Here is a 57,671-nt window from a genome sequence, read left to right as displayed (position 1 = left end):
CAGCGTTGATCGTGAGCGTTGATTGTCGATCGGCGGCCTGCGGGCCGCCGATGCATTTGCGCGCCCGCCCGGTCTCGGCCATCAGCGCAGATACCCCGCCCCACGGAACCACTCCACCGCATCGCGCAGCCCTTCCCGATACGGCCGCGGCCGGTAGTCCAGTTCCGTGCGCGCCTTGTCCGAGCTGAAGTACATGCGGTAGCGCGACATCGCCAGCCCGTCCACCGTCAGCAGCGGCTCGGTGCCGCGCCGCCGCGCGATCGCCTCGGACAGATACGCGAGCGGGATCAGCGGCCAGCGCGGCAGCGGCACCAGCGGGCCGCGGCGGCCGGTCAGCTCGGCGATATCGCGCAGCATCTGCCGCAGCGGCACGTCCTCGCCGCCGAGGATATAGCGCTCGCCGATGCGGCCGCGTTCAAGCGCGAGCCAATGCCCTTCCGCCACATCGTCGACATGCGCGAGATTGAGCCCGGTATCGACGAAGGCGGGAATGCGCCCGCTGGCCGCTTCGACAATCACCCGGCCGGTCGGCGTCGGCCGGATGTCGCGCGGCCCGATCGGGGTCGAAGGCTTGACGATCACGGCCGGCAGGCCCGCGGCGATCTCGCGCTCGACGGCGCGTTCGGCCAGCACCTTGCTGCGCTTGTAGGCCCCGATCGCCTGCTGCGGCGACAGCGTGGCAGTCTCGGTGACCGGCGCGTTCGCGCCCTGCACGCGCAGCGTGGCAACGCTGCTGGTATAGACGACCTTCTCGACGCCGCAGCGCCGGGCCGCGCCCATCATGGTCTCGGCACCGACCACATTGGTGCGGACGATGGCCTCGGGCTCGGGCGCCCACAGCCGGTAGTCGGCCGCCACATGGAACAGATAGCGGACCCCGCGCATCGCGCGCTCGACCGCCTTCGGATCGCACATATCGCCTTCGACGATACGCACCGGCAGGCCCTCCAGATTGCCCCGCGGGCTGCCGGCGCGGACCAGCACGCGCACGCGCCAGCCGCGCGCGAGTCCTTGCCGTGCCACCGCGGAGCCGAGAAAGCCCGCTGCCCCGGTGACCAGAATGTCGTCGTCGATGCTTTCCATCGGCTCTCCATGGTGCTGTCCTGCGCGCTGTCATTTCGCACGGTCTGTCGCGCGGTGCTTCCTCCGGCGGGACTGCCTGGGTGTGCCAGACCTGCGCCGAACCTGCTTCCAACTGTGCCGGACGTGTGTCGGACGCGTGCCGGACCTCCGCCGGACCTGCCCCGGGCCGGCCGGGCAAAGCCGCCGACGCGGGTATATAGTAACCACCGTGCGACGGGAAGCGCTTCCCGCACACCGGACAAGGCGCCGGCTCCACGGCGGCTTGCCGGCAACGCTGCGTCAAGGCCCGGCGTCAAGGCCCGGCGTCAAGGGCCCGGTGTCAAGGCGCGGTGTCCAGGTTGTATTGCCAGGGGGAACGTCTCCATGCGGGTGATTCTGGCTCAGCCGCGCGGCTTCTGCGCGGGCGTGGTAAGAGCGATCGAGATCGTCGATCGCGCGCTGGTCAAGCACGGCGCGCCGGTCTACGTACGCCACGAAATCGTCCACAACCGCCATGTGGTCGACACCCTGCGCGACAAGGGCGCGCGTTTCGTCGAGGAACTCGACGAGGTGCCGGCCGACGCGGTCACGATCTTCAGCGCGCACGGCGTCGCGCGCAGCGTCGAGCGGGAAGCCCAAGCGCGCCAGCTGCATGCGATCGACGCGACCTGCCCGCTGGTCATCAAGGTCCATAACCAAGGCAGGCAATACGCGGCCAGCGGCCGCATCGTCATCCTGATCGGCCATGCCGGCCATCCCGAGGTAGTCGGCACGATGGGCCAGATCCCCGGCCGCGTGATCCTCGTGCAGAACGAGGCCGAGGTCGCGCAGCTCGATCTGGCCGCCGACACGCCGCTTGCCTATGTCACGCAGACCACGCTGAGCGTCGACGATACACGCGGCATCATCGCCGCGCTGGAACGGCGCTTCCACGATCTGGTCGGACCCGATACGCGCGACATCTGCTATGCCACGCAGAATCGCCAGAGCGCGGTGCGCGAGCTGGCCACGCAGGTCGACGTGCTGCTGGTGATCGGCGCGCCCAACAGTTCGAATTCCAACCGCCTGCGCGAGATCGGTACCGAGAGCGGCGTGCCGTCGTTTCTGATCGCCGATGGCAGCGAGCTCGACCCGGCCTGGGTGCGCGATGCCGCCGTGGTCGGCATCACGGCCGGGGCGTCCGCGCCCGAAGCGATGGTCGAGGACGTGCTGGCCGCGCTGCGCCGGCTGGGGCAGGTCGAAGTCAGCACGATGACAGGCCGCGAGGAAACCGCGCAATTCCGTCTGCCCGCCGAGCTGGCCGGCGTCACCGTGGCCTGAAGCCGCCGGGCGAAGCGCGATCCCGCCCAGGCATCCATCCACCCACATCGAAGGAGGAAGCGCGCCTTGGCCATCCCCCTGCTCCAGGTTGCCCGCGTGGGCGCCTATGTGGTCCGCCAGCGGCTGGCCGGCCGCCAGCGCTATCCGCTCGCGCTGATGCTCGAGCCGCTGTTCCGCTGCAATCTGGCCTGCGCCGGCTGCGGCAAGATCGACTATCCCGAACCCATCCTGAACCAGCGCCTGTCGCTCGACGAGTGCCTGGCGGCGGTCGACGAATGCGGGGCGCCGGTGGTCTCGATCGCCGGCGGCGAGCCGCTGCTGCACAAGGAGATGCCGGCCATCGTCGAAGGCATCGTCGCGCGCCGCAAGTTCGTCTACCTGTGCACCAACGCGCTGCTGATGGAGAAGAAGCTCGACGCCTACCGGCCGAGCCCCTACTTCGTCTGGTCCGTGCATCTGGACGGCGATCCCGAGATGCACGACCGCGCGGTCTGCCAGCCTGGCGTCTACGAGCGCGCGGTGGCCGCGATCCGCGCCGCCAAGCAGCGCGGCTTTCGCGTCAACATCAACTGCACGCTGTTCAACGATGCCGACCCGGAGCGCGTGGCCCGTTTCTTCGACTCGGTCAAGGCGATGGGCGTGGACGGCATCACCGTCTCGCCCGGCTATGCCTACGAGCGCGCGCCCGACCAGCAGCACTTCCTGCATCGTGGCAAGACGCGCCAGCTGTTCCGCGACATCCTCGCGCGCGGCCGGCGCGGGCGGCAATGGGCCTTCAGCCAGTCGACGCTGTTCCTGGACTTTCTTGCAGGCAACCAGACCTACCGCTGCACGCCGTGGGGCAATCCGGCGCGCACCGTGTTCGGTTGGCAGCGTCCGTGCTATCTGCTCGGCGAAGGCTATGCCGCGACGTTTCGCGAGCTGATGGAGGACACCGACTGGGACGCTTATGGCACCGGCAACTACGAGAAATGCGCCAACTGCATGGTGCACAGCGGCTATGAGGCCACCGCGGTGGCCGATACCGTCGCGCATCCGCTGAAGGCGATGCGCGTCGCGCTGCGCGGCGTGCGCACCGACGGCCCGATGGCGCCCGATATTGCGCTGGACGGCCAGCGGCCGGCCGAGTACGTGTTCTCGCGCCATGTCGAGATCAAGCTCGAGCAGATCCGGCGCCGCGCCGCCGGCCCGGCCGATTCCACCGCCGATTCCACCGCCGATTCTGCGGATTCTGCTGCGAATTCTGCGGATTCCGCCGGTTCGGCCGACGCCCCCGACACCGCCGGTTCCATCCACGCCCCGAAGCCGGACCGGCGGGCCACGGCGCTGCATTGAACGCGCATGGACTGGGTCAGACTGGCCGGCGGCGTCCTGACCGTGCTGGCATCGGGCTATGCGGCGGCGGCCTGGTGGGCCAGCCGCCGTCCCCTGCCCGCGCCCGCCGTACAAGGCGATGACGGCCTCGCACCGGTGACGGTGCTCAAGCCGCTGTGCGGCGACGAGCCGCGCCTGTACCGCAATCTCGCCACCTTCTGCCGGCAGCGCCATCCCTGCTTCCAGCTGGTGTTCGGCGTGTGGGAGCCCGACGATGCGGCGCTGGCCGTGGTCGAGCGTTTGCGTCGGGCGTTCCCCGGCTGCGATATCGCCGTGGCGATCGGCGCGCATCGGACCGCGCCGGCGCTGCCGACCGTCAACCCGAAGGTCGCCAACCTGCTGGCGATGCTGCCGCTGGCGCGCCACGAGCGGCTGGTGATCGCGGACAGCGATATCGCGGTGCGTGCCGACTATCTGCGGCGCGTCACGGCGCCGCTGGCCGACCCGCGCGTCGGCATCGTGACCTGCCTGTATCGCGGCCGGCCGCTGCGGGGCATCTGGGCGCGGCTGGGGGCGCAATTCATCGACGAGTGGTTCGTTCCCGCGGTGCGCGTCGCGCATGCGGGAGGCAGCCAGCGCTTCGGCTTCGGCGCGACCATCGCGTTGCGGCGCGAGGCGCTGCTGCGGATCGGCGGCTTCGCGGCCCTGGCCGACCGGCTCGCCGACGACTACTGGCTCGGCGAGCTGACCCGCCGGCAAGGGCTGCGCACCGTGCTGTCCGAGGTCGTGGTCGGCACCGATATCGCGGAAACCACGCCGCGCGCGCTGTGGTCTCACGAACTGCGCTGGCTGCGTACGCTGCGCGCGCTCGATCCCGCCGGCTTCGCCCTGGTCTTCCTGACCTTTACCTGGCCGATGCTGGTGATCGGGCTGCTGCTGGCGTCCTCGCGCGCGCTCGCGCTCGTGGCGGTGCTCGGGGCGATGGCCCGGACGCTGCGTTGCCGCGATGCGGGCGCGGCGCTGCGCGCGCCCTTGCGGGACACGCTGCTGCTGCTCGAATGGACGGTGGCGATGGCCGGCCGGCAGGTGCGCTGGCGCGGTACGCGCCTTGCCATCCAATGGACGCGCGATGGGGTCGCGAGCGCGGCAGTCGGCGCAAGCCCGCCCCGCCCCCACGATCGCGCCGACATGCAGCCCCCTTCCGTCTCCCGGAGGACCCGATGAAGACCCTGTTCCTGCAAGCGCCCTCCTTCGACGGCTTCGACGGTGGCGCCGGCTCGCGCTATCAGGCCAGGCGCGAGATCCGCTCGTTCTGGTATCCGACCTGGCTGGCGCAACCGGCGGCGCTGGTACCCGGCAGCCGCCTGCTCGATGCGCCGGCCGACGGCTTGAGCCTCGAACAGACGCTGGCCATCGCCAGCGAATACGAACTGGTGATCGTGCATACCAGCACGCCGTCGTTCCCGGCCGACGTGCGTTTCGCGCAGGCGCTTAAGGCCAGCTATCCGACCATCCGGCTCGGCATGGTCGGCGCCAAGGCCGCGGTCGATCCCGGCGGCACGCTGGCCGCCAGCGAGGCGATCGACTTCGTCTGCCGCGAGGAATTCGACTACACGTGCCGCGACGTCGCCGCCGGCATCCCGCTGCCGCGGATCGCCGGGCTCAGCTACCGGGCGGCCGACGGCACCATCGAACACAACCCGCCGCGGCCGATGATCGAGGACATGGACGCGCTGCCCTTCGTCGCCCCGGTCTACCGGCGCGACCTGAACATTCGCAACTACTTCATCGGCTATCTGCTGCACCCCTATGTATCGATCTACACCGGCCGCGGCTGCCGCTCGCGCTGCACGTTCTGCCTGTGGCCGCAGACGGTCGGCGGCCATCGCTACCGCGTGCGCTCGCCGGAGAACGTGCTGGCCGAGGTCGAATGGATCCGCCGCAATATGCCGGAGGTGCGCGAGATCATGTTCGACGACGACACCTTCACCGACTTCAAGCCGCGCGTGGAGGAGATCGCGCGCGGGCTCGGCAAGCTGGGCGTGACATGGTCGTGCAATGCCAAGGCCAACGTCCCCTACAGCACGCTGAAGATCATGAAGGACAACGGCCTGCGCCTGCTGCTGGTCGGCTATGAATCGGGCGACGACCAGATCCTGCTGAACATCAGGAAGGGCCTGCGCACCGATATCGCGCGGCGCTTCACCGAGGACTGCCGCAAGCTCGGCATCACGATCCACGGCACCTTCATCCTCGGCCTGCCGGGCGAGACGCGCGAGACCATCGAGAAGACCATCGCCTTCGCGCAGGAGATCAATCCGCATACGATCCAGGTCTCGCTGGCCGCGCCCTACCCCGGCACCGCGCTGTACCGGCAGGCGCTCGACAACGGCTGGCTGGCCGACGACAAGGTGATCCCGCTGGTCAACGACCGCGGCGTGCAGCTGGCGGCGATCAGTTACCCGCATCTGTCGCGCGACGAGATCTATCACGGCGTCGAGACCTTCTACCGCCGCTTCTACTTCCGGCCGTCCAAGATCTGGGAGATCACCCGCGAAATGATGGGCAGCTGGGAAATGACGCGGCGCCGGCTGCGCGAAGGCGTCGAATTCTTCCGCTTCCTGCATACCCACGAGGCGTGATCCTGCCGATCCCGACCACCACCGCGACCGTCAACGCGACCACCAAGGCGACCGCTGACGCGACCACGGCCGCAGGGCCGGCGACGGGCCGTACGCGGCCACGCGCGCTGATCGTGACCGCCGACGACTTCGGCCTGCATCCGGCCGTCAACGAGGGAGTCGAGCTGGCTCACCGGCATGGCGTGCTCGACGCCGCCAGCCTGATGGTCGGCGCACCGGCCGCCGCCGATGCGGTATCGCGCGCGCACCGGCTGCCGCGGCTGCGCGTGGGCCTGCATCTGGTGCTGGCCGACGGTCCGTCGGTGCTGCCGCCGGCCGCCATTCCCGACCTCGTCGACGCCGAGGGCCGCTTCGGCTCGGCGATGGCGCGCGACGGCCTGCGCTTCTTCCTGTCCGATGCGGTGCGCCGCCAGCTGGCCGCGGAGATCCGCGCGCAGTTCGCCGCCTTCGCCGCGACCGGCCTGGCACTCGATCACGTCAATACGCACAAGCATTTCCATCTGCATCCGACCGTGCTGTCGCTGATCCTCGCGATCGGCCGCGATTACGGCCTGCGCGCGATGCGGCTGCCGCGGGAGACGGGCGCGCCATGGTGGCTGCGCCCGTGGCTCGCGCTGCTGCGCCGGCGCCTCGATGCCGCCGGCATCGCCCACAACGACCATGTGATCGGCATCGCCCGCAGCGGCGCGATGGACGAGGACGCCGTGCTGGCCGCCTTGCGCACGCTGCCGCCCGGCGTGGTCGAGCTCTATCTGCATCCGGCGACGGAATCCGGCGAACGGATCGCGCCGTCGATGCGCGGCTACCGCCATGCCGACGAACTGGCCGCGCTGCTGTCGCCGCGCGTACGCACCGCGCTGGAGCAGGTGGCGCCGCGGCGCGGCGGCTTCGCCGATCAGTTGCCCGCGCGCATCGGCGACGACGGCTCCTGTGCCTCGCCGGGGTGGCGGCGATGAAGCGGCTCGGACTGCTGGCCGGCCTGATCGGGCTGATCGCGCTGGGCGCGCTGATCGTGCATCAGGGCGTGGGACAGATCGCCAACACCGTCGCCCGCGCCGGCTGGCCGCTGCTGTGGCTGCTGCCGGTGCATGGCGTGGCGATCGCGCTCGACGCGCGCGCCTGGCAGGGCCTGCTGCGCGCCGCGGCGCCCGCCGCGCATCCGGGCATGCTGTTCCTGTGGTGGGTGGCAAGCGTGCGGGAGGCCGTCAACCGGCTGCTGCCGACGGCCAATGTGGGCGGCGAGCTGGCCGGCATTCGGCTGGGAAGGCTGCAGGTCGGCGACACCAGCGCGGTCACCGCCAGCGTGGTGGTCGAGGTCATGGTCACGCTGTTCTCGCAGTATCTGTTCTGCGTGATCGGCGTGCTGCTGTTGATCGCCGCGATTCCCGGCGGCCATCAGGAACAGCGCGCCCTGACGATCGGCGGCGGGCTGCTGCTGTCGCTGCCGCTGCCGGTCGCGTTTGCGCTGGCGCTGCGGCATGGCGCGCTGTTCGCGCGGCTCGAACGGCTGGCCCGGCGCCTGCTGGGCGAGGAACACCGGATGGTCGATGCAATCGCCGGCGCCGACCTCGGCGCGGGCCTGGACGAGCGCATCCGCTCGCTGCTGGGACGGCTGCGCACGCCGGTCACCGCGGCGGTCTGGCAACTGCTGGGGCTGACGGCCGGCACCGTCGAGACCTGGTTCGCGTTGCGGCTGCTGGGCCATCCGGTGTCGTTCGGCGAGGCGCTGGCGATCGAGTCGCTGACGATGGCGGCGCGCAATATGGCCTTCTTCGTGCCGGGCGGGCTCGGCGTGCAGGAGGCGGTGGTGATGCTGCTCGGCCAGCTGCTCGGCATCGACGCGCAGACCGCGCTGTCTCTGGCGCTGGTGCGCCGCGCGCGCGAGGTGCTGTACGGCGTGCCGGCGCTGCTGTCGTGGCAGTGGTTCGAGGTGCGCCGCTGGCGCGACCGGCACGGCGAACCGGCCGCGGCCGTACGGAGCGGCCGGCGATGAGGCGCGGCGCTTCAGCGGCCGCCGGCCTGGCGCGCGTTGTGCTCGGACAGATAGCGGATCAGCCCGTCGATGCCGTCGCGCTCGACGATGTCGCCGAACTGGCGGCGATAGACCTCGATCAGCCACGCGCCCATCATGTTGATGTCGTAGATCTTCCAGCCGTCGGCGCCGCGCCGCAGCCGGTAGTCGATCTGGTTCTCGTCGCCCGCGGTGATCACGCGCGTGCGCACCACCACGTCGTCGGCATTGGCGCCGCCCTGCACCGGCGCATAGCGGAATTCGACATTCTGGCCGCGCAGCTGGGACAGCGACAGCGCATAGGTGTGGACCAGCAGCGTGCGGAACTGCTCGACCAGTTGCTGCTGCTGCGCGGGATTGGCGGTGCGCCAGGCGGGACCGAGCGCGAGCCGCGTGGTGCGCGCGAAATCGGTATAGGGAAGGAACTGGCGCCGTACCACGGCCACGACGCTGGCCTGATCGCCGGCGCTGGCCGCGGAATCGGCGCGCACCGCGGAAATCACCCCTTCCACCGCGGTGCGCACCAGCCGGTCGGGCGCGGCGCGCTCGGCGGCGTTGGCAGGCAGCGGCCAGATCAGCATGGCGGCCGCGATGGGGAGTGCGATGGGGAGTGCGATGGGGAGTGCGATGGGGAGTGCGATGGGGAGTGCGGGCAGTGCCAGCGGAGCGGGCAGTGCCAGCGGAAGCGCGATGGCCAGCGCGGGAAGCGGCGAGCGGGAGCGGGAACGGGAACGGACAGGGAACATGGAGAGCGATCCGACGGCATGACGACGAACATGGCGATCCGAGCGATCGAGTATAGACCCGCCGCCAGCGCCGCTGTAGTGGCCTGCGCCCACGCTGGCCTCGCATGCTGACCGCGGCCATTACCCGCCTGGTGATGCTGGCGACCGCGCGCGCCTGGCTGACCATCGCGCTGGCGGCCGTGGTCTGCGCCGGCAGCGGCTGGTATGCGGCCCGGCACTTCGCGATCAATACCGATATCGGCCGCCTGCTCGATGTCGACGCACCCTGGGCTCGCTACGACGCCGCGCTGAACGAAGCCTTCCCCGACCGCGACCGCCTGATGCTCGCGGTGGTGCGGGCGCCGGTCCCCGAACTGGCCGAAGCCGCCGCCGATGCGCTGGCGCAGTCGCTGCGCAATCAGCCGTCCCGCTTCGAGGCGGTGCGCCAGCCCGGCGGCGGCGCCTTCTTCGCGCGCAACGGCCTGCTGTTTCTCGATACGCCGACGCTGGCGCGGGTCACGCGCGACCTGACCGATGCGCGGCCGCTGCTCGATGCGCTGGCGCGCGATCCGTCCTTGCGCGGGCTGGCCGACACGCTGTCGGTCACGCTGGGCCTGCCGCTGCAGATGGGCCAGGTCACGCTGGCGCAGATGGCGCCGCTGCTGTCGCGCGGCGCGATGGCGCTCGAGCAGGTGCTGGCAGGCAGGCCGGCGGCGCTGTCCTGGCGCACGCTGGCCGACCCCACGCCGGCGTCCGGTCCCGCGCTGGCCTTCGTCGCGGTCAGCCCGGTGCTCGATTACGGCGACCTGCAGGCCGGCGCCGATGCCTCGGCCGCGATCCGCGCCCGCGCGGCGCAGCTGCAGCTGGCACAGCACTACGCGGCCGAGGTACGGCTGACCGGGCCGCAGGCGCTGGCCGACGACGAGTTCGCCTCGGTGGCCGACGGCGCCGCGCTGAACGGCGCGGTGACGGTGCTGGTCGTGATCCTGATCCTGTGGCTGGCGCTGCGTTCGGCGCGGCTGATCGTTGCCGTGCTGCTGAGCCTGTTCGCTGGCCTGGCCGTCACCGCGGCGCTGGGGCTGGCAATGGTCGGCGCGCTGAACATGATCTCGGTCGCCTTCGCGGTGCTGTTCGTCGGCCTCGGCGTGGACTTCGGCATCCAGTTCGGCGTGCGCTACCGCGCCGAGCGCCACGACCGCGACCATATCGTGACGGCGCTGGCCCATACCGCGCAGGCGCTGGCGGTGCCGCTGTCGCTGGCGGCGGCGGCCACCGCCGCCGCGTTCTTCGCCTTCCTGCCGACCGACTATCGCGGCGTGGCCGAACTGGGCCTGATCGCCGGCGTCGGCATGTTCGTCGCGTTCCTGACCACGGTCACGCTGCTGCCGGCGCTGATCCGCGTGCTGCAGCCCGACGGCGAGACCGTGGCGCCCGGCATCCGCTGGCTCGCGCCCGCCGACGAGTTCTTCGAGCGCCATCGCAAGCCGGTGCTGTGGGTCACCTGCGTCGTGATCCTGGCCGCCTCGCCGCTGCTGACGCAGCTGCGCTTCGATTTCGATCCGCTGAATTTGAAGGACCCCGCCTCCGAATCGATGGCAACGCTTCGATCGCTGAAGGACGCGCCGCAGGCCGGCACCGAGGATGTCAGCGTGCTGGCGCCCTCGCTCGATGCCGCACGTGCGCTGGCGACGCGGCTGTCGGCACGGCCCGAGGTCGAGCGCGTCACCACGCTCGACAGCTTCGTGCCGCACGATCAGGACGCCAAACTACCCTTGATCGCATCGGCGGCGCAGGCGCTGCTGCCGGCGCTGACCCAGCCAGCCGCGCCGCCGGCCTCCGATCCGCTGCGCGTGGCCGCGTTGCGCCGCACGGCCGGCCAGCTCGAACTGGCGGCCAACACCCGCTCGGCCCCCGGTACCACGCCTGCCGCGGGCGTGAGCGAAGCGCGGCGGCTCGCGCAGGCGCTGCGCAAGCTGGCCGATGCCGACGCCGCGACCCGCGACCGCGCCGAACGCGCAATCGCCCTGCCCCTGCGGCTGGGACTGGCGGGCCTGGCGCAGGCGCTGCGGGCCGAGCGCGTCGCCATCGATTCGCTGCCGCGCGAACTGGTGCGCGACTGGCTGACGCCCGACGGGCGCGCGCTGGTCACCGTCAGCCCGCGCCTGCCGCCCGGCGAACGCGCGCGCGAGGCGGCGCTCGACGCCTTCGTGCCAGCGGTGCTGGCGATCGCGCCGGAGGCCACCGGCGGGCCGATCGCGGTGCGCGGCTCGGCCCGCACCATCCTGAGCGCGTTCGCGCAGGCCGGCGCGTGGGCGGTGCTGTCGATCGCGATCCTGCTGTGGCTGACGCTGCGCCGCTTCGCCGACGTGCTGCGCACGCTGGTGCCGCTGCTGGTGTCGGCGGTGCTGACGCTGGAGCTGTGCGTGGTGTTCGGCATCGCGCTGAACTTCGCCAACGTCATCGCGCTGCCGCTGCTGCTCGGCATCGGCGTCGCCTTCAAGATCTACTACGTGATCGCATGGCGCGAGGGCAAGACCGGCCTGCTGCAGTCCAGCCTGACCCATGCGGTGCTGTTCAGCGCGGCGACCACCGCCACCGCGTTCGGCAGCCTGTGGCTGTCCAACCATGCCGGCACCGCGAGCATGGGCAAGCTGCTGGCGCTGTCGCTGGTGTGCACGCTGGCCGGCGCGGTGTTTTTCCAGCCTATTCTGATGGGACGGCCGCGCCAGTCGCGCTGAATTGTCCGAGGCCGCGGACGGACCGACCACGACGCCACCATGATCGCCATGCCAGAGCCCTCGTCTCCTTCGCCCCTTTCACGCCATTGGCTCCTTTCACGCCATTGGCCCCGCTCACGCCTTTCGCCCCTTTTACGCCTTTCGGACTCTTCGTCTCCGTTGCCCGCGCCGGCAGCGCTGCACCGGCTGATCCCGCTTGCCGCGCTGTGCTGCGCGGCCTGCGCGACCGGGCCGAACGCCAATCCTGCCGACCCGCTGGAACCGCTGAACCGCGCCGTCCATACCGTCAACGACAAGATCGATACCTATGTCGCGGTGCCGGTCGCCAAGGGCTATCGCCGCGTCACGCCGCAGCCGGTGCGCACCGCGGTGACTAATGTCTTCAACAATTTCGGCGACGTCGGCAACGCGATCAACAACCTGCTGCAGGGCAAGGGCGTGGCGGCGGCCGAGAGCGTGATGCGGGTCGCGATCAATACCGTGCTGGGCCTGGGCGGACTGATCGATATCGCGACGCCGGCCGGGCTGCCGAGGCATCCGCAGGACCTTGGCCTGACGCTGGGCACGTGGGGCGTGCCCTCGGGGCCGTATCTGGTGCTGCCGCTGTTCGGGCCCAGCACCGTGCGCGATGGCATCGGCATGGCCGGCGACGTCTTCACCGATCCGGTGACCTATATGGATCCGGCCTGGCGCAACAGCCTGTTCGCGCTGCAGTTCGTCAATACGCGCAGCAATCTGCTCGATGCCACCACCCTGCTGGAGCAGGCCGCGCTGGACAAATACAGCTTCGTGCGCGACGCCTATCTGCAGCAGCGCCGCCAGCGGCTGCGCGGCGGCGAGTCCGGCGATCTGCCGGACTATGGCGACGAGGGGGACGAGGCAGACGGCGCGCCCGGCGCAGCGTCGCCAGCGACGGGGACGCCCGGACCCGCGGTCGGCTCAACGCCGGCGCCAGTTCCAACCCAAGCTCCAGCGCCCGCCCCGGCTCCCGCTGCAGCGCCGGCCCCAGCTCCAGTTCCAGTTCCAGTTCCAGTTCCAGTTCCAGTTCCAGTTCCAGTTCCGGTTCCGGCCCCGGCCCCGGCCCCGGCCCCAGTCCCAGCCCCAGCCCCAGCCCCAGCCCCCCAATGATCGCGCGATTCGCCCGCCGAGCTTGGCAGCACGGCCGCCAGCCGGCGCAGGCCCCGCCGCGCCGCGGCGGCATCGCCGGCAAGCCGCAGCAGCTCGCCCATTTGCGCGGGCTGTTTCAGCAGGCTGGCGCATAGCGCGCGCATCGCGATGCCGCCGTCGGCCCCGAACGCGGCCAGCGCCGCCGGCGGAACGCGGCGCCCCGCCGGATCTGCAATCGCCCGGCACACGACGAACGGCAGCCCCGCCGCGCGCGCCGCCGCGGCAATGCGGTGCGACTCCATGTCGACGGCCACCGCGCCGGTCGCCGCATGCAGCGACCGCTTGTCGGCAATCGTTGCGGCTGGCGAGTCCACTCCCACGATCGTGCCGTCGACCGCCTCGGGTAAGGCCAGGCGAATCGCGCTGGCCCAGCGGGCGTCGGTGTCGAAGCGCGAGCCGTCAGCCGCCACGGCATCGGCCACGATCACGCTGCCTGGCGGCAGCGCGGGATCGAGCCCGCCAGCGACGCCGAAGCTGATCACCCCGGCGTAGCGGTGCGCCGGTTCCTTGCCGTCGCGCAAAGGGGCCGTTAGCGCGGCCGTAACCGTGGGGGTCGGCGCGGCGGTCAGCGCGGCCGTAACCGTGGGGCTCAGCGCGGCGGTGAGCGCATGGTCGAGGGCATCGCCGCGCAGGCCGCTCAACGTGGTGGCGTCTGGCCAGTTCAGCAGCCGCGCCTCGAAGGCCATGCCGGTGACGACGAGCCAGCGCGGCGCATCGGCATCGGCGCAGTTCGCGGCATCTGTCACATGCCCCATGGCATGCGGCCCGCGGCATCGTTGGGAACGGCGGCATCGGCCGAACTGCCGAGGCCTCCACGATTGCCGGGATCACCCGGGTCGCCGGGATTGGCAAGGTTGCCGGGATTGCCGAGATTGCGGTAGCGCGCCAGCGCCCACAGCGGGAAATACCGCGCATAGCCGTGATAGCGCAGATAGAACACGCGCGGAAAGCCGACCGCGGTGAAATGCTGCTCGTCCCACAGCCCGTCGGCGCGCTGCTCGCGCAGCAGATAGTCGATGCCGCGCGCGACCGCCGGCTGCTCGCGGCAGCCGGCCGCCATCAGGCCCAGCAGCGCCCAGGCGGTCTGCGACGGCGTGCTCGGCGCGCTCTCGTGGCCGCGGTAATCGAGCCGGTAGCTGCTGCCGTCCTCGCCCCAGCCGCCGTCCTCGTTCTGTACCGACAGCAGCCACTGCGCGGCGCGGCGCACCGGCGCGGCATCGGGCCCGAGCCCGGCCGCCTGCAGCGCGCACAGCGCGCTCCACGTGCCATACAGGTAGTTGGTGCCCCAGCGCCCATACCAGCTGCCGTTTGCCTCCTGCTCATCGAGCAGATAGCGCAGCGCCTGCGCGGCGGCGCGGCTGTTCGCCGGCAATTCGCCCAGCTGCGCCAGCATCGACAGGCAGCGCGCCGACACGTCGGCGGTGGGCGGATCGAGCAGCGCGCCATGATCGGCGAACGGGATGCTGTTCAGATGGCTGTGCGTGTTTTCCGGTTCGAACGCGCCCCAACCGCCGTCGCTGCTCTGCATGCCTTCGATCCATTCGCGGGCGCGAGCCAGCGCGGGCGCGACGCGGCCGCCCCAGCGCGCATCGCCACGCGCGGCGCGATCGAGCGCCATCGCGACCACGGCCGTGTCGTCGACATCGGGATAGTGGGGATTGGCATACTGGAAGGCCCAGCCGCCAGGGCGCAGATGCGGCCGGCGCACCGTCCAGTCGCCGCGCACGTCGAGCACCTGCAAGGGCAGCAGCCAGTCGAGCGCGCGCCGCGCCGCCGCCAGCGCGCGTTCACCGCCGGCTTCGAGCATCGCATGGCAGGTCAGCGAGGTGTCCCACACCGGCGAGAAGCAGGGCTGGCAGTACGTCTCATCGCCCTCGCCGCCATGCTCGACCAGCAGACGGTCCAGCGCCGCGCGGGCCTGCGCGACCGCGGGCTCGTCGCGCGGCACGCCGAGCGCATCGAACATCATCACCGCGTTGACCATCGCGGGAAAGATGGCGCCGAGGCCGTCGTCGCCGTTCAGGCGCTCGCGCACGAAGCGCTCGGCCTGCTGCATCGCGCGCTGGCGCAGCGCGCGCGGCGACAGGGGTTCGAGCACGCGCAGCGCGACATCGACGCCGCGGAACACCGCATACCAGAAGCGGCTCTGGTGCGGCGCCCTGCCCGGCATCCGCGCGGCCTGGCTGGGCCGGCGAAACAGTTCGTCGATGCCGACGCGGCGCGGATTGCGCGCGCACGGACGCAGCGTGTTCAGCACCAGCAGCGGCACGATCACCGTGCGTGCCCAGTACGAGATCTTCGACAGATGAAAGGGAAACCACAGCGGCAGCAGCATGATCTCGACCGGCATCAGCGGCACCGCGCGCCATGGCATCACGCCGTACAGCGCCAGCAGCGTGCGCGTGAACACATTGCTCGCTTCGGCACCGCCCAGCGCCAGGATCCGCTCGCGCGCGCGCCGCATCGCCGGCGCATCGACCGGCTCGCCGATCATCTTCAGCGCGAAATACGCCTTGACGCTGGCGCTGATATCGGACGCGCCGCCATGAAACAGTGGCCAGCCGCCGTCATCGTTCTGCCGGCGCAGCAGATAGCGCGCGATGCGCCCCTCCCGCGCGGGATCGGCCGCCTCGCCCAGATAGTGGACCAGCAGCACGTATTCGGACGGGATCGTGGTATCGGCCTCGAGCTCGAACACCCAATGGCCGTCGGGCCGCTGCCGCGCGATCAGCGCGTCGACGGCGTGCGCGATCGCGGCATCGAGCCGTGAGCCGGCGAGGTCAGTGGGGGCGGTGAACGAAGGGAGGGATGGCGCGAGGGAGACGACGGTGTCCGGCCGATCCTGGGTGTCCACGGGGTCCACTGCGGGCGGCGAACCGGTCAAGGCGATCTGGATTTCAGCCACATCACTCCTCGTCACGCAATGACATCGCGAGGCAGCCGGCGGGGCGGGACCACGACCGGCGCGTGCGAACCCGCGATCGGTGTTGGGGGGTCGGGCGATTATAGCAACAAGGCCGAACGCGGGCCGGACATGCCAACTTGCCTTGACAGCCCCCGTTCCCGGCTTCTATGCTGGCGCGCATTGTTCCTTTCAAAAGACCGATGTTCTGTTGTACGGAATGTAAAAGAACTTCGGCGAGATCGCCATGAATCCCGACTCCCCCAACGGCAGCCCACCCGGGGCCGCGCCGAAAGACCGCCGCAAGCCGCTGCGCGGCATCCGCGTGCTCGACCTGACCAATGTGCTGGCCGGCCCCTTCTGCTGCCATCAACTCGCGCACTTGGGCGCGGACGTGATCAAGGTGGAGACGCCCGGCACCGGCGACCTGGCGCGCCAGCTGGGCGCCGACGCCGAGCTGAACCGCAGGCTGATGGGCGTGTCCTTCCTCGCGCAGAACCCCGGCAAGCGCTCGATCACGCTGAACCTGAAGCATCCGCTCGGCAAGCAGGCGCTGCGCCGGCTGGTCAGCGAGTCCGACGTGCTGGTCGAGAACTTCCGCCCGGGCGTGATGGCGAGGCTCGGGCTCGGCTACGACACGCTGAAGCAGGACAATCCTCGGCTGATCTATTGCGCGATTTCCGGCTTCGGCCAGGACGGCCCGCTGGCCGACCTGCCGGCCTACGACCAGATCATCCAGGGCATGGCCGGCGTGATGAGCATCACCGGCGATGCCGAGACCGCGCCGTATCGCGTCGGCTATCCGGTCTCGGACACCGTCGGAGGGCTGACCGCGGCGCTGGCGGTGGCCGCGGCGCTGGCGGATCGCGACCGCACCGAGGGCTACCTGATCGACGTGTCGATGCTCGAATCGACGCTGGCGACGATGGGCTGGGTCGTGTCGAACTACCTGGTGGCCGGGCGCGAACCGGCGCCGATGGGCAACGACAACATGACCGCGAGCCCCTCGGGCACCTTCCGCACCGGCGACGGGCTGATCAATATCGCCGCCAACAAGCAGGAACAGTTCGAGGCGGTCTGCCGCGTGATCGGCCGGCCCGAGCTGGCCACCGACCCGCGCTTTGCCGAGCGGCAGGCCCGGCTGCAGCACCGCGCCGCGCTGCAGGGCGAGCTCGAGGCGCAGCTGACGCGCCAGCCCACCGCGCATTGGTGGCCGCTGCTGAACCAGGCGGGCGTGCCGGCCGGTCCGGTCTATACGGTTCCGCAGACGCTGGCCCACCCGCAGGTCGCCACGCGCGGCATCGTCGCCGAGTTTGCCGACGCGCCGGGCGTGGGACGCGACCTGCGTCTGCTGCGCACCGGCTTCAAGCTCGACGGCGCCGCGCCGGCGGTCGATGCGCCGCCGCCCGAACTGGGCCAGCACACGCGCGACATCCTCCTCGAACTCGGCTATACCGCCGAGCAGATCGACACCATGCAGGCGGAGAAGGCCCTATGACCGCATTCGATCCCTCCAACCCGGACGCCGGCCAGCGCCGCGCCGAAGACTGGTGGCGCAGCGCCATCATCGACATGCAGCCCGGCGTGATCCGCTATCGCGGCTATCCGATCGAGCAGCTGATCGGGCGTGTCTCGTTCGCCCAGATGATCTGGCTGATGCTGCGCGGCGAACTGCCGCCGCCGGGCCAGGCCGCCCTGCTCGACGCCGCGCTGATGTCCGCGGTCGACCATGGGCCGCAGGCGCCCAGCATCGCGGTGGCGCGCATGGCGGCGACCTGCGGCGTGGGCCTGAACAATGCGATGGCGTCGGCCGTCAATCTGCTCGGCGACGTGCACGGCGGCGCCGGCGAGCAGGCGGTCGCGCTCTACCTGGATATCGCGGCGCGCGCCGACGCGGGACTCGCGCTGCCGGAAGCGGTGCGCGCGGGCCTACAGGCCTGGCGCGAGCTGCACGGCAAGTACGTCTCGGGGTTCGGCCATCGCTTCCATCCGGTCGATCCGCGCGCGCCGCGGCTGCTCGAACTGGTCGACCAGGCCGCCGCCGACGGCGTGGTCGGCGGGCGGTTCGCCGCGATCGCGCGCGCGGTGGAGGTGGAGCTCGGTGCGGGCCGATCGCGGCCGGTGCCGATGAATATCGACGGCGCCACCGCGGTGATCTACGCCGAGCTCGGTTTCCCGCCGCCGCTGGCGCGCGGGCTGTTCTGCCTGTCGCGCTCGGTCGGCATCCTGGCGCACGCGTGGGAGCAGACGGAGCAAGGCGGCCGCAACAAGGGACCGATGCCGCGAGAGTTCATCTGGACCTATGACGGGCACCCGCCGCGGGATGTGCCGGAGGCGGTGTCGCCCCGGCAGTCGCAGGGCTGACGGTCGGGTGAGCTGTCAGGCGAGAGGTCGGGTGAGCGGTCGGGTGGGCGGCCGGACAGAAAGGACTAGTGCGTTGGGAGGGGTCGCCGCTGGCGGGTCAGCGCGTGTCGCCAGGAAGATCGGCCGCCAGCGCGGGATCGGACTGCGCATCGGCGTCCATGACCGACGCCATCGCGGAGTCCGATGCGGACGCCCGCTCCATTTCCGCCGCCGCGGCGATCGCCTCCTCCCGCTCCAGCGTGGACGCTAGCACGTAGCGATCCCGCCCGCGCCGCTTCGCTTCGTACAGCGCCCGGTCGGCGTTGCCGAACAATTGCTGCCACAGCCCCACCGAATCGGAACCGTCGTCGCGCAGCTGCGCCACGCCGATGCTGACGCTGGCGAACTTGCCCGCGGGCCCGGGCAGCGGGATCGCGCGTACCTTGCGCAGGATCCGCCGGGCCAGCGCGGTGGCCTGATGCTCGTCGGTATGGGGACACAGCACGCAGAATTCCTCGCCGCCGTAGCGGCCGGCCACATCGGAGGCGCGGCGCGAGTTGTCCAGCGCCTCGGCGATCGCCTGCAGCACGGCATCGCCGGCGCGATGGCCGCTGCGGTCGTTGACCTGCTTGAAATGATCGACGTCGATGACCAGGCAGGCGACCGCCTGCCGGTTGCGCAGCGCGGACACGATCAGCCGGCTGGCGGCATTGTCGAGCGCGGCGCGGTTCAGCAGGCCGGTCAGCCCGTCGATGCGGGCGCCGCGTTCCTTGTTGGCGATCACCTGCTCCAGCGCCATCACGGTGAAGCCGAACAGCCCGAGCAGCGTCGCCACCAGCGGGGCGAGCACCACCACGGCGTTGTAGGTGGCGTCGTGGGTCAGATTGGCCGCATTGAACGGCGACGCGGAAATCGCATTGTCGGCCTGCCAGGCCGCGGACGCGCCATAGAGCTGCGCGCACAGCTGCACCGCGCTCGCCAGCAGCACCAGCGGCAGCCCGATCTCGCTATGGCGCACGCGCGAGCGCAGCAGCACGAGGATCGTCGTCAGCGACAGCAGCGCCAGCGCGACATAGGCGACGCGATGCAGCTGCAGTACCGGATGGGGTCCGGTCAGCGCATCGAGGGCGGCGGCGACGGTGACCACCACGGCGGCGCCCTGCATGCGGGTGAATCCGGGCAAACCCTGATGCACGCGCACGCCGCAATAGATCGTCAGCTTGCCGGCCAGATAGACCATCACCGCCACCGCGCCCACTTCGACCAGATGCACCGTGGCGGCGTTGATCGTCAGCGCCAGGCCGCCGGCGGACAGCACCAGATGGCCGCCGGCCCATAGGCGGCCGGCATCGGTGCGGATCAGCGCGAACACAAGGCCCGTCGAGATCAGCAGCGTGCTGGAAAACACCACCATCATGACGATCACAATGCTGTGCTGGTCTAGCTGCACGGTATCCCTCGGAAAATGCCGCGTTGCATATGCCCCGGCGGCACGGCCGCTCGTCCCAAAAACCTTTGATGATAGCCGTCGCACCGGCACCGGGCATCCCCCTTGAGTCGGGCATGGGCTGGCGGCAGCCTCGGCGTGCCGCCAGCCGGCCGACGCACGCTCAGTCGTCGAAGGGGAAGCTGCCGCCCAGCGTTTCGGTCAGCGCGCGCGCGGCGCGCAGCACGTCGGTGCGGAAATCGGGCCGATAGCGCGAGGCCGGGCAGGTCAGCGTCAGCGCGCCGCGCAGTTCGCCGCCGGGGCCGAACACCGGGGCCGACACGCCGGCGATATCGGGCACGCGGTCGCCGACCAGCGTCGCCACGCCCTCGCGGCGAATGGTGTCGTACAGCTGGCCGCGCGCGCCGGCGAAGGCGCGCAGCACGCGCCCGCCAGCGCCGCGGTTGCGCGGCAGCAGATCGCCGGCGCGGGCATGGTCACGCACCGGCTGCGGGGAATCGACGCGATAGAGGCATAGCCGGTGCTCGCCCTGCTCGACATGGAAGGCGGCGCTCTCGCGGGTGTCCTGCACCAGCTGGCGCAGCACCGGCATCACGGCCGTCTCCAGCGAGAACGACGCGGCATAGACCGCGTGCAGGCGCGCGACCTCGGGGCCGAGGCCGTAGCGGCCGTCGGCATGCCGCACGACCAGCCGCGCATGCTCGAGCGAGGCGAGCAGCCGCAGCAGCGTACTTTTGTAGAGGCCGGAACGCTGCGCCAGCTCGGCCAGCGTCAGCGCGGTATCGCCGAGCCGGAACGCGCGCAGCAGGAACAGCGCGCGATCCACCGCTACCGCGCCGCCCTCGGCGGCATGCTTGTCGGCTTCGGAAACCTGGGCGGCTTTACGGGGCATCGGTGATGGGTCAGCGGATCGGCGGGTCGCGGGCGCGGCGGGCGGATGCAGCCGGGCGCGCGGCGACCGTGCACCGTATAGAACGGCGCTTTCTTTGTCAATGCAGACCGCTTCGCGTCACCGGCCTCCCCCCGGACCCGGGCCGCCTCATCCCGGCTCCAACGCGGCTGGCCACCTCAGCGGCCGCACCCGAGCCGTCTCACCCGAGCCGCCTCACCCGAGCCGCCTCACCCGAGCCGCCTCACCCGAGCCGCCTCACCCGAGCCGTCTCACCCGAGCCGCCTCACCCGAGCCGCCTCACCCGAGCCGTCTCGCCCCCGGCCACCTCACGCCAACCGCCGCACCACCGCGTCCGCAAACTCGCGCGTGCTGGCCTTGCCCTTCAGGTCGCCGGTGCGGATGTTGTCCTCGTTCAGCGTCCGGTCGATCGCGGTGCGCATCCGCTGCGCCAGGTCCTGGCGGCCGACATGCTCGAGCATCAGTCCGGCCGCCAGCATCAGCGCGACCGGATTGGCCACGCCCTTGCCCGCGATGTCCGGCGCGGAGCCGTGCACGGCCTCGAAGACCGCCGCGTGCTCGCCGATATTGGCGCCCGGCGCCAGCCCCAGCCCACCGACCAGTCCCGCGATCTGGTCCGACAGGATGTCGCCGAACAGGTTGGTGCACAGCAGCACGTCGAACTTCCACGGGTCCAGCACCAGCTGCATCGCGCAGGCATCGACGATGCGGTCCTCCATCTCGACCCGCCCCGCATAATCGGCCGCCACCTCGCGCGCGGCCTCCAGGAAGATGCCGGTCAGCGCCTTCAGGATGTTGGCCTTATGGACCACGGTGACCTTCCTGCGGCCATTGCGCAGCGCGTATTCGAAGGCGAAGCGGGCGATGCGCAGGCAATCGGCGCGCGTATTGGTGCCGGTGGACACCGCCACCGCGCGCGGATCGTCGCCGACGGCAATGTAGTAGTCGTGCGCGACATAGAAGCCGCCGACGTTCTCGCGCACCAGCACCAGGTCGATGTCCTGATAGCGGCCGGGCACCAGCGTGCGCGCCGGCCGCACGTTGGCGTACAGCTGGAACAGCTCCCGCAGCCGGACGTTGACCGAGCGGAAGCCCCCGCCCACCGGCGTGGTCAGCGGCCCCTTCAGCGCCAGCCCGGTGCGGCGGATGCTGTCCAGCGTGGCCTCGGGCAGCGGGTCGCCGCTGGTCTCCAGCGCCGCCATGCCGGCCTGCTGCGTTTCCCAGGCGAACGGCGCGCCCAGCGCGTCCAGCACCTGCAAGGTGGCGGCCATGATTTCCGGGCCGATGCCGTCGCCGGGAATCAGCGTGGCCGGGATGGCGGCACCGCCGCCGGGGGTCGCGCTGGTGGTCGCGCCGGGGGTCGCGCCGGGCGTCGTCCTGTCGGCCTTGTTGGTCGGATTTGCATCGGTTTGCACAGGCGATCTCCACAAATTGACAATGACTTCGGGTGGCAGCGGCACGCCGAGGCGACGAACAGCCCGGGCCGGCACTGGCCGGCAGCCAAGGCCCGATCAGCCGCCAGGCGCCTTGCCCGCCGGGCTCGCGCCCGCCCCGCCCGGGCCCATGGCCGGTTCGCCCGTCCCTTGCTCCGGCGCGGCGCGCGTGCGCACCACCACCTCCGAATGCAAGGTTCGGTGCACCGGGCACTTGTCGGCGATGGCCAGCAGGGCCTCGCGCTGCTGCGCGTCGAGCGGTCCGCGCAGCGTGACCTCGCGTTCGATCCAGTCGACCTTGCCGTCGCGCGTGTCGCATTCCGCGCAGTCCGCGGCATGGATCTTCTCGTGCCTCAGTGACACGCTGATGTGTTCCAGCGGCCAGCCCTTGCGCTCGGCCACCATCCGGATCGTCATCGAGGTGCAGGCGCCCAGCGCCGCCAGCAGCAGGTCGTAGGGGGCCGGCCCGCCGTTCAGGCCGCCGAACGAGACCGGCTCGTCGGCCAGCAGCCGGTGCTTGCCGACCGTGACCTGCTGCTGGAACTTGCCGGCATGGTTCTCCTCGACCCGCACCAGCCCTTCCTCGACCGCGGCGGCCGGCAGCGTGGCCGCGTCGATGCCGAGGTAGCGCTGGCTCCAGGCGGCGATGGTGTTGGCGACATAGGTCGCGTCCTCGCGCCGGGTCAGCAGGTGATCGGCATGGTCCAGCGAGACGAAGCTCTTCGGATGGCGGGCGGCGATGAACAGCTGGCTCGCATTGTCGATGCCGACGGTCTCGTCGACCGGGGAATGCATCACCAGCAGCGCGCGCCGCAGCTGCGACACCTTGGCGAGCAGCGTCTGCTCGGCGACGTCGTCGAGAAACTGCTTGCGGATGCGGAACGGCCGTCCCGCCAGTTGTACCTCGGCTTCGCCGTTGGCGGCGATGGTCTCGGCGTGCTCGCGCAGCAGGCCGACCACGTGCGAGGGATCGCTCGGCGCGGCGATGGTCGCCACCGCCTTCGCCTCGGGAATGCCGTCGGCCGCCGCCAGCACGGCGGCGCCGCCCAGGCTATGGCCGATCAGCAGCGCCGGCGCCTGCAGATGCTGGCGCATGTAGTCGGCGGCCGCATGCAGGTCGGCCACGTTCGACGAGAAATTGGTGTTGGCGAAATCGCCGCCGCTGCCGCCCAGGCCGGTGAAGTCGAAGCGCAGCACCGCGATGCCGTGCTGCGTCAGCGCCTGCGCGATGCGGCTGGCCGCCACCACATCCTTGCCGCAGGTGAAGCAATGCGCGAACAGCGCGTAGGCCTTGACCGGGCCAGCCGGCATGTCGAGGCGGCCCGCCAGCGGCTGACCGTCATGGCCCGGGAACTGGATCTTCTGGTTGGCCTGGCTGGTTGGAGTCGCCGGGTTCGCCGGGCTGGGCTGATTCGATGGGTCGGGCATGCGATGGCTCCTGGCGAAAAAATGGCGCGATGGCCGGTCCTCGTTACTGTAGCCGCTTCGACCATCGAAGTGGCCGAAAGGTCATGCTAATCGGGCCGCTTCGCCTTCATCGGGAGGTCCGCAACACGGCCTTCGCCAGACATGCGGTAGACATGGCGCAGACAAGCAGCAGACATGTCGCTGGCCTGCGATCCGCAGGCGATGACAGGGCCGATCCGTCACGGGTAATCCCTACATTGTTGCGCTTGGTTGCAATTCCTAACATGAAGTCAATTACAAACCACTTGCACGCCGCCCCCTTCCAATTCGGCAGAGTCGCCACCGGGCCGGCCACCGCATCGCAATTCCAGACGTCGCATCAACGGTTCGAGGCTGGCGCACTCGCGGCGCTGCCTCCGGTGTCGTCAACAGCAGCAAGGGGGAAGACAGCATGGCAGCGAAAAACAAGCGCGGTGCGGTATCGCGACGGGGATTTCTGGGCGGGGCGGGGGCTGCGGTCGGTGCAACGGCGCTGGGATTTCCGGCGATCGTCAAGGCCCAGGGTCCGATCACGATGCGCTGGCAAAGCACCTGGCCCAGCAAGGACATCTTTCACGAGTTCGCCGGCGACTTCGTCGCCAAGGTCAACGACATGTCGGGCGGCGAGCTGAAGATCGAACTGCTGCCGGCCGGCGCGGTGGTCAAGGCGTTCGATCTGATCGACGCGGTCAGCAAGGGCACGCTCGACGGCGGCCACGGCGTGATCGCCTACTGGTATGGCAAGAACTCCGCGCTGGCGCTGTGGGGTTCGGGACCGGCCTGGGGCATGGATCCGAACATGCTGCTCGCCTGGCACAAATACGGCGGCGGCAAGGAGCTGCAGCAGGAGATCTACCGCAGCCTGAACCTGGACGTGGTGTCCTTCCTGTACGGACCGATGCCGACGCAGCCGCTCGGCTGGTTCAAGAAGCCGATCACCAAGCCGGAGGACTTCAAGGGCCTGAAGTTCCGCACGGTCGGCCTGTCGATCGACATCTTCACGGGGCTGGGCGCCGCGGTCAACGCGCTGCCCGGGGCCGAGATCGTGCCGGCGCTGGACCGCGGCCTGCTGGACGCGGCCGAGTTCAACAACGCCAGCTCCGATCGCGCGCTGGGGTTCCAGGACGTGTCCAAGGTCTGCATGCTGCGCAGTTTCCACCAGTGCTCGGAACAGTTCGAGATCCTGTTCAACAAGAAGCGCTACGACGCGCTGCCGCCCAAGCTGCGCGCGCTGATCGCCAACGCGGTGGATGCGGCATCGGCCGACATGTCGATGAAGGCGATCGACCGCTACTCGAAGGACTATCAGGCGCTGCAGCAGCAGGGCGTGAAGTTCTACGCGACGCCCAATTCGGTGCTGCAGGCGCAGCTGAAGATCTGGGACGAAGTGGTGGCGCGCAAGGAAAAGGAAAACCCGATGTTCAAGAAGGTCAACGACTCGATGAAGGCGTTCGCGCAGCGCAGCACCCGCTGGCAGAACGACACCAACGTCGATTACCGGATGGCCGCCACGCACTACTTCAGCAAGCGCAGCTGACCAGCGGGGCGCGATCGTGCAATCCCTGCTGCTTGCGATCGACAGGATCAGCACCCTGATCGGTCAGGCCGCCTCGTGGCTGATCGTCGCGTTGACGTTGATGATCAGCTACGAGGTGTTCTCGCGCTATGCCCTGTCGGCACCGCACGCCTGGGTGTTCGACGCCAGCAACATGCTGTACGGCGCGCTGTTCATGCTGGCCGGCGCCTATACGCTCGCCAAGCGCGGGCATGTACGCGGCGACATCCTCTATGGCTTCCTGCCGCCGCGCGCGCAGGCCGGCATCGACCTGGTGCTGTATCTGGCCTTCTTCTTCCCCGGCGTGATCGCGCTGGCCTGGGCCGGCATCGATTTCTTCGAGGTCTCGCTGGCGCAGAACGAGCACTCGTCGATCGCGGCCGACGGTCCGCCGATCTATCCGTTCAAGGCGGTGATTCCGGTCGCGGGCGCCCTGCTGTTGCTGCAGGGGGTGGCCGAGACGATCCGCTGCGTGATCTGCCTGAAGCGCGGCCATTGGCCGATGCGCGAGGGCGACGTCGAGGAAGTCGACGTGGACAAGCTCAAGCAGATGGTCAGCGCCGAAGCCGCGGCGGGGACGGTGGCGACGCCGGCGGTCGCGGAGGGTGGCGCAGCGCGGGACGAGCGAAATGAGCGCGATGGTGCCGATGAACGGGATCAACGCGATGAGGGCGGCGGCCGCGATGCAACCGCTCGACGCGATGCGCCCGCGCCCGATGCGGGTCCGGGCGATCCGCGCGATCGTCTCGATCCACGCGGCCTGCGCGACGATCGCGACGATCGCGACGACCGCGAACACAAGCCAGCGCGCGAAACCGACGGAGCGCCGCGATGAGAAAGGAACTGTGGTTCGGCGCCACGCTGATGGTGCTGATCGTCGCGGCGGTCTTCATCCTGATGCCGTCGCCTTCGGAATGGACCAATGGCCATCTCGGCCTGCTGATGCTGGCGTTGATCGTCGCCGCGATCATGCTCGGCTTTCCGACCGCGTTCACGCTGATGGGCATGGGCGTGCTGTTCGCCTGGCTCGCCTATCGCCATGCCGATCCGAACATCGCCGTGCAGCAGACGCTGGACCTGATGGTGCAGCGGACCTATGCGGTGATGACCAACGACGTGCTGATCTCGGTGCCGCTGTTCGTCTTCATGGGCTACCTGGTCGAGCGCGCCAACCTGATCGAGCGGCTGTTCCGCAGCCTGCATCTGGCGCTGGCCTGGCTGCCGGGCTCGCTGGCCGTCGCCACGGTGATCACCTGCGCCGTGTTCGCGACGGCGACCGGCATCGTCGGCGCGGTGGTCACGCTGATGGGGCTGCTGGCGCTGCCGGCGATGCTGCGCGCCGGCTATAGCGCGTCGCTGTCGGCGGGCGCGGTCACCGCGGGCGGCTGCCTCGGCATCCTGATTCCGCCGTCGGTGCTGCTGATCGTCTATGGCGCGACCGCCGGCGTGTCGGTGGTGCAGCTGTATGCGGGCGCCTTCTTTCCCGGCCTGATGCTGACGGGCCTCTACCTGCTCTACGTGATCCTGCTGGCCAAGCTGCGGCCGCGGCTCGCCCCGCCGCTGCCGATGGCCGAGCGCGAGGTCCCGCTGCCGCCGCTGCAGCAGCGGCTGCGCGACACCATCGGCGCGCGCGCCCTGCCCGCGCTGATCACGGCGCTCAAGGGCCGCCGCAACGCCGCCATCCCGACCGGCCAGCTGATGCGCCAGTTCGGCATCGCGGTCCTGCCTGCGCTGGTGGTGGCGCTGCTGATGGGTTCGATCTATGCCGGCGTCACCGCCGCGCCGCCGGCGGCGATCGACTCGACGCTGATGGAGCTGGGCGCGGCGAGCAGCGAAGAATCCGCCGGGCTCGACACGCTGGCGCCGCCGCCGAGCGAGGAGAGCGCGCCGGCCGCAGCCGCGGCCCCGGCCGGCCCCGCCACGCCGGCTGCCGAATCGCCGCCGGCCGGCGCCGCACCGAGCCCCGGCGCGGCAGCGCCCAGCCCTCCCGGTGCCGACACGGCCAATCCGCCGGCCACCGCGCCGCAGGTACCAAACTGGTTCTGGATCACGCTGGCCGTGGTCTGCGTGGCGATGGCTTACTTCTACTGGCGCTTCGACTTCGCGCGCATGGAGATCTTCAAGCAGCTGCTGTCGTCGTTCTTCCCGCTGGCGGTGCTGATCCTGGCCGTGCTCGGCTCGATCGTGTTCGGCCTTGCCACGCCCACCGAGGCGGCGGCGGTCGGCGCTCTCGGCGGCACGCTGCTGGCGGCTGCCTACGGCCAGCTCAACTATGGCGTGGTCAAGGAGTCGGTGTTCCTGACCGCCAAGACCAGCGCGATGGTCTGCTGGCTGTTCGTCGGCTCGTCGATCTTCTCGGCCGCGTTTGCGTTGCTGGGCGGGCAGGCGCTGGTCGAGCAGTGGGTGATGTCGATGGACCTGACGCCGCTGCAGTTCATGATCCTGGCCCAGGTGATCATCTTCCTGCTGGGCTGGCCGCTGGAATGGACCGAGATCATCATCATCTTCATGCCGATCTTCGTGCCGCTGCTGGACAACTTCGGCATCGATCCGCTGTTCTTCGGCCTGCTGGTCGCGCTGAACCTGCAGACCGCCTTCCTGTCGCCGCCGGTCGCGATGGCCGCCTTCTACCTGAAGGGCGTGGCCCCGCCGCATGTCACGCTGAACCAGATCTTCGGGGGCATGCTGCCGTTCATGGCGATCCAGGTGGTGGCGCTGGTGCTGCTGTACATGTTCCCGGACATCGGGCTGTGGCTGCCGAAGGTGTTGTATCAGTAAGCCGACGCCCAGCCGTGGGCAAGCCATCGGTGCGCCGTCGCCGGCGCATCATGCCAGCGCCGCGTCGAGGCAGCCGCGCACCGTGTCTTTGTCGGCCGCATCGAAGGGGCCGATGAAGACCAGCGCCGAACCGTCTTGCGGCGCGTGTCCGGCGGGCTCGACCCGCATCCGCCCCGCCACCAGGTGCACCGCATGCGCGCGCGGATCGCCATCGAACGCCACCAGGCCCTTGGCTCGCAGCAGTCGCACCGGCAACGTCTTCAGCGCCTGCCGCAGGGCCGCCTTGTCGAACGCCCGGTCCGTCCGGTAGGAGAAGGTCAGGATGCCCGCATGCAGCGCGTCGGGGCGGGTCCAGTGCCGGCTCCCACGCGAGAGCAACACGCCGGACGCGGTGCGCGCGTTGGGCGCAGTGGGCGCGGTGGGCCCGGTCGGTGCGGGGCCCACGGTCGGCGCGAGCGGCGGCCCGGCGTCCTGAGGATCCAGATGGTCCAGGCGGTCCAGATAGACCGACAGCGGCAGATCGCCATGCCGTGCGGTCAGCACGGCAGCCCGTGGCGCCAGTTCACCGACCGATGCAACAACGGCGGAGACGGTGGCCGCGTCCGCCAGATCGGCCTTGGTCAGGGCCAGCACCGACGCGCCGGCAATCTGCCGCCGCACCATGTCGCCGACCAGCGGATCGCGGAGGGCATCGTTTACTCCCGCCACGTCGACCGCGACGACCACCGCGTTGAGCCGGAACGCCGGGTCGAGCAGGCCAATCTGCGCGATCCGCTGCGGATCCGACACCCCGCTGGCCTCGATCACCAGCAGGTCGGGACGCTCGGCTCGCGCTGCGATGGCGAGCAGCGCATCGGCCAGCCGGCCGCCGATCGAGCAGCAGATGCAGCCGTTCTCGAGCTGGATCACGTCGTCGCTGCGCGCGCGGATCAGCGCCGCGTCGATATTGATCTCGCCGAAGTCGTTGACCAGCACGGCGATCCGCCGCCCCCGCGCATGGGCGAGCAGCCGGTTCAGCAGCGTGGTCTTGCCCGCGCCCAGATAGCCGCCGACGACCACCAGAGGAATGGGCGGCGGGGCGTTCATCGTGCCGGCGCCGGAAAGACGCGCCCGCCCAGCACCGTGCCCCAGACCCGGACGTCCTTCAGGTCCTGCGGCGCCACGGCGCTGGGGTCGTCCTCCAGCACCGCGAAATCCGCAAGTTTGCCGGGCTCGATGCTGCCGATCACGTGGTCCAGATGCAGGGTATGCGCGGCGCCCAGCGTGATCGCGTGCAAGGCCTCGCCGACGCTCAGCCGCTCCCCCTCGCCCAGCACGCGGCCCTCCGCCGTCTGGCGCTGCACCGCGCACCATGCGGTGAACAGCGGGTTCAGCGGGGTGATCGGCGCATCGGAATGGATGGCGACCGGAATGCCGAGCCGCAGCGCGGAGCGCGCGGGGTTCATCCGCGCGGCCCATTGCGCGCCGACGGTCTGGCTGGCGTGCGCCTCGCCCCAGTAGTACAGATGGTTCGAAAAGAAGTTGATGCACAGCCCGAGCCGCGCGGCGCGCGCCAGTTGCGCGGCATCGGCGAGCTGGCAGTGCTGCAGCGTGTGCCGATGATCCGCGCGCGGGTGGCGGGCGAGCATCGCCTCGAGCGCGTCCAGCACGACCTCGGTGGCCTCGTCGCCGTTGGTATGGATATGCAGCTGCAGGCCGGCCAGATGGAACGGCGTGAAGCAGTCCAGCAGCTGGGCCGGCGGAATCAGCCACAGGCCGTTGGGCTGGCCGCCGACGTACCCGGGCGCGCGCAGGCGCGCGGTAAAGCCCTGGATCGAACCGTCGACGATGAACTTCACCGGGCCGAAGTGCAGCTTGTCGCTGCCCGTCCGCGCGGCGGCATGGACGCGCTCGGCACCGCCGTCCGGATTGCGCTGCGGGGCGAAGGCGGGCACGATGCGCAGCGGAAAGGCCTCGTCGGCGGTGACGGTTCGCAGCGTGTCCAGCCCCGCCGGCGACAGGTCGCTGACCAGGTCGGTCGCGGTGGTGACGCCCGCCAGTTGCGCCACCCGACCGAAGCGGCGCACCGCCTGCGGGTCTTCGGCCGCCGCCAGTGACAGGCCCTTGCCGATCACGCGGTGGACCGGGAACATCGCCGCAAACTCCTGCAATTCGCCGGTGGGCCGGCCCTGCGCGTCCTTGTGCACGCCTTCGATATCGGTGTCCTCGTCGATGCCGGCGAGCGCGAGCATTGCCGAATTGACGTTCATCAGATGCACGCTGGCATGCATCACGACGATGGGACGCGTGGCCGAGACCCGGTCCAGTTGCTGCACGCCGAGGCGGCCGGCACCGAAGTAGATCGGATCGAAGCCCCAGGCGAGCAACGCCGTGTCGGCATCGGGCAAGCGAGCGGCAGCGCTGGCGAGCCGGTCGATGACCTGATCGAGCGTACGCAGGCCGCGCCACAGCCGGCCGTCGGGGTCGCGGCGATCGAAGTAGCCGACATAGACCGCCTCCCACATCGCGCCTTCCATCAGATGGCAGTGGCCTTCGACCAGGCCCGGCATCAGCACCTTGTCGCGGAAGGTGTCGTCGACATCGGCATCCCCCCAGCGCGCCATGTCGCCCCGTTCGCCGACCGCGACGATCCTGCCGTCGCGCACCGCCACATGGGTCGCATGCGGCTGCGCGGGATTCATCGTGAGGATCTTGCGCGCCTGGAATATTTGCGTGCGCGCCGTTTCGTGAGGAGTCATCGTTGCGTGAAAAGGTGGGAGGTCTGGCGAGGAGGCGAGGTCCTGGAGGAGGTCATGCCGCTTGCATGCGCGCCGGCCGCGGGACCAGGTTCACCAGCGCCGTCACCAGCAGGTTCACCGCGAGACTGACGAGCCCGACGTTGATGCCGCCGAAATCGGCCTGCTGCACATAGAGCGCGATCGCCAGCGCCTGCCCGCTCAGAATGCCCAGCGCGATCGCCAGCGGCCTGACCTTCCACGAGAACAGGATCGCCATCACGCCGGGGAAGAACTGCGTGACGCCGTAGTAGGTGGTATTGATCAGCGTCAGCATCAGGTTCGGCGTGACCAGCGTCATCACGATCGACAGCACCAGGTAGATCGCGATCACGACCTTGGCGCCCTGCTTCTGCCGCTGCTCGGGCAGGCCCGGCAGCAGGTTGCGCGCGACGATCGGCCCGATGGCCAGGCAGATGCCGGCCAGCACCAGCAGGCCCGACAACGCCGCGCCGGCAGTCACCAGGCCCAGCAGCCAGTCCGGCAGCAGGCGCACCGCCGCGGCGAAGAACGCCTCGTTCGGAGAGGCCAGCTGCAGGTTCTGGCTGATCGCGTAGTAGGACGCCAGCACCAGGAAGGGATACATCAGCATGTACAGCGGCATGGCAACCTGCGTGCGGCGGATCGTGTTGGCGCTCTTCGCGGTGAAGAAGTTCTGCACCGCGAACGGCATCATGTAGAAGCCCAGCGCCTGGAACAGCATGGTGCTCATCGAGAAGCGCAGTTGCGTGTCGCTCATCTGATTGCTGACCTGCATGCTGGCCGCATGGAAGACGTCGCCGACGCCGGCCTTCCAGCCCACCGCCACGCCGGTGGCGACGATCGCGACCACCATCAGCACGTCCTTCAGGATCGCGATGTAGGCCGAGGCCCGCACGCCCGAGATGGCGATATAGGTAAAGGCCAGCCCCGCGGAGATCAGCACCAGGTGCAGCGGATCGAAATGCCAGCCCAGGCCCTTGAGTGCGGCCACCAGGCCGGTGAACTGCAGCTGGCCCCAGGGCAGCAGGAACAGGATGGACGAGGCGGCGACGATCAACTCCAGCGCGCGGCTGCCGTAGTGGCCCTTGAACAGGTCGGGCAACGTGATCGCGTTGTAGCGCGCGCCGGCGCGCCAGATGCGCGGGCCGAGGAAATAGCCCAGCGGGTACGCCAGCAGGATATAGCCGAGAAACCAGATGCCGTAGGTCGGTCCCTTGGCGTAGATGCCGCCGGGAAAGCCGACCATCGTGCCGATGCTGTAGATCTCGCCGGCCGCCAGGAAGAAGACCAGATAGGCGCCGAACTGCCGCGACGCGACAAAGAAGTCGTGCACGCTCTGCGCCCCGCGTCCCTGGCGGGAGCGGATCGCGAGGTAGAGGGAGAACGCGATGAAGCCGAGGAATACCGCGGTGGTCATGGCGGCTCCTTCAGGCGCGATGCCGCGCATCTTCGGCATCGCCGGCGGCATCGTCGGACGCGTGGCGGTCGAACAGCAGCCAGCACAGCAGCATGCAGCCGGAGGTCAACACGAACCACGCGAAGATCCAGGCGTAGATGAAGGGAACGCCGAGCACGAAGCGCTCGACGGACGCCACCCAGGGCAGGAGTCCGATCACCCCGAGGTACGGGATGCCGAGACCGATGAACAGCTTGAGCATGCTTTGTCTCCGTGGTCCGATGGCCGGTTTGCGGTGCGCCGAGGGGTCGCCCGCTCTTGTTGTGGAGCCATCATAGGGAGCCGCGATGTATGATTCAAATGCAAATATCGAACGACTTCCATAACGGATCGGCATGGATACGCAGAAGCTGCTTCACCTGCTGGCGGTGGTCGAGCACGGCACCTTCTCGGAGGCCGCGCGGGCCGTGCATCTGACCCAGCCGGCATTGAGCCGCAGCATTCGGGCGCTCGAGGACGAACTGAAGGCGCAACTGTTCGACCGCGGCGCACGGCGCGCGCGGCTGACGGTGTTCGGCGAACTGGTGGCCGAGCGCGCCCGGCGCATCCGGCTCGAAGAGCGGCAGTTGCGGCGCGACCTGGACCTGCTGCGCGGCGGCGAGGAAGGCTCGCTGGCGATCGGCATGGCGCCCGCGCCGGCCGCGCTGCTGCTCACGCCCTTCCTCGCGCATATGGCGCAGGCCCATCCGCGCATCCGTGTCCGCACCGAGACCGGCGCCACCAGCGCGCTGCTCGAGCAGCTGCGCAGCGAAGCGATCGACGCGATCGTCGGCGATGCCTACGTGCTGCGCGCCGCCGACGACATCGAGCTGGAAACACTGGGCGAGCTGAGCGCCGGCCTGGTCTGCCGCGCGGGCCATCCGATCCTGCGCAAGCGCCGGCTCGATATCGAGGCGATCCGCGCCTATCCGGTCGCGTCGACCACGCTGAGCGCCATCATCGGCCGCCAGCTGATCGAGCTGTGGGGACCGGAGGCCGCGCCAGACCGTCTGATCACCCTGCATTGCGACAACCTCGACGTGTTGCGCAGCGTGGCGCTGACCACCGATACGCTGCTGTTCGGCGTGCTGTCCATCACGCGGCAGGAGCGGGCCGAGGGCCGGATGGCGGAGGTGCCGATGCCGCCGGATGCGCGCCGGCGCGGCCGCTATGGCATCGCGCGCATGGCGGCGCGCTCGCTGTCGCCGGCGCTGGAATCGCTGTACGCGTTCACGCGGGCGCAGTGGAAGACGGTGTCGGCGGAGCCGGCCGGGTCGGCGACGCGCCGGTGAACGCCCTGCGCCATCGGTGCTGCCCGTTGTATCCTTGCCCTTTCGTATCCACCGGTGCCCACCGGCTTGCGCCCTCTTCGCTTCCGCTTCCGCTTCCCTCTTCTTCCCTGTCCCTTCTCATACGAGGAATCCCATGTCCGCCACGTCCGAATTCAAGATGGAATACCGCCGCCTGGGCCGCAGCAATCTGAAGGTGTCCGCGCTGTGCCTGGGCACCATGATGTTCGCCGACCAGACGGACGAGGCCGAGGCCGGCCGCATCGTCGCCAGCGCGCGCGACCATGGCGTCAATTTCATCGACACCGCGGACGTCTACAGCAAGGGCGGCTCCGAGCAGATGGTGGGCCGGCTGATCGAGGCCGATCGGCAGGAATGGATCCTCGCCACCAAGCTGGGCAACGCGATGGGCTCGGCGCCGAACCGCGGGCACTACTCGCGCGTCTGGATGCTGCGCGAGGTCGAGGACAGCCTGCGCCGGCTGGCGACCGACTACATCGACATCCTGTATCTGCACCGCGATTTCGCCGACGAGAACCTCGAGGAGGCGGTGCGCGCGATGGGCGATCTGGTGCGCGACGGCAAGATCCGCTACTGGGCGGTGTCGAACTTCCGCGGCTGGCGTATCGCGGAAATCGCGCGGCTGTGCGATCAGCTGGGCGTGCCGCGGCCGGCAGCGTGCCAGCCCTACTACAACCTGCTGAACCGGATGCCCGAGGTCGAGATACTGCCCGCCTGCGAATACTACGGGCTCGGCGTGGTGCCCTACAGCCCGGTCGCACGCGGCGTGCTGACCGGGAAGTACCTGCCGGGACAGCCGCCGGAGGCCGGCACCCGCGCCGGACGTGCCGATCGCCGCATGATGCAGACCGAGTTCCGCGAGGAATCGCTGGTCATCGCGCAGCAGCTGAAGGCCCACGCCGAAGGCCGCGGCCTGACCGCCGGCCAGTTCGCGACCGCATGGGTGCTGGCCAACCCGCTGATCAGCTCGGTGATTGCCGGCCCGCGCACGCTGGCGCAGTTCGAGGATTATTTCGGCGCGATCGGCGCGGCGCTGTCGCCCGAGGAAGAAGCGATGGTCGATGGGCTGGTGGCGCCCGGACACCCGTCCACGCCGGGCTATACCGATCCGAGCTATCCGTTCACGGGGCGGCCGGTGAAGGTGGCGGCGGGCTAGCGCAGCCGTGCGGCCCGGCGCTCCCGCAGCGCTGCGGCCTCTTGCGGCATGGCGGCTCGCCGGGGGCGCCTCACCACCCTCGCCCCAAGTCCTGGATCGAGCGGGACAGTCCCAGCGCCTCGACCCCCGCCAACGTCCCGATGCTGACCATCCCGGCGGCCCCCGACGGCTCGTCCTGGCCCAGTTCGGTCATGCAACGGGAGATGTGCACGGCGTGCTTCGGCAGGCAGGGTTCCATCCCTGGCGGATGAATCCGGGCGGGACGATCGAGGTCCGTGCTGGTGTCCCCGGACCGCTGCGGGCCGCGGAACCGGGCGGGACGAAGCGGCCGCGCCGGCGCATTGCGTCGAGCGTGCGGGCGTAACGCTTCGCGCCGATCGTGCGATACCGTGGCGACGCGCCGTTCGCCGCAGCCAGCCAAGGGTTGCCCGCCTGTATCGCTGCGGCTAATGCCGGCCGGGAGTTGTCCGCCTGTATCGCAGCGGCCGTTGCCCGCCGGGAGTTGCCTGCCTGTGTCGCCGGGGCTATTGCCGGCCGGGAGTTGCCCGCCTGTATTGCAGCCGCCGTTGCCCGCCGGGAGTTGCCTGCCTGTGTCGCCGGGGCTATTGGCTGCCGGGAGTTGCCCGCCTGTATTGCAGCCGCCGTTGCCCGCCGGGAGTTGCCTGCCTGTGTCGCCGGGGCAGTTGCCGGCGGTGGAAGACCGCACGTGCCCGCCGATCTCGGCCTGCGCCGCCAGCCACTCGGCCAGGTATTCCGCGCGACTCTGCCTGCTGCGGTAGATCTCCACGATGGCCATTCCGTGCCCGCGCGCCGCGGTGGCCGGCGCGTTGACATCGGCGCGGATGAACGCGATGGAGACCTCGTCGTTCTGCTGCTCGGCGAGCGTCAGGCGCCCGGTGGCGGGTGTGGCGGAGAGATACAGCGGCGCGCGGACGCCAAGGAACCACGATTTCAGTACGGTGAACATATGCGTCCTCGTCGAGTGAAATGCACGCGCCATCTTTGCCGGCATTGCGGACGCGGACTACTGGAAACGTGTGCGGAATGTGCGCATAGCGATGAGTTACCGCATCGCCATGCGAGTGTGAACCGAAGCCTGCGGTCGCAATGACGTCGCGATCTACGTCCAGATCCACCTCGCCATCCACGCCGCCATCCCCGTCGCCATCCCGCTCGCAACGAGCGGCGGGACCCAGGCTAACGTCAGACCGGACCGCCGGCTACAGCCCTTTCTCCACCATCGCCAGCACGCGCTCGCCCAGCGCAATCCGTTGCGCTTCGTCGGCATGGCGCAGCGGCCCGTCGATGATCAGCAGCGCCAGCCCGTGCACCGCCGACCAGGCCAGGTACTCGGCCCCCGGGCGCCGCTCGGCGGGCAGCACGCCGGTCGCGACCAGCGCGTCCAGCGCGGCGCCAAGCAGCTGGAAGGGATTCAGGCCGCTGGGCCCGGCCTTGGCGGGATCGCGATCGTCTTCCACCATCGTCGGCGTGGCGAAGGCGGTGCGGAACAAACCCGTCTGCGTCTGCGCGAACTTCAGGTAGCCGGCGCCGATGGCGCGCAGGTTGGCGCGGGCCTTCGCAACCGGATCGTTGCCGTCGACCTGCGCGGCCGCTGCGGCCAGCTCCGCTTCCATTGCCACCGCCAGCGCGGCCAGCGCCGCGGCGCGTACCGCCTCGAACAGCGCCTGCCGGTTGGCGAAATGCCGGTAGGCGGCATTGGGCACCACGCCGGCGCGGCGCGTGGCCTCGCGCAGCACGACCGCGTCGGGGCCGCCGTCGCTGGCCAGCGCGATGCCGGCGTCAATCAGCGCGCGACGCAGATCGCCGTGGCGATAGGTCGAGCGCGGCGGCGGCTCGACGGCGAACTTCAACGCGGTAACCATCAGGCTGCATGGCCGCCCTGGGGCGCGGCCATGCCCGTGTTGGGCGCATGATCGGGGGCACCGCTGGCGACACTGCCGGCGACACCACCGGAAACACCACCGGAAACACCATCGACCGCACCACCGGCGGCACCATCGGCCGCCGCCTCGGCGCCTTCCGGCGTCACCGATACCGGCGCGGTGCGCGTGCGCAGCAGCATGCCGCCGAGCACCGCCGCCACCAGCGCGAACACCGCGCCGACCAGGAAGGCAGCGTGATATCCCGCGTTCAATGCCTCGGCCGGCGCGCTGCCGGCGGCGGCCACGCCCGCGGTGCGGCCCGCCGCGAGGCTGGCCAGCACCGCCAGGCCGAGCGCGCCGCCCATCATGAAGGAGGTATTGACCACGCCCGACGCCAGGCCGGAATCGCTCGGCTTGACGTCGCTCATCGCCGCCAGCAGCACCGGATTGAACGCGATGCCGGCACCCAGGCCCAGCAGCAGCATGCCGGGCAGCACGTCAACGACGAAGCCGCCGTCGACCGGCGCGCGCGCGAACAGCAGCAGGCCCAGCGCCGCCAGCAGCAGCCCGACGGCCAGCGGCGCACGCACGCCGTAGCGCATCACCAGACGCGCCGACAGGCCCAGCGAGAACGCCGCCATGATCAGGTTGGCCGGCAGGAACGCCAGCCCGACCTGCATCGGGGTGTAGCCCAGCACCAGCTGCAGGTACAGCGCCGAGATGAAGAACCAGGCGAACATCGCCGCAGCCCACAGCACGCCGACCACGTTCGACACCGCGACATTGCGCAGCCGGAACAGGCCCAGCGGCATCAGCGGATGCGCGACGCGCGACTCGATCAGCAGGAACACCAGCAGCAGCCCCACCGCGATGCCGAGCATCGACACGGTCTGCGTGGCCAGCCAGCCGACCTCGTTGCCATTGACGACCGCATAGACCGCCAGCATCAGCGACACCGTGATCGTCACCGCGCCGCCGACGTCGAGCCGCTGTCCGTTCGCGGAGCCGGGCAGATTCGGAATCAGCGCCAGGCACAGCGCGTAGACCGCGACGCCGATCGGCAGGTTGACCAGGAAGATCCAGTGCCAGCTCAAGGCGCTGGTCAGCAGGCCGCCGAGCAGCACGCCGATGCTGCCGCCGCCGGCGCAGACGAAGCCGTAGACGCCCATCGCCTTGGCGCGGTCGGACGGCGTCGAGAACAGGTCCATGATCAGCGACAGCGCCACCGCGGACACCACCGCGCCGCCGACCCCCTGCACCGCCCGCGCGGCGACCAGCAGGCCCTGCGATTGCGCTACGCCGCAGGCCAGCGACGCGAGCGTGAACAGCGTGATGCCGAGCAGGAACAGCCGGCGGTGGCCGAACAGGTCGCCGAGCCGGCCGCCGAGCAGCAGGAAGCCGCCGAAGGTCAGCATATAGGCGTTGACGACCCAGACCAGCGCGGTCTCGGTGAAGCCGAGCTCGTTGCGGATCGACGGCAGGGCGACGTTCACGATGGTCGTGTCCAGCACGATCATCAGCTCGCCCAGGCATAGGACCATCAGCGCCAGCCAGCGCTTGCGGTCATCGAGTGTGTGCTGCATGGCGTGTCCTTTTGCGGTTCCTGGTTTTTGTTTGGGTTCTTTGCTTCGGGAGCATTGACGGGAGCATTGACGCGCGGGCATTCCGCGCAGTTGTGTACAGCGTTCACAACCATAGCACACAAATGGACAATGTCCACTTCTGTGTTGTCATGTCGCTTTAGGGACACATGCCGGCGCCCCCCACGGGCCGGCCCGAGCCGGCGTGTCCCGCAGCCAGTGCGGTAGGCCTTGCGGCTCAAGCCGTTCGACCCAGGCCGTGCGACTCAAACCGTGCGGCGGTGGCGGACCCGGCTAGTCCGCGCGCCGCCCTGCCCGTCGGCGCGCAGCACCGTCATCTCGGCCAGATAGTCGAGCAGCCGCTTGACCGCCGCCGAGCGCGGCCGCTTGTCGCGCACGATCAGCTGCGCGTCGGCGGCCTCCAGCACCGCGTTGCGCACCGGCAGCGCCACCAGCTGGTCGCCCAGCTCGCGCGCGACCGCCAGCGCCGGCAGGAAGGTCACGCCCAGGCCGGTGCTGGCGTAGTGCTTCAGCGCCGCGATCGAGTTGGTGGTCAGCGCCGCGGTGAAGCGGACCTTCTCGGTCAGCTCGACCAGCTGGATCACCTGGCGCAGGCCGAAGCCGGGCGTCATCAGGCCGACCGGATACGGCAGGATGTCCGCGACGGTCAGCGCCTTGCCGCGACGCGCGAGCGGATGATCGGGGCGCGCGATCACGCAGACCGGCTGGCGCCGCGCCGTCAGCACGCGCAGCGTCGGCTCCGGCGGCGGCGCATAGGCCAGGCCCACGTGGGCGCGATCCTCGGCGACCGCGCGCACCACCTCGTTGACGTTCATCAGTTCCAGCGTGACGTGGATCTTCGGATAGCGCTGGCAGAACTCGTTGAGCACCGCGTGGATCAGCTCGTCGATAAAGCCCTCGCCGGCGACGATATGGATCTGCCCACGCTGCAGCCCGTTCAGCTCCTGCAGCCGGGCCAGCAGCGTCTCCTCGCCGGCGAGCCGCTCGCGGTAGTGGTCGAGCACCAGCTGGGCCGCCTCGGTCGGCATCACGCCGCGGCCGCGGCGCTCCAGCAGCGTCGCGCCGAGTTCGCCTTCGAGCTGCTGGATCTGCCGGCTGATCACCGACGGTTCGACATCGAGCTTGTCGGCGGCGGCGCGGATCGAGCCGGCGGCCACGGCCGCATAGAAATAGCGCAGCCGGCGTTCGCTGAGTCCGGCCGGCAAGGCGCCGTCGCGGTTCGGGTCGGGGGATACGGGCACGGGGTGTTTCCTTCGAAGGTTGTCTGCATGCGGGGGCGTCGTGGCGGCCAGCAGCGTTGACCGTCCAGCGTTGATCGTCGGGCGTCGGCCAAGCGTTGACCGGATCGTTGACCAAAAAGCAACGGAATCGTACAGCGATGGCTATTGTTCCTCAACGGCCGCGTTGGCAACAATGCGCGAAGGCCGGCGCCGCCCTCGTCGCGAACGCCTGCCGAACGGGACAACAACTGCACGACCACAGCACAACGACAGCACAACAACTTCATAACAAGCGCCCGTCCTGCCAACCCCGCACCGTGCCCCGCGGCACCCGGAGACATCGATGCAACAGACCACCACCTCGTGGAATCCATCGGACGCGATGGCCGCCACGCCCGACGCGCTGGCGCCGATCTATCGCAAGATCAGCCTGCGCGTGCTGCCCTTCCTGCTGCTGTGCTACGTGTTCGCCTATCTGGACCGCGTGAACATCGGCTTTGCCAAGCTGCAGATGCAGCAGGACGTCGGCATCAGCGACGCGGTCTACGGGCTGGGCGCCGGCATCTTCTTCCTCGGCTATGTCATGTTCGAGGTGCCGAGCAATCTGCTGCTGGCACGGATCGGCGCGCGCAAGACCATCAGCCGGATCATGGTGCTGTGGGGCGCGACCTCGGCCTGCATGCTGTTCGTGCGCGACGCGCACAGCTTCTATGCGCTGCGCTTCCTGCTCGGCGTGTTCGAGGCCGGCTTCGCGCCGGGCATGATCTTCTATCTGACCTACTGGTACGGCGGCGCCCGCATGGCGCGCGTGATGGCGATCGTGATGCTGGCCGGCCCGATCGGCGGCATGGCAGGCGGCCCGGTGTCGACCTGGATCATGACCGCGCTGGCCGGCTCGCACGGCCTGGCCGGCTGGCAATGGATGTTCCTGATCGAGGGGCTGCCGTGCGTGCTGCTCGGCGTGGTCGCCTACTTCTTTCTGGACGACACGCCGGCGCAGGCGCGCTGGCTGTCCGACCACGAGCGCCGGCTGCTGGCGCACGACATCGGCGCCGCGCGCGCCGGCGGCGGCCATCACAGCTTCGCCACGGTGCTGCGCGATCCGCGCATCTATGCGCTGGCCTTCGGCTACTTCTGCCTGATCAGCGGCATCTACGCGGTCAGCTTCTGGCTGCCGACAATCCTGAAGGGCGCGGGCGTGACCAGCACGATGGCGATCGGCATGTATTCGGCGCTGCCTTACGTGGCCGCCGCGATCCTGATGTTCCTCGCCGCGCGCAGCTCCGACCGCCGTCAGGAACGGCGCTGGCACAGCGCGACGCTGGCCTTCGTCGGTGCCGCCACGCTGGCGGTCGCGGCCTTCACCGCCGACAACCTGACGCTGTCGCTGCTCAGCATCACCGTCGCGACGGCCGCGATGTGGGCCGCCTACACGGTGTTCTGGGCGATCCCGTCCGAATATCTGCAGGGCACCGCCGCGGCGGGCGGCATCGCGCTGATCAACAGCCTGGGTTTGCTGGGCGGCTTCGTCAGCCCGACGCTGATCGGCGCGGTCAAGGACCTGACCGGTTCGCTGGAGGGCGGACTGCTGGCGATGGTGGCGCTGCTGGCCGCGGGCGGCCTGGCGATCCTGCTGAACCGGCTGCCGAAGGACCGCGCGCCGGCCGGGGTGCGTTGAATGCCCGCCGCGGTGCGCTGATGCGTGCCGCGGTGCGGTGGCGCCCGCTGCGATGGGACGATGCCGGCCGCGGTGCGCTGGCGCCCGCTGCGATGGGCCGATGCCCGCCACGGTGCGCTGGCGCCCGCCGCGGTGCGCCGCGATGGGCTGATGTGCGCCGTGGCCTTGCTTGCCCCATGCCTCGTTTCCACGTTTCGATTTGACCGACTACCGATCCATGCGCATCCTCCTCGCCGGTTTCCAGCACGAGACCAATACCTTCGCGCCGTCGAAGGCTCACTACGACAACTTCGTCCGCGGCGAAGGCTTTCCCGCGATGGTGCGCGGCGCCGACGTGCTGGCGCTGCGCGACGTCAACATCCCGGCGGGCGGCTTCCTGCGCGCGATCGGCGAGCTGACGCGCGGACTGACGAGCAACGAAGCGGAACTGCTGCCGGTGATCTGGGCCGGCGCCAGCCCTTCGGCGCATGTGGCCACCGACGCGTTCGAACGCATCGCCGGCGAGATCGTCGATGCCGCGCGCGCGCAGCGGCCCGACGCGATCTATCTGGACCTGCATGGCGCGATGGTGACCGACGCGCACGACGACGGCGAAGGCGAGCTGCTGGCGCGGCTGCGCGCGGTGGTGGGCGCCGGCGTGCCGATCGTCGCCAGCCTCGACCTGCATGCCAATGTCACGCAGCGCATGCTGGACAGCGCCGATGCGCTGGTCGCCTACCGCACCTATCCGCACGTCGACATGGCGGACACCGGCGCGCGCGCGGCGCAATTGCTGCAACGCTTGCTCGCCGCGGGCAACAGCCGCCCGCTGCATCGTGCCGCGCGGCGCCTGCCCTTCCTGATTCCGATCAACGGCCAGTGCACCTTCCTCGAACCGGCGCGCGGCATCTACGCGTTGCTCGACGAGCTCGAACGCGAACTGGACGGCGTGGTGTCGCTGTCGTTCACGCCGGGCTTCCCGGCGGCGGACTTCGCCGAATGCGGCGGCGTGGTGTGGGGCTATGGCGACGACGCGGCGCGCATCGAGCAGGCGGTCGCCGCGCTGACCGACGCCGTGGTCGCGCGCGAGGCGCAGTGGGCGGTGCCCTTCCTGACGCCGGACGAGGCGGTGCAGGAAGCGATGCGGCTGTCGCAAGCGGCGAGCCGCCCGGTGGTGATCGCCGACACCCAGGACAACCCCGGCGCCGGCGGCGACTCGAACACGACCGGCATGCTGCGCGCGCTGGTGCGCGCCGGCGCCACCGATGCCGCGATCGGGCTGATCGTCGATCCCGAGGCCGTGCGCGCCGCGCATGCCGCCGGTGTCGGCAGCGACATCACGATTGCGCTCGGCGGCCAGTCCGGCGTACCGGGCGACGCGCCGTTCGAGGCCACCTTCCGCGTCGCGCAGCTGTCCGACGGCCGCTGCCGCTTCGACGGTCCGATGATGAAGGGCATGGACGTCGACGTCGGCCCGGCGGCGCGGCTGACGATCGGCGGCGTGCAGGTGGTGGTCAGCGCCGGCAAGGCCCAGATGCTCGATCGCAATCTGTACCGGATGGCCGGCGTCGAGCCCGAGCGGATGAAGATCCTGGTCAACAAGAGCTCGGTGCATTTCCGCGCCGACTTCCAGCCGATCGCCGAGGCGGTGCTGGTGGCCAAGGCGCCGGGTCCGCTGCTGGCCGATCCGGCCGACCTGCCGTGGAAGAAGCTGCCGGCGGGATTGCGGTTGCGGCCACTGGGACCGGCTTTCACGGGGCCGCGTGGAGAAGTTTGAAGACACCGGGTCGTCGCGTTCGCGGGGACGACAGCATGGTGGCCGATATCGCATGATGCGCGCATGATCCGCGCCTGATCCGCGTCGTCCCCGCGAAGGCGCGGGTTCGGTGGCTTTGGTGATTCAGTGAAAATCCCGGCTGCCCGCCACCAGCCGGCCCAGCAGCGGACTGAGGTCGACCAGTTCCTGCGCGATCAGATGCCGGACCTCGCCCTGCCGCTGCCAGGTACCGACCACGCCGAGCAAGGCCGCGCCCAGCACCTCCTTGCGCTGGCGGTCGACCAGGTCGGGCCACAGGATCACGTTGATCGAACCCGTCTCGTCCTCGATCGACGAGAAGATCGTGCCGCTGGCGGTGCCGGGCCGCTGGCGCACGGTGACGATGCCGCAGGCGCGCACGCGCCGCCCATTGGGTAGCCCGGCCAGGTCGCGCGCGGTGGCATAGCCCATCCCCGCCAGCCGCCGGCGCAGCAGCGTCAGCGGATGGGCCTTCAGCGACAGCCCCAGGCTGGCGTAGTCGTCCACCAGTTCCTGCCCCAGCTTCGGCGCCGGCAGCGCGAGCGCACCCTCGGCCGGCGGCGCGCTGTGCAGCAGATCGCGATGCGCGGCCTGCACCGCCGCGGCCCGGGCCTGCCAGCGGGCCTGGCGGCGATGGCCGGCCAGCGAGCGCAGCGCATCGGCCGCGGCCAGCACGTCGATATCGTGCCGATCGAGGCCGGCGCGCAGCACCAGGTCCTCGACGCTGGCGAAGGGCCGCTCGAGCCGGGCCTGTTCGATCCGCAGCGCGGCGGCCTCGCGCATGCCCTTGACCCGGTTCAGGCCGAGCCGCACCGCATCGTTCTCCAGCACGCTTTCCCAGCCGCTGACCGTCACGTCGGGCGGCAGCGACCTGACTCGATGGCGGCGCGCGTCCTGCACCAGCTGCGACGGCGAATAGAAACCCATCGGCTGGCTGTTCAGCAGGGCGCAAAGGAAGGCCGCGGGATGATGTCGCTTGATCCAGGCGCTGACATAGACCAGCTTGGCGAAACTGGCGGCATGGCTTTCCGGGAAGCCGTACTCGCCGAAGCCCTCGATCTGCTTGCAGATCGCCTGCGCGAACGCCTCCGGATAGCCGTTGCGGGTCAGCGCCTTGATCAGCGCGTCCTGGTGGCGCTTCAGATCGCCCTTGCGCCGCCACGCGGCCATCGAGCGGCGCAACTGATCGGCCTGGCCCGGCGTGAAGCCGGCCGCGTCGATGGCCAGCTGCATCACCTGCTCCTGGAAGATCGGCACGCCCAGCGTGCGGCCCAGCACGCGGCGGATCACCTCGTTGTGATAGGTCGGCAGCTTGCCGGTGCGGCGGACCATCTCGCGCCGCTTCAGATAGGGATGGATCATGCCGCCCTGGATCGGCCCCGGCCGCACGATCGCGACCTCGACCACCAGGTCGTAGTATTTGCGCGGCTGCAGCCGCGGCAGCATCGACTGCTGCGCGCGCGACTCGACCTGGAACACGCCGATGGTGTCGGCCTTGCACAGCATCTCGTAGGTGTCCTTGTCGTCCTGCGGAATGTCCTCCATGCGGCAGGGCAGCTCCGGATGCGCGGGATTCGGGATCATCGCCAGCGCGCGGCGGATCGCGGTCAGCATGCCCAGGGCCAGCACATCGACCTTGAGCAGGCCCAGCGATTCGAGATCGTCCTTGTCCCACTGGATCACGCTGCGGTTCTCCATCGCCGCGTTCTCGATCGGCACCAGCCGCGACAGCTTGTCGCGCGCGATCACGAAGCCGCCGACGTGCTGCGACAGATGGCGCGGAAAGCCGCGCAGCTGCATCACCAGGCTGGCCCACTGGCGCACCGCGGGCGAATCGGGGTCGAGCCCGTAGCGCGAAATGCGTTCGACGAAGCTGTGTCCGCTCTCCCACCACGCCTGCCCCTTGACCACCTGCTCGACCACGCCGGGGTCGATGCCGAGCGCGCGGCCGACGTCGCGCAGCGCGCTGCGGGCGCGATAGGTGATCAGCGTCGCCGCCAGCGCGGCGCGATGGCGGCCGTATCGTTGGTAGATGTACTGGATCACCTCCTCGCGCCGCTGGTGCTCGAAGTCGACGTCGATATCGGGCGGCTCGTCCCGCTCGCGCGAAATGAAGCGGCCGAACAGCAGATTGGTCTGCTCGGGGCTGACCTCGGTGATGTACAGGCAGTAGCAGACCACCGAGTTCGCAGCCGAGCCGCGGCCCTGGCACAGGATGCCTTTGCCGCGGGCAAAGCGGACGATGTCGTAGACCGTCAGGAAGAAATGCTCGTAGCCCTTTTCCTCGATCAGCGCGAACTCGTCCTCCAGCCGCTGCCGCACCGTGGCGGGGACGCCGTCGGGATAGCGCTGCGCGGCGCCGGCCATCGTCTCCTGGCGCAGGTACGAACTCGGCGTATGGCCCTTCGGCACCAGTTCCTCGGGATATTCGTAGCGCAGCGTATCGAGCGAGAAGTCGCAGGCCTGGGCGATCTTGATCGTTTGCGCCAGCGCCTCGCGCGGATAGAGCCGCGACAGCCGCTGCCGCATGCGCAGATGGCGCTCGGCATTGGGCGCCAGCGCCATGCCGCAGGCGCCCAGCGGCTGGCCCAGCCGGATCGCGGTCAGCACATCGGCCAACGGCTTGCGCGAGCGCACATGCATCTGCACCGCGCCGGCGGCCACCAGCGGCACGCCGGTGTCGGCGGCCACCGCTTCGAGCCGCTCGCGATGCAGCGCGTCGGCATGTTCCTGCAGCAGTTCCAGCGCGATCCAGACGCGCTCGCCGAAGATCGCGCGGCACCATTGCGCCTGGGCGCGCAGCGTCTCCGGGTCGGCGCAGTAGTCCGGCAGCAGCAGCGCCAGGCAATGCGGCATGCCGCGCAGATGCGCTTCCTCCGGAGCGGGATCGCTGATGTCGTGCTGGTACAGCTGGTAGCTGCCCTTGTCGGCCCGCCGGCGTCCGAGCGTGATCAGCTCGCACAGATTGCCGAACCCTTCGCGGTCCTGCGCCAGCAGGATCAGCCGGATACCGGACGGGACTTCGGATGGGACTTCGGATGGGACTTCGGATGGGACTTCGGACGGGTCACCCCGCTGCCGCAAACCCAGGCCGCCCTCGCCCGCCTGCAGCGTCATGCGGCTGCCGATCAGCAGCCGGAAGGCTTCGGCCGCCTCGGCCCGGGCCAGCAGGCGCGCATGCCGGCGCAGGAACTCCGGCTGGACCGCCCCGCCTGCCGGCGAATCGGCCACGGCAGCGGCTGCCCCCGGGCCTGACGATGGCGCCGCGAGCCACATTTCGTTGTCGTCATCGTCGTCCTCGTCATCGTCGTCCGTGTCATCGGCAGCGCCGCCCGCCGCCATCCTCGCCAGCCGCGCCGCACTGCGCTCCACCGCCTCGCGAGTCCGCTCGCGCAGGGTCTTCAGCGCGTGATGCGCCCGCGCCGTGCCGGCCACCGACGCCTCGTCGGTCAACGCCAGCCCGCGATACCCGAGCGCCAGCGCCCGTTCGATCAGTTCCTCCGGATGGGAGGCGCCGGTCAGGAAGGTGAAGTTGGAAATGCAGTGCAGCTCCGCGTAGTCCGGCAGGCTGCCAAGCAGCAGCGAGGCGAGCGATGGCGGCAACGAAGATGCGGAAAACGGGGACTGGGGTGGAGCTTGGGACACAGCACTGCGAGGGGAATGCCTGGGATGGATACTGTATGTTTATACAGTATCGGCAAGCGTGAAGGCAAGATGAATTGCGGTGCGAGCCTGCGTGCCTTGTCGTCGTCCGTCCCGTTGCCCCAGCCACAGAAAAAACGATGGCCCCCCGAAGGAGGCTATTTCTCTCTCGCCGGCGTCCAACAGATGGGGAGCGGAGCTATCGTTTTCGGCATATGCGCTGTCCTTAGCCAAACAACCCATGCAAAAACCACCGGTACTCCCCCTCCTCCTCTCCCTCGCGTCCGGGGCGTTCGCGGTAGATCCAGCAGCGCAGGCCGTCGCCGCGTTCGGCGATGAAGTAATCGCGGGTGGCGAGGGCGCCGTCCCACCAGCCTGACTCGATGCGTTCGGGTCGGGACAGCAGCGTCAGCGGGCTGCCGTGGCAGGGGCGATGCCGGCGCACCGGCAGGCGCAGCGGCGGCTCCAGCAGCCACAGCGGACGGTCGGGCAAGGCGGCATCGGCCGAAGCCGGTACCGAAACCGGTGTCGAAGCCGGTGCCGAAACGCCCGAAACTTGCGCCGTCGAAATTCTCGACACCGAAACTCGCGGTGGTGAAACTCCTGGCGCCGAAGCACGCGGCGACGCGGCGAGGCCCGTGCCGGCTTCGTCGACAGGCCGCCAGCGGTTGGCGCATTCGGGCCGATGGTCCGCCAGCGGATGCGGCTGCAACACGTTTTCGCGGCCCAGCCGCGCCACCAGGGTATCGAGCACGCGGCCGAGTTCGGCCTGCCCGCCGCCGGGCTCGGGGAACAGCGTGTCGCTCTGCGGCAGGCATTCGGCCACGGTGTCGACCTTCAGCATCAGGCCGACCACTGGCGCCTCGAACTGCAGCCGGTCGAGCTTTTCCTGCAGCAGCCTGGACAGATGCACCGGATCGCGGCTGGGCTGGGCCAGGCTGACCGTCACCGGCGTGGCGGCGATGGCGGCGTCGCGCCGCTGGCGTTCGTGTTCGAGCCGCAGCACGAAGCGCGTGACGCCGGCCTGATGCGCCGTGAGCCAGCCGGCCACCGCCTGCAGCAGGCGCTGGGCGCCGGCCAGCACGCCGGCGGCCGATTCGGTGCGCCCCGGCAATTCCATCCGTTCGGCGAAGGTCGGCGGCGCGGTAAACCAGCCCAGGCGCGCCGGGCTCTCGCCATAGGCCTGGTCCAGCCGCGCCAGCAGCTCCGTGCCGAGCCGGCGCTGCAGGCCCGCGCGCGGCAGCCAGCGGACCTCGCCGACGGTGCGGCAACCGATGCCATCGAGCCAGCGCGGATCGGCCAGGCTCGCCAGCATCTCGACCGGCAGCCGGTCCAGCAGCCGCGCCATCCGCTCGCTGCGCACCGCGCGCCGCGCGGGGCGCAGCACCTGGCCGCGGCGTCCGAGCCGCAGCGGCATCGCGGCCAGCCACGCGGCGCCATGGGCGGTGGTGCCGCAGCCGATCTGCGCAAAGGTGCCGAGGCTGCGGATGCAGGCGCGCACCGCGCGGCACAGCGCGCGATGGCCGCCGAACAGGCGCAGGCTGGCGGTCACGTCGAGCGCAACGGTGGCGGGGCCGAGTTCCTCGTCCATCGTGACCTGCGGCGTGAAGCGCAGCAGGGCCAGCGCGGCCGCGGTCAGCAGTTGCGCTTCGGCGGCCGGGTCGCGCTCCAGATGCACCACCTCGGCCGACAGCGCCTGCACGCCGCCGCGCCGCATGCCGGCGGACACGCCCAGCGCCATCGCCGGCCGGTTGGCCAGCACCACCCGTTCCTGCTCCAGCACGACCGTCGGCACCGCATGGCTCAGCGTGCCGGCAATGCCGGCGGTGCCCGCGGCCTCAGGCCAGCTGGGGTGCAGCGCGTCCAGCGGCAGGCGCGGCAGATGCACCGCGATCCAGAACGGCATGATCGGACTCGTGGAGGGATTCGTGGGCGGATTCGTGGGCGGTTCCGGACATCGTTCCGGACATCGTTCCGGACATCGTTTCGGACATCGATTCGGACATCGTTTCGGACATCGATTCGGACATCGATTCGGACATCGATCCGGATGCCGGTTCGGATGTCGATCCCGACACCACCGAGCGCCCGGCCGGCACCGCCGGCATCGCGCCGAGCGGCAGGATCAGCGGGGTATCGCGCACCGGCCCGCGCCGCTTGTGGAAGACGATCGACAGCGCATTGCCGGGCAGCGGCGACAGCAGCAGCCGCAGCACCGCCGGCGACGATTCGCGCAAGGCCGCGGCCGGACGGCAGACCCAGACCACCGCCTCGCTGGCCTGGGCCAGCACCTGCAGGCGCCGCACCGCCTCGGGACGGGCCGAAGGCAGCCACACCAGCACGCCGCCGAAGGCCTGGCTGCGCAGTACCTGCTCGGCGGCCCACAGCAGATCGGCCTGCCTGGTGGCCTGCTGAACGGCTTGCCGAGCGGCCTGGCCGGCCTGGCACCCCAGGCGCCTGCCCCTGGAGGCGGCCTGGCGAGCCGCGCCCTCGGCACCCTCCTGCCCCTCGCCCGCACGGATCCAATACACCTGCCGTGCCGGCAATCCCCAGGCGGCCAGCGCCGGCGCATTGAGGGCATGTGGCGCGCCGACCCATACCAGCCGGCGCCCGGCCTCGGCCAGCGATTGCAAGGCCGGCCGCAACAGGCGGACTTCGCCGACGCCGCTGTCCGGCACCAGCAGCTCGGTCACCGCGCCGACCGGCCAGCCGCCGCCCGGCAGCTGCGCCGACAGCGTGTCGTAGCCGGTCGGCCATACCGGCAGCGACGCGGCACGGCCAAGCTGGCCGGCCCGCCACAGGTCGGGATGGCGCCGTTCCAGCTCGGCCAGCGCGCGCTGGCGATCCAGCGGGGGTTCCGGGAGGGAAGGAGGCGACGTGACGGCAGCGGCAGGCGGTAACGTGACGGCAGGTGATGACGCAATCATTGTGTTTTCAACGTCTCTCGATGCGCTTTTTATGCATTTCAAAGCGCTTTCTCTGCGCTTCAAGGAGCCTTCAGTGCACTTCAAAGCGCAAAGAAACTCAGCTTTCGGATACTGTATGTTTATACAGTATTTTGACCATCATCAAGAGAGACCCACTGCCGGACTCGGGAAAATCAGCCGCCGATCCGATGCCCCGCCGCCTCGGCCCGAATCCACGCCACCACCTTCAGCACATCGGGACGCGGCCGCTCGTCCGCCTGGATCAGCCAGTAGCCGAAGCTGTCGCCCGCGGCTGGCGGCGGCGCGGCCACCACGCCAAGCTGCCTGTCGTCGAGCAGGTCGCGGATCAGCTCCAGCCGTCCCAGCGCAACGCCCTGCCCCGCCAGCGCGGCATGGATGACCTGATCGTATTGGTTGAACTGCGTCATCGCGCGCGGCTTCGCCCCTTGCCAGCCGCGCTCCTCCAGCCAGTGGCGCCAGCGCAGCCGCGGATTGGTGTCGTCGTCCAGCTCGAGCAGATTCAGGCCATGCAGCGCCCGCACGCTGTCGATCGCCGCGACGCCCAGCGCGGGATGGGCCACCGGCACGATGGTCTCGCCGAACAGCGCGATCGCGCCCGGCGGCGCATGGTCGGCGGCGCAGTAGCGGATCGCCAGGTCGATCTGCTCGGCGCGCAGGTCCGCCACCCGGTTGCTCGCCGACAGCCGCAACTCAAGCTCGGGATGCGCCTGCTGCAAACGCCCCAGCCGGCGCAGCAGCCATAGTCCGGTGACACCGACGCTGGCGGTCAGCGTGACGGGCCGCTGCGCGGCCTGCACGCGCAGTTCGCCGACCACGTCCTGGATCTGCTGGACCGCGGCATTGGCGCTGCGGAACAGCCGCTCGCCGGCGCCGGTCAGCGCGATCGCGCGATGCCGGCGCACCAGCAGCTGGACGCCGAGCTGCGCCTCCAGCGCGCTGATCTGTCGGCTGACCGCGGACTGGGTCAGGCACAGGTCTTCGGCGGCGAGCGTGATGCTCATGCGCCGGCCGACGGCGACAAAGCCCTTGAGCAGATCGAGCGACGGCAGGCCGACGAGGGTTTGCATGGCGGTTTTCACATTCGTGGATCGCATGCGAGCGGACGAAGAAATCAATTGAGCTGCCCGCATGCAGCCGGCTTAATGGAATCCGGTGATTCCACCGCATGCTAACCGCTCATTCGAAGGCCGTCACGACCATGTCCCGCTCCCGCCTCCGCTCTCCGCTCGGTTCCGCCTCCCCCGCTCCCCGGCTGTCCGCCACCGATCCCCTGGTACTGGTCGTGGCCGGCGGCCTGATCCTCGGCCTCGCGCTCGGCATGCGCCATGTGCAGGGGCTGTTCCTGCTGCCGATCACGATGGAGCGTGGCTGGACGCGTGAGGCATTCGGCTTCGCGATGGCGGTGCAGAACCTGGTATGGGGGCTGGCGCAGCCCTTCGCCGGCATGATCGCCGACCGCTTCGGCTCGGCGCGCGTGATGCTGGCCGGCCTGCTGCTGTATGCGCTCGGGCTCTACACGATGACGCAGGCCACGACCACCGCCGCCTTTGTCTGGAGCGCCGGCATCTGCCTGGGCCTGGCGCTGTCGGGCACGACCTTCGGCGTGGTGTTCGCCGCGCTGAGCCGGCTGGTCAGCGCCGAGCGGCGCGGCTGGGCGCTGGGCGTGGCGGGCTCGTTCGGCGGCCTCGGCCAGTTCCTGCTGGTGCCGGCGGTGCAGGCCGGCGTCGAGCGGATCGGCTGGAGCGCCGCGCTGTGGGCGATGGCCGCGTGCGTGCTGGTGGCGCTGCCGCTGGTGTGGCCGCTGCGCGAGCGGGGCGCTCGGGCAGTCGACGCACCGGCCGCACCGGCCGCACCGAACGCACCGACCACGCCGGCCACACCGGCCACCGCCCCCACCGCAGCAGCGGCCGGCGCGAACGGCAGCCAGCAATCGATGCGCGCCGCGATCCGCCAGGCCTGCGGCCATCGCGGCTTCTGGCTGCTGAATATCGGCTTTCTGGCCTGCGGCTTCCAGCTCGCCTTCATCGCCTCGCACCTGCCCGCCTATCTGCTCGACCGCGGGCTGCCCGCGCGCGACGCCGTGATCGCGCTGGCGATCATCGCGCTGGCCAATATCGCCGGCACCTATCTGTGCGGCCTGCTCGGCAACCATGTGCGGCGGCATCGCGCGCTCAGCGGCATCTATCTGCTGCGCACCGCGGCGATCGCGCTGTTCCTTCTGGTGCCGCTCTCGAGCGTCAGCGTCTTCGTGTTCGCCGCGGTGATGGGCTTCGTCTGGCTGGGCACCGTGCCGCTGACCAGCGGCCTGGTCTCGCAGGTGTTCGGCACCCGCTATGTGGCCACGCTGTTCGGCTTCGTCTTTCTCGGCCATCAGCTCGGCTCCTTCCTCGGCGTCTGGCTCGGCGGCTATCTGTTCGATCGGACCGGTTCCTACGACCTGGTGTGGATGGGCGCGATCGTGGTCGGACTCGGCGCGACCGTGCTGCACTGGCCAATCGACGACCGGCCGGTCGGTCATCGCGAGACGGCGATGGCGCCGGCTTGAAACCTGCGGCGCAGCCGTCATATCGAGGGGATTCCTTGTTCTCGATTTCCCTTAGTTGCCCTCGAACTGCCATGGTTTTCGTGTACGTTACGCCGTTCAAAAACATGACAGGGAGACATGGATGACGCTGCACCGCAGTGATGCAGGAGAGCCGACGATCGTGGCCCTGGTCGAGGCGATGAAGGCCTGGCAGCGCGCGCTGGATTCGACGCTGTCCACCTCCGGCCTGACCTACGTCAAATGGATCCTGCTGCGTGCCGTCGCGCGCGGCGACTATGTCCGGCACCGGCCGTATCTGGGTGCGATCCTGATCGACGTCGAGATGGGCGAGCATCTGCTGGCCGAGCTGCATCGCGACCGCTGGATCGCCTTCGTCGATCGCGCGGGCATGACCTGCGGCCCGGCCCAGCCCGAGGCGCAGCCCGTCGTCCCCGAGGCCGAGCGCGCGCGCGTGCAGCGCATTGCGCAGTCGCTCAAGGCCCTGCATTCGGTGTCGGTCAGCCCGTTCAGCAGCGACGAACGCACGATGCTGTCGACGCTGCTGCAGCGGATGCAGGCCAACCTGAACGAATTCAGCGACCGGCGCGATGCACAACACGCCGATGCCGACGGCGAAGAGATTTCGCTGATTCGCGCGCATGCGATGCTGGGCGCTTCGGCCAGGTCCTCCCAAGGGTCCAGATCGTCAACATCGTCCAGATCGCCGAACGCATCCGCGTCGCCCGAGCGCGCCGCGAAGGCATCCATCGCGGTCCCGTCCGCGGCCGGCAAGACTGTCGAATGCGGTCCGATGCCGGCCCGCCCGGCGCGCCGCAAATCGTCGCCTACCTCACTTCCCTGCCGAAGTTGAGGCAAGATAGAGCGCTGCACCGACACCGTCGGGGCCCACCACGACCGCCACACGAGGCCGCGATGACCAAGGTAATGCTGCTCGAGAACATTCACGAAAGCGCCAGCGAACGGCTGGCAGAGGCCGGACTGCAGGTCGACCGCCGCGCCGGTGCGCTGGCCGGCGGCGAACTGCACGAAGTGCTGGCCGCCAACGAGCTGATCGGCATTCGATCGGCGACCCATCTGCATGCCGAGGACATTCGCCATGCGGCGAATCTGCTGTCGATCGGCTGCTTCTGCATCGGCACCTCGCAGGTCGACCTCGCCGCCGCGACCGCGGCCGGCATCCCGGTATTCAACGCCCCGTTCTCGAATACGCGGTCGGTGGCCGAGCTGGTGGTCAGCGAGGCGGTGATGCTGCTGCGCCGGATTCCCGAAAAGAACACGCTGGCACATGCCGGCAAATGGGCCAAGGGCGCGGCCGGCGCCTTCGAGGCGCGCGGCAAGACGCTCGCCATCGTCGGCTACGGCAATATCGGCTCGCAGGTCGGCGTGCTGGCCGAGGCGATGGGCATGCGGGTGGTCTACTACGACGTGCAGCCGCGCCTGTCGCTGGGCTCGGCCAAGGCGGCCGGCTCGCTGGCCGACGCCGTCGCGCATGCCGACGTGGTGACGCTGCACGTACCGGCGACGCCGCGCACGCGCAACATGATCGACGCCACCGTGCTGGCCGCCTTCAAGCGCGGCGCGATGCTGATCAACGCCTCGCGCGGCAGCGTGGTCGATATTGCCGCGCTGGCGCAGGCGCTGCGCGACGGGCGGGTCGGCGGCGCCGCGATCGATGTCTTTCCCAGCGAGCCCAAGAGCAACAAGGATGCGTTCGTCAGCGAGCTGCAGAATCTGCCCAACGTCCTGCTGACCCCGCATATCGGCGGCAGCACCGAGGAGGCGCAGCAGAACATCGGCGTCGAGGTCGCGGCAAAGCTGGTCAACTATCTGACGACTGGCGCCACCATCGGCGCGGTCAATTTCCCGGAGGTCGATCCGGGGCCGGTCGATTGCCCCGCGCGGCTATTGAACGTCCACGGCAATGCGCCGGGCGCGCTGGCGGCGTTGAACACGCTGCTCGCGCGCGAGGGCATCAATATCGCGGGCCAGCATCTGGAAACGCGCGGCACCACCGGCTATGTCGTCACCGACCTGGACAAGGCGCCCTCGGCCGAACTCGAACAGGCGCTGGCCGCGCTGCCCGGCGTACTGCGGCTGCGCGTGCTCAGGCGCGACGAGGCCGGTGCGGCCTCGTAGGCGGTTCATGACGGTTGATGGCCGTAATGGCCGGTAATGGCCGGTAATGGCCGGTAATGGCGGGATCTGCAGCAGAGACCTGCAGAGGGGATCGGCGGGTCAGGCCGCTGGCCCCTGGCGCCGGCTGCCCCACAGCAGAATCGCGCTGATGACCCAGCCGCAGAAAAACAGCGCGTCGCCGAGCTGATTCAGCACGAGCGGCATCGATTCGCCGCGGAACATCTGCGACAGCATGTCTTCCGGCAGGCGTGAGGCAATCCACAGAAATACGGCCGGCGCGCTGCAGTAGACGCCCGGCTGACACCATGGCGCACGCCTTTTTTCGGCATTGGCCTGGGCCGATGCCGGTACGCCGGCATCGGGCTGTGCCGCCGGCCGGTTGGCGGCGATGAAACCCTCATTGGCGGTCATGGCGCCCTCCCTGTTTTGTGAGCGCAGTATTGCCCAGAGGGTGACGCGGCGCCATCGGCGCCTGTCTGACACGCGTGCGGCAGCGCACGCAAGGCGGGCTGGCGGGATGGAACGGGCGGGCGCCAGGCGGTCGCCCCGCTTCACCGCCCCGCTTCACCGCCCCGCCTCACCGCCCCGCCTCACCGCCGCCACTTCACCGCTTTCACCGCTCCACCGCCCGCTGCACCGACCGCCTACGCAGCCTGCCGGGGCCTGCCCGGGCGCCGGAGCCTCGGCCGATCAGTCCGGCGTCCAGCCCTTCAGATCGTCCATCTTCGCCGGCGATTCGCCGCTGTCGCGGGGGACGCGAATGTCGTTCTCCACGTCGGTCACGCCGAAGACATTGTCGACCAGGTCCTCGATGTCGTACTTCTCGTTGCGGTTGCGCACCGTGCCGGCGAGCTTGACGATGCCGCCATTGACATCGACCGTCACCTCGCTGACATCGAGCCCTTCGGCATAGGCGAGCCGTTCGCACACCGCCTCGCGGATACGCTCGTCGCTGCGGCGATAGCCCTTCGGACCGACGCGGCGCTGCGGCCGATCGTCGGTGCCGAAGAATTCGCTGACCGCCTCGCCGATGCGCCGGCCGATGTTGTACAGCGGGCCGTGCTCCTCGCGGTCATCGTCGCGCCCGTAGCGGCCGTCGTCGCGCCCGTAGCGGCTGTAGCCGCCGCCATAGCTCAACTCGCCGGCCGACTGCTGGCCCGCCTCGCGCCCGGACCATTCCTCCCGGTAATCGCCGCCGTAGCGGTGCTCCGGCACGGCATAGTTGCGGCCGGGCCAATCGTCGTCGAAGCGGTCCCAGCCGTAGTTCGACGTGCCGGCATTGCTGTAGCCGCTGCTGCGTTCGGCTTCGCGCAGCCAGTCCTGATCGCGGTTGCGCATGCCCTGCCGCTGGCCGCCGCGCCACGTGGTGGTCCCGCCGTAGCGCTCCTCTTCCTCGCGCCATTCGTCGCCGCGCGTACCGGTGGCGTACGAGGGCCCGGTGCCGGTCTCAAGCGCGGCGGCGCCTGAGTAGCCGGACTGCCAGGGATCGGTGCGATATTCGTTGCGGCGAGTCGACGATTCGCCGCGGCCGCGCCAATCGCCGCGTTCCTCGCCGCGGCCATATCCGGCACCATATCCGCCGCCATATTCGCTGCCATATCCGCCGCCAGATTGGCGCCCGTATTGGCCGCCATACTGGCCACCGTACTCCGACCCATATTCAGAGCCATAGCCGGACTCGCCGCTGTACCCGCCACTGTATCCGCCACCGAATCGGCCACCGCCATGCTCGCGCCCGTACTGGCCGCGCCCATACTGGCCGCCGCCTTGACCGCCGCCTTGAGCACGGCCGTATTGACCGCGGCCCGATTGACCGCTGGTGTATTGCTCGCCGCTGTAGCGTCCCTCGCCATAGCCGCTGCTGGTGCCGCTGCGGTATGGCTGGCTCTGCCGGCCGGCCTCGCGGCCGTAGCCGGTGCCATAGGTGTCGTCGTCCTCGAAGGCGCCGCGCGGCGGGCCGCCCTCGCTGAGCTGGTACGGCGTCAGGCGTGCCCTGCGCCAGCGCGACTCCCAATCGTTGCCGTCCGATTCCGCCTGCCAGTCATCCTGGGCCCAGCGTTCGGAACGGTTGTCGCTCCAGCCATCGTCACGTTGATCGTAGCCAGGCCAGGATTGCTCTGGCCGATTGCGTCGCATGGATTCGTTTCGCATATCGATCTCCTGCAGGTGGTCCGGCGCGATGCGCGCCCGTATCCGTCATGCCGCGCAAGAACCGTACCGCCGCGTCGATCGGTCGCGCACTGCGTGTCACGGCGGCGTCATCCGCGCAGGCGCTCTGGAACGCATCTTGCGAAACCGTGGATGCGTGCGAAACGCGCGCAGTGCCAACTATCCGCAAGGAGAAACGACGATGGCAACCCAGATGCAAGGAGGCGGCGCCCAGCGGTCCGGCGGCGTTCTTCGGGATGTGATGACCGCACAGCCAGCCTTTCTGACGCAGGACGACACGATCAAGCGCGCGGCCGAACTGATGGCCCAGCTCGATGTCGGCGCGCTGCCCGTTTGCGACGGGCGCCGGCTGACCGGCATGGTGACCGACCGCGACATCACCGTGCGCTGCACCGCGGCTGGGGCGGACCCCGCCAGCACCAAGGTGACCCAGGCGATGAGCGAGGACGTGCAGTGGTGCAGCGATGACGAGTCCATCGACACCGCGCGCGAAAAGATGGCGGCGCATCAGATCCGCCGTCTGGCGGTGATCGACAAGGATCATCATCTGGTCGGCATGGTGTCGCTGGGCGACCTGGCCGTGAAGACCGGCGACACCGGCGGTACCGGCGAGGCGCTGCAGGGCGTTTCGCAACCGGCGCAGCCGTCCCGCTGATGTCGCGCTGACGTCGAATGCCGCTTGCCTGCGGGCGCAGGCAACGACCGGGATTTACAAGGCTTGCAAGATTGCACCGATCCCCGCCCACCCGATTCGATGACTCAATGGAGGACACGATGCCAGCCAAATCGAAATCGCAGCAAATGGCCGCCGGGGCCGCGCTGTCGGCCAAACGTGGCGACAAGAAGGTCGGCGAGCTCAAGGGCGCGTCGAAGTCGATGTACAAGTCGATGAGCGAGAAGGAACTGCACGACATGGCATCGACGCCGCAGAAGGGCAAGCCGGACCACAAGTCCGAGAGCTGATGCAAGTCACCGGCGTCCGATCGGGTCCGATCGGGTCCGATAGGCCCGTCAGGCCCGTCAGGCCCGTCAGGCCCGATGGGTCCGAGAGTTCCGATGGGACTGATGGGCTCACCAGCCGGCGACGTCCGTCGATGGAGATTCGCGATGACGACAAGCGCATTCACCCCTCGCACGGCGGCCCGGCTGCTGCTGGCCGCCGCCGCGTTGGCCACCGCGCTGGCCGCGGGCCCGGCGCCGGCGCAGCCCGGCGCGGCCTCGCCGCTGGCGACGCCGCCCACGGGCGCCTCCAAGCCGCCTGCGACCTCGCTGTCGACTGACGACCTGCGCTTTATCGACGAAGCGATCCTGACCGCGGCAATGGGCGTCGAGACCGCCAACATGGCGCTCGAGGTCTCCGCCGATCCGACGCTGCTGGCCTACGCCCGCAGCGCAGCGCGCGACTACCGCGCGCTCGCGGCGGAACTGGCACGCATCGCGCAGAGCAAGGGCGTGCAGCCCGAACAGCGGCTGCCGGAGGCGCCGGAGGTCACCAAGCTGCGCTCGCTCAAGGGCGCCGAGTTCGACCGCATGTTCGTGCAGATCGTCGCGGTCGACGCCAATCGCCAGGCGCTGGCGCTGTTCCAGCGGCAGGCCGAGATCGGCAAGGACCCGGCGCTTCGGGC

Annotated in this window: 43 protein-coding genes and 2 pseudogenes (1 of these 45 only partly in view); 23 read left to right on the top strand and 22 right to left on the bottom strand. The window is 70.0% G+C overall.

Annotation, left to right across the window (positions count from 1 at the left end):
• Positions 1-81: 81 nt before the first annotated feature.
• On the bottom strand, positions 82-1,083 hold the full coding sequence (hpnA, locus tag K7G19_RS00970) for a hopanoid-associated sugar epimerase (RefSeq protein WP_226105259.1): 1,002 nt from the start codon (positions 1,081-1,083) through the stop codon (positions 82-84).
• A gap of 363 nt (positions 1,084-1,446) precedes the next feature.
• Here hpnA and ispH point away from each other — a divergent pair, with 363 nt between their 5' ends.
• The 6 genes from ispH (at position 1,447) to K7G19_RS00940 (ending at position 8,331) form a co-directional block, all read left to right on the top strand.
• Positions 1,447-2,382: a 4-hydroxy-3-methylbut-2-enyl diphosphate reductase gene (gene ispH / locus K7G19_RS00965; RefSeq protein WP_226105257.1), complete on the top strand. Its 936-nt coding sequence runs from the start codon at positions 1,447-1,449 to the stop codon at positions 2,380-2,382.
• A 66-nt stretch (positions 2,383-2,448) separates the two neighbouring features.
• The gene (hpnH, locus tag K7G19_RS00960) at positions 2,449-3,717 is read left to right on the top strand and encodes an adenosyl-hopene transferase HpnH (RefSeq protein ID WP_226105255.1); all 1,269 of its coding nucleotides are present in this window, start codon (positions 2,449-2,451) and stop codon (positions 3,715-3,717) included.
• Positions 3,718-3,723: 6 nt separating this feature from the next.
• Complete coding sequence (gene hpnI / locus K7G19_RS00955; RefSeq protein WP_226105253.1) at positions 3,724-4,920, top strand: bacteriohopanetetrol glucosamine biosynthesis glycosyltransferase HpnI; 1,197 nt, start codon at positions 3,724-3,726, stop codon at positions 4,918-4,920.
• Positions 4,917-6,338, top strand: a complete 1,422-nt coding sequence (gene hpnJ / locus K7G19_RS00950) for a hopanoid biosynthesis associated radical SAM protein HpnJ (protein WP_150083412.1) — start codon at positions 4,917-4,919, stop codon at positions 6,336-6,338. The genes hpnI and hpnJ overlap by 4 nt, the downstream gene beginning before the upstream one ends.
• 107 nt (positions 6,339-6,445) lie before the next feature.
• Positions 6,446-7,294, top strand: coding sequence for a hopanoid biosynthesis-associated protein HpnK (gene hpnK / locus K7G19_RS00945; RefSeq protein WP_226106266.1), 849 nt, complete (start codon positions 6,446-6,448; stop codon positions 7,292-7,294).
• On the top strand, positions 7,291-8,331 hold the full coding sequence (locus K7G19_RS00940) for a lysylphosphatidylglycerol synthase domain-containing protein (RefSeq protein ID WP_149318093.1): 1,041 nt from the start codon (positions 7,291-7,293) through the stop codon (positions 8,329-8,331). The genes hpnK and K7G19_RS00940 overlap by 4 nt, the downstream gene beginning before the upstream one ends.
• An 11-nt stretch (positions 8,332-8,342) precedes the next feature.
• Here K7G19_RS00940 and K7G19_RS00935 read toward each other — a convergent pair whose 3' ends face one another.
• A complete protein-coding gene (locus K7G19_RS00935; protein WP_226105251.1) occupies positions 8,343-8,930 on the bottom strand; it encodes a phospholipid-binding protein MlaC in 588 nt (195 codons plus the stop codon).
• 269 nt (positions 8,931-9,199) lie between these two features.
• Here K7G19_RS00935 and K7G19_RS00930 point away from each other — a divergent pair, with 269 nt between their 5' ends.
• Positions 9,200-11,812, top strand: a complete 2,613-nt coding sequence (locus tag K7G19_RS00930) for an MMPL family transporter (protein WP_226105249.1) — start codon at positions 9,200-9,202, stop codon at positions 11,810-11,812.
• A gap of 159 nt (positions 11,813-11,971) precedes the next feature.
• Complete coding sequence (locus K7G19_RS00925; RefSeq protein WP_226105247.1) at positions 11,972-12,940, top strand: VacJ family lipoprotein; 969 nt, start codon at positions 11,972-11,974, stop codon at positions 12,938-12,940.
• A 101-nt stretch (positions 12,941-13,041) separates the two neighbouring features.
• On the opposite strand, the pseudogene K7G19_RS25025 reads toward K7G19_RS00925, so the two are convergent.
• Positions 13,042-13,665 (bottom strand): annotated as a pseudogene (locus K7G19_RS25025) (hypothetical protein); the annotation flags it as partial.
• 56 nt (positions 13,666-13,721) lie between these two features.
• Entirely contained in the window at positions 13,722-15,833 is a 2,112-nt protein-coding gene (gene shc / locus K7G19_RS00915; RefSeq protein WP_370639490.1) for a squalene--hopene cyclase, read from the bottom strand.
• 295 nt (positions 15,834-16,128) lie between these two features.
• Here shc and K7G19_RS00910 point away from each other — a divergent pair, with 295 nt between their 5' ends.
• Positions 16,129-17,379: a CaiB/BaiF CoA-transferase family protein gene (locus K7G19_RS00910; RefSeq protein WP_226105245.1), complete on the top strand. Its 1,251-nt coding sequence runs from the start codon at positions 16,129-16,131 to the stop codon at positions 17,377-17,379.
• A complete protein-coding gene (locus K7G19_RS00905) occupies positions 17,376-18,245 on the top strand; it encodes a citryl-CoA lyase (RefSeq protein ID WP_226105243.1) in 870 nt (289 codons plus the stop codon). The genes K7G19_RS00910 and K7G19_RS00905 overlap by 4 nt, the downstream gene beginning before the upstream one ends.
• Before the next feature lie 97 nt (positions 18,246-18,342).
• On the opposite strand, the gene K7G19_RS00900 is transcribed toward K7G19_RS00905, so the two are convergent.
• The 4 genes from K7G19_RS00900 to K7G19_RS00885 all read right to left on the bottom strand — a co-directional run bounded on the left by K7G19_RS00900 (position 18,343) and on the right by K7G19_RS00885 (position 23,442).
• Positions 18,343-19,674 (bottom strand): diguanylate cyclase, encoded by a 1,332-nt coding sequence (locus K7G19_RS00900; protein ID WP_226105241.1) that lies wholly within the window; start codon positions 19,672-19,674, stop codon positions 18,343-18,345.
• Positions 19,675-19,834: 160 nt separating this feature from the next.
• Positions 19,835-20,563, bottom strand: coding sequence for an IclR family transcriptional regulator (locus K7G19_RS00895; RefSeq protein ID WP_149318086.1), 729 nt, complete (start codon positions 20,561-20,563; stop codon positions 19,835-19,837).
• 326 nt (positions 20,564-20,889) lie between these two features.
• Complete coding sequence (locus K7G19_RS00890) at positions 20,890-21,897, bottom strand: isocitrate/isopropylmalate dehydrogenase family protein (protein WP_149318364.1); 1,008 nt, start codon at positions 21,895-21,897, stop codon at positions 20,890-20,892.
• 195 nt (positions 21,898-22,092) lie between these two features.
• Positions 22,093-23,442, bottom strand: a complete 1,350-nt coding sequence (locus tag K7G19_RS00885) for an alpha/beta fold hydrolase (protein WP_226105239.1) — start codon at positions 23,440-23,442, stop codon at positions 22,093-22,095.
• A gap of 430 nt (positions 23,443-23,872) precedes the next feature.
• Here K7G19_RS00885 and K7G19_RS00880 point away from each other — a divergent pair, with 430 nt between their 5' ends.
• The 3 genes and pseudogenes from K7G19_RS00880 to K7G19_RS00870 all read left to right on the top strand — a co-directional run bounded on the left by K7G19_RS00880 (position 23,873) and on the right by K7G19_RS00870 (position 27,793).
• The gene (locus K7G19_RS00880; RefSeq protein WP_149318084.1) at positions 23,873-24,997 is read left to right on the top strand and encodes a TRAP transporter substrate-binding protein; all 1,125 of its coding nucleotides are present in this window, start codon (positions 23,873-23,875) and stop codon (positions 24,995-24,997) included.
• Between the two features lie 16 nt (positions 24,998-25,013).
• Positions 25,014-25,572 (top strand): annotated as a pseudogene (locus K7G19_RS00875) (TRAP transporter small permease subunit); the annotation flags it as partial.
• A gap of 274 nt (positions 25,573-25,846) precedes the next feature.
• On the top strand, positions 25,847-27,793 hold the full coding sequence (locus K7G19_RS00870) for a TRAP transporter large permease subunit (RefSeq protein ID WP_226105237.1): 1,947 nt from the start codon (positions 25,847-25,849) through the stop codon (positions 27,791-27,793).
• Between the two features lie 48 nt (positions 27,794-27,841).
• Here the strand turns inward: K7G19_RS00870 and K7G19_RS00865 are convergent, their stop codons facing one another.
• Genes K7G19_RS00865 through K7G19_RS00850 form a run of 4 tightly spaced genes read right to left on the bottom strand, consistent with a single transcriptional unit; the run spans position 27,842 to position 32,207 of the window.
• A complete protein-coding gene (locus K7G19_RS00865) occupies positions 27,842-28,879 on the bottom strand; it encodes a GTP-binding protein (protein WP_226105235.1) in 1,038 nt (345 codons plus the stop codon).
• A complete protein-coding gene (locus K7G19_RS00860; protein ID WP_226105233.1) occupies positions 28,876-30,531 on the bottom strand; it encodes an amidohydrolase in 1,656 nt (551 codons plus the stop codon). The genes K7G19_RS00865 and K7G19_RS00860 overlap by 4 nt, the downstream gene beginning before the upstream one ends.
• Before the next feature lie 52 nt (positions 30,532-30,583).
• The gene (locus K7G19_RS00855) at positions 30,584-31,966 is read right to left on the bottom strand and encodes a sodium:solute symporter (protein ID WP_226105231.1); all 1,383 of its coding nucleotides are present in this window, start codon (positions 31,964-31,966) and stop codon (positions 30,584-30,586) included.
• Positions 31,967-31,976: 10 nt separating this feature from the next.
• Positions 31,977-32,207: a DUF3311 domain-containing protein gene (locus tag K7G19_RS00850; RefSeq protein WP_226105229.1), complete on the bottom strand. Its 231-nt coding sequence runs from the start codon at positions 32,205-32,207 to the stop codon at positions 31,977-31,979.
• A gap of 133 nt (positions 32,208-32,340) precedes the next feature.
• Here K7G19_RS00850 and K7G19_RS00845 point away from each other — a divergent pair, with 133 nt between their 5' ends.
• Both K7G19_RS00845 and K7G19_RS00840 read left to right on the top strand, forming a co-directional pair.
• Positions 32,341-33,276, top strand: coding sequence for a LysR family transcriptional regulator (locus K7G19_RS00845; protein ID WP_149318078.1), 936 nt, complete (start codon positions 32,341-32,343; stop codon positions 33,274-33,276).
• Between the two features lie 157 nt (positions 33,277-33,433).
• Positions 33,434-34,450, top strand: a complete 1,017-nt coding sequence (locus K7G19_RS00840) for an aldo/keto reductase (protein WP_370639489.1) — start codon at positions 33,434-33,436, stop codon at positions 34,448-34,450.
• A gap of 70 nt (positions 34,451-34,520) precedes the next feature.
• Here K7G19_RS00840 and K7G19_RS00835 read toward each other — a convergent pair whose 3' ends face one another.
• The 4 genes from K7G19_RS00835 to K7G19_RS00820 all read right to left on the bottom strand — a co-directional run bounded on the left by K7G19_RS00835 (position 34,521) and on the right by K7G19_RS00820 (position 39,175).
• Positions 34,521-35,417, bottom strand: coding sequence for a hypothetical protein (locus K7G19_RS00835; protein ID WP_226105225.1), 897 nt, complete (start codon positions 35,415-35,417; stop codon positions 34,521-34,523).
• Between the two features lie 253 nt (positions 35,418-35,670).
• A complete protein-coding gene (locus tag K7G19_RS00830) occupies positions 35,671-36,321 on the bottom strand; it encodes a TetR/AcrR family transcriptional regulator (RefSeq protein WP_226105224.1) in 651 nt (216 codons plus the stop codon).
• A gap of 11 nt (positions 36,322-36,332) precedes the next feature.
• On the bottom strand, positions 36,333-37,916 hold the full coding sequence (locus tag K7G19_RS00825; RefSeq protein ID WP_226105222.1) for a DHA2 family efflux MFS transporter permease subunit: 1,584 nt from the start codon (positions 37,914-37,916) through the stop codon (positions 36,333-36,335).
• A 263-nt stretch (positions 37,917-38,179) separates the two neighbouring features.
• On the bottom strand, positions 38,180-39,175 hold the full coding sequence (locus K7G19_RS00820) for a LysR family transcriptional regulator (protein ID WP_149318074.1): 996 nt from the start codon (positions 39,173-39,175) through the stop codon (positions 38,180-38,182).
• A 322-nt stretch (positions 39,176-39,497) separates the two neighbouring features.
• Between K7G19_RS00820 and K7G19_RS00815 the strand changes: the two genes are divergently transcribed.
• Together K7G19_RS00815 and K7G19_RS00810 are read left to right on the top strand one after the other, a co-directional pair.
• Positions 39,498-40,832, top strand: coding sequence for an MFS transporter (locus K7G19_RS00815; RefSeq protein ID WP_370639460.1), 1,335 nt, complete (start codon positions 39,498-39,500; stop codon positions 40,830-40,832).
• A gap of 217 nt (positions 40,833-41,049) precedes the next feature.
• Positions 41,050-42,588: a M81 family metallopeptidase gene (locus K7G19_RS00810; RefSeq protein WP_226105221.1), complete on the top strand. Its 1,539-nt coding sequence runs from the start codon at positions 41,050-41,052 to the stop codon at positions 42,586-42,588.
• Positions 42,589-42,711: 123 nt separating this feature from the next.
• Here K7G19_RS00810 and K7G19_RS00805 read toward each other — a convergent pair whose 3' ends face one another.
• From K7G19_RS00805 to K7G19_RS00790, 4 genes are all read right to left on the bottom strand, one after another.
• Positions 42,712-46,155 carry an error-prone DNA polymerase gene (locus K7G19_RS00805; RefSeq protein ID WP_370639488.1) on the bottom strand — a complete coding sequence of 1,148 codons (3,444 nt, stop codon included), beginning with the start codon at positions 46,153-46,155 and terminating at the stop codon, positions 42,712-42,714.
• A gap of 319 nt (positions 46,156-46,474) precedes the next feature.
• Entirely contained in the window at positions 46,475-48,154 is a 1,680-nt protein-coding gene (locus K7G19_RS00800) for a DNA polymerase Y family protein (protein WP_226105219.1), read from the bottom strand.
• Positions 48,087-49,175 (bottom strand): damage-inducible protein, encoded by a 1,089-nt coding sequence (locus K7G19_RS00795; RefSeq protein ID WP_226105218.1) that lies wholly within the window; start codon positions 49,173-49,175, stop codon positions 48,087-48,089. The genes K7G19_RS00800 and K7G19_RS00795 overlap by 68 nt, the downstream gene beginning before the upstream one ends.
• Positions 49,176-49,348: 173 nt before the next feature.
• Entirely contained in the window at positions 49,349-50,263 is a 915-nt protein-coding gene (locus K7G19_RS00790; protein WP_226105217.1) for a LysR substrate-binding domain-containing protein, read from the bottom strand.
• Positions 50,264-50,394: 131 nt separating this feature from the next.
• Between K7G19_RS00790 and K7G19_RS00785 the strand changes: the two genes are divergently transcribed.
• The 3 genes from K7G19_RS00785 (at position 50,395) to serA (ending at position 53,877) form a co-directional block, all read left to right on the top strand.
• Positions 50,395-51,741, top strand: coding sequence for an MFS transporter (locus K7G19_RS00785; protein WP_226105216.1), 1,347 nt, complete (start codon positions 50,395-50,397; stop codon positions 51,739-51,741).
• 121 nt (positions 51,742-51,862) lie between these two features.
• Positions 51,863-52,591 carry a hypothetical protein gene (locus K7G19_RS00780; protein WP_149318069.1) on the top strand — a complete coding sequence of 243 codons (729 nt, stop codon included), beginning with the start codon at positions 51,863-51,865 and terminating at the stop codon, positions 52,589-52,591.
• A 62-nt stretch (positions 52,592-52,653) separates the two neighbouring features.
• Positions 52,654-53,877 carry a phosphoglycerate dehydrogenase gene (serA, locus tag K7G19_RS00775; RefSeq protein WP_150082361.1) on the top strand — a complete coding sequence of 408 codons (1,224 nt, stop codon included), beginning with the start codon at positions 52,654-52,656 and terminating at the stop codon, positions 53,875-53,877.
• A 99-nt stretch (positions 53,878-53,976) separates the two neighbouring features.
• Here the strand turns inward: serA and K7G19_RS00770 are convergent, their stop codons facing one another.
• Both K7G19_RS00770 and K7G19_RS00765 read right to left on the bottom strand, forming a co-directional pair.
• Positions 53,977-54,288 carry a hypothetical protein gene (locus K7G19_RS00770; RefSeq protein ID WP_226105215.1) on the bottom strand — a complete coding sequence of 104 codons (312 nt, stop codon included), beginning with the start codon at positions 54,286-54,288 and terminating at the stop codon, positions 53,977-53,979.
• A gap of 279 nt (positions 54,289-54,567) precedes the next feature.
• On the bottom strand, positions 54,568-56,028 hold the full coding sequence (locus tag K7G19_RS00765; RefSeq protein ID WP_226105213.1) for a BON domain-containing protein: 1,461 nt from the start codon (positions 56,026-56,028) through the stop codon (positions 54,568-54,570).
• 259 nt (positions 56,029-56,287) lie between these two features.
• On the opposite strand from K7G19_RS00765, the gene K7G19_RS00760 reads away from it, so the two are divergent.
• From K7G19_RS00760 to K7G19_RS00750, 3 genes are all read left to right on the top strand, one after another.
• Positions 56,288-56,701 (top strand): CBS domain-containing protein, encoded by a 414-nt coding sequence (locus tag K7G19_RS00760; RefSeq protein WP_223819468.1) that lies wholly within the window; start codon positions 56,288-56,290, stop codon positions 56,699-56,701.
• Between the two features lie 119 nt (positions 56,702-56,820).
• Positions 56,821-57,009 carry a DUF3008 family protein gene (locus tag K7G19_RS00755; protein ID WP_144833264.1) on the top strand — a complete coding sequence of 63 codons (189 nt, stop codon included), beginning with the start codon at positions 56,821-56,823 and terminating at the stop codon, positions 57,007-57,009.
• Between the two features lie 144 nt (positions 57,010-57,153).
• Positions 57,154-57,671: the 5' portion of a DUF4142 domain-containing protein gene (locus K7G19_RS00750; RefSeq protein ID WP_150082365.1), read on the top strand. The gene runs 103 nt beyond the window's last position; the window shows 518 of its 621 coding nt (coding positions 1-518); the start codon lies at positions 57,154-57,156; its stop codon lies beyond the right edge, outside the window.

The organism is Cupriavidus sp. DB3, assembly GCF_020418465.1.
Taxonomy (GTDB): Bacteria; Pseudomonadota; Gammaproteobacteria; order Burkholderiales; family Burkholderiaceae; genus Cupriavidus; species Cupriavidus cauae.
This window is presented reverse-complemented; position numbering and strand designations above follow the sequence as displayed.

What these genes read in the sequence shown, in the direction of transcription:
- K7G19_RS00840 (WP_370639489.1), top strand. Translation starts at nt 33,434, where the DNA reads ATGGAATACCGCCGCCTGGGCCGCAGCAATCTGAAGGTGTCCGCGCTG.
- ispH (WP_226105257.1), top strand. Translation starts at nt 1,447, where the DNA reads ATGCGGGTGATTCTGGCTCAGCCGCGCGGCTTCTGCGCGGGCGTGGTA.
- K7G19_RS00795 (WP_226105218.1), bottom strand. Translation starts at nt 49,175, where the DNA reads ATGATTGCGTCATCACCTGCCGTCACGTTACCGCCTGCCGCTGCCGTC.
- K7G19_RS00860 (WP_226105233.1), bottom strand. Translation starts at nt 30,531, where the DNA reads ATGACTCCTCACGAAACGGCGCGCACGCAAATATTCCAGGCGCGCAAG.
- K7G19_RS00870 (WP_226105237.1), top strand. Translation starts at nt 25,847, where the DNA reads ATGAGAAAGGAACTGTGGTTCGGCGCCACGCTGATGGTGCTGATCGTC.
- K7G19_RS00790 (WP_226105217.1), bottom strand. Translation starts at nt 50,263, where the DNA reads ATGCAAACCCTCGTCGGCCTGCCGTCGCTCGATCTGCTCAAGGGCTTT.
- K7G19_RS00885 (WP_226105239.1), bottom strand. Translation starts at nt 23,442, where the DNA reads ATGCCCGACCCATCGAATCAGCCCAGCCCGGCGAACCCGGCGACTCCA.
- K7G19_RS00835 (WP_226105225.1), bottom strand. Translation starts at nt 35,417, where the DNA reads ATGTTCACCGTACTGAAATCGTGGTTCCTTGGCGTCCGCGCGCCGCTG.
- K7G19_RS00895 (WP_149318086.1), bottom strand. Translation starts at nt 20,563, where the DNA reads ATGCCCCGTAAAGCCGCCCAGGTTTCCGAAGCCGACAAGCATGCCGCC.
- K7G19_RS00755 (WP_144833264.1), top strand. Translation starts at nt 56,821, where the DNA reads ATGCCAGCCAAATCGAAATCGCAGCAAATGGCCGCCGGGGCCGCGCTG.
- hpnI (WP_226105253.1), top strand. Translation starts at nt 3,724, where the DNA reads ATGGACTGGGTCAGACTGGCCGGCGGCGTCCTGACCGTGCTGGCATCG.
- K7G19_RS00930 (WP_226105249.1), top strand. Translation starts at nt 9,200, where the DNA reads ATGCTGACCGCGGCCATTACCCGCCTGGTGATGCTGGCGACCGCGCGC.
- K7G19_RS00760 (WP_223819468.1), top strand. Translation starts at nt 56,288, where the DNA reads ATGACCGCACAGCCAGCCTTTCTGACGCAGGACGACACGATCAAGCGC.
- K7G19_RS00815 (WP_370639460.1), top strand. Translation starts at nt 39,498, where the DNA reads ATGCAACAGACCACCACCTCGTGGAATCCATCGGACGCGATGGCCGCC.
- K7G19_RS00880 (WP_149318084.1), top strand. Translation starts at nt 23,873, where the DNA reads ATGGCAGCGAAAAACAAGCGCGGTGCGGTATCGCGACGGGGATTTCTG.
- K7G19_RS00905 (WP_226105243.1), top strand. Translation starts at nt 17,376, where the DNA reads ATGACCGCATTCGATCCCTCCAACCCGGACGCCGGCCAGCGCCGCGCC.
- K7G19_RS00940 (WP_149318093.1), top strand. Translation starts at nt 7,291, where the DNA reads ATGAAGCGGCTCGGACTGCTGGCCGGCCTGATCGGGCTGATCGCGCTG.
- K7G19_RS00910 (WP_226105245.1), top strand. Translation starts at nt 16,129, where the DNA reads ATGAATCCCGACTCCCCCAACGGCAGCCCACCCGGGGCCGCGCCGAAA.
- K7G19_RS00800 (WP_226105219.1), bottom strand. Translation starts at nt 48,154, where the DNA reads ATGCCGTTCTGGATCGCGGTGCATCTGCCGCGCCTGCCGCTGGACGCG.
- hpnJ (WP_150083412.1), top strand. Translation starts at nt 4,917, where the DNA reads ATGAAGACCCTGTTCCTGCAAGCGCCCTCCTTCGACGGCTTCGACGGT.
- K7G19_RS00770 (WP_226105215.1), bottom strand. Translation starts at nt 54,288, where the DNA reads ATGACCGCCAATGAGGGTTTCATCGCCGCCAACCGGCCGGCGGCACAG.
- K7G19_RS00865 (WP_226105235.1), bottom strand. Translation starts at nt 28,879, where the DNA reads ATGAACGCCCCGCCGCCCATTCCTCTGGTGGTCGTCGGCGGCTATCTG.
- K7G19_RS00845 (WP_149318078.1), top strand. Translation starts at nt 32,341, where the DNA reads ATGGATACGCAGAAGCTGCTTCACCTGCTGGCGGTGGTCGAGCACGGC.
- K7G19_RS00765 (WP_226105213.1), bottom strand. Translation starts at nt 56,028, where the DNA reads ATGCGAAACGAATCCATGCGACGCAATCGGCCAGAGCAATCCTGGCCT.
- K7G19_RS00825 (WP_226105222.1), bottom strand. Translation starts at nt 37,916, where the DNA reads ATGCAGCACACACTCGATGACCGCAAGCGCTGGCTGGCGCTGATGGTC.
- K7G19_RS00780 (WP_149318069.1), top strand. Translation starts at nt 51,863, where the DNA reads ATGACGCTGCACCGCAGTGATGCAGGAGAGCCGACGATCGTGGCCCTG.
- K7G19_RS00785 (WP_226105216.1), top strand. Translation starts at nt 50,395, where the DNA reads ATGTCCCGCTCCCGCCTCCGCTCTCCGCTCGGTTCCGCCTCCCCCGCT.
- K7G19_RS00850 (WP_226105229.1), bottom strand. Translation starts at nt 32,207, where the DNA reads ATGCTCAAGCTGTTCATCGGTCTCGGCATCCCGTACCTCGGGGTGATC.
- K7G19_RS00810 (WP_226105221.1), top strand. Translation starts at nt 41,050, where the DNA reads ATGCGCATCCTCCTCGCCGGTTTCCAGCACGAGACCAATACCTTCGCG.
- K7G19_RS00855 (WP_226105231.1), bottom strand. Translation starts at nt 31,966, where the DNA reads ATGACCACCGCGGTATTCCTCGGCTTCATCGCGTTCTCCCTCTACCTC.
- serA (WP_150082361.1), top strand. Translation starts at nt 52,654, where the DNA reads ATGACCAAGGTAATGCTGCTCGAGAACATTCACGAAAGCGCCAGCGAA.
- K7G19_RS00935 (WP_226105251.1), bottom strand. Translation starts at nt 8,930, where the DNA reads ATGCTGATCTGGCCGCTGCCTGCCAACGCCGCCGAGCGCGCCGCGCCC.
- hpnA (WP_226105259.1), bottom strand. Translation starts at nt 1,083, where the DNA reads ATGGAAAGCATCGACGACGACATTCTGGTCACCGGGGCAGCGGGCTTT.